The sequence below is a fragment of the Rhodococcus sp. C3V genome (assembly GCF_029269915.1).
In the GTDB taxonomy this organism is placed as follows: Bacteria; Actinomycetota; Actinomycetes; order Mycobacteriales; family Mycobacteriaceae; genus Rhodococcus_F; species Rhodococcus_F qingshengii.
This window is the reverse complement of record NZ_JARJBE010000007.1, coordinates 229321-286058: the sequence shown is the minus strand read 5'-3', so window position 1 is coordinate 286058 and position 56738 is coordinate 229321. Positions and strand designations below refer to the sequence as shown.

Annotated in this window: 59 protein-coding genes, 3 tRNA genes and 2 pseudogenes (2 of these 64 only partly in view); 48 read left to right on the top strand and 16 right to left on the bottom strand. The window is 61.9% G+C overall.

From position 1 onward, the window contains the following. Positions 1–453, top strand: the final stretch of a protein-coding gene (locus P3G66_RS19945) for a cysteine desulfurase-like protein (protein ID WP_007731767.1). 750 nt of this gene lie to the left of the window's left edge; 453 of the gene's 1203 nt are visible here — the last part of the coding sequence; its start codon lies beyond the left edge, outside the window; the stop codon is at positions 451–453. A gap of 15 nt (positions 454–468) precedes the next feature. Here P3G66_RS19945 and P3G66_RS19940 read toward each other — a convergent pair whose 3' ends face one another. After that, positions 469–1458: an NAD(P)H-quinone oxidoreductase gene (locus tag P3G66_RS19940; protein WP_276117022.1), complete on the bottom strand. Its 990-nt coding sequence runs from the start codon at positions 1456–1458 to the stop codon at positions 469–471. Between P3G66_RS19940 and P3G66_RS19935 the strand changes: the two genes are divergently transcribed. From P3G66_RS19935 to P3G66_RS19925, 3 genes are all read left to right on the top strand, one after another. Then, entirely contained in the window at positions 1457–2695 is a 1239-nt protein-coding gene (locus tag P3G66_RS19935) for a lactate 2-monooxygenase (protein WP_044480920.1), read from the top strand. The two genes, P3G66_RS19940 and P3G66_RS19935, sit on opposite strands and share 2 nt — an antisense overlap. A gap of 128 nt (positions 2696–2823) precedes the next feature. Further along, entirely contained in the window at positions 2824–3249 is a 426-nt protein-coding gene (locus P3G66_RS19930; RefSeq protein ID WP_020968140.1) for a MarR family transcriptional regulator, read from the top strand. A gap of 50 nt (positions 3250–3299) precedes the next feature. Further along, a tRNA-Ser gene (locus P3G66_RS19925) sits at positions 3300–3389 on the top strand. 54 nt (positions 3390–3443) lie between these two features. Here P3G66_RS19925 and P3G66_RS19920 read toward each other — a convergent pair. Beyond that, positions 3444–3593, bottom strand: a pseudogene (locus P3G66_RS19920) (site-specific integrase); the annotation flags it as partial. Between P3G66_RS19920 and P3G66_RS19915 the strand changes: the two are divergent. Beyond that, complete coding sequence (locus P3G66_RS19915) at positions 3586–3969, top strand: phage major capsid protein (protein ID WP_052027918.1); 384 nt, start codon at positions 3586–3588, stop codon at positions 3967–3969. The pseudogene P3G66_RS19920 and the gene P3G66_RS19915 overlap by 8 nt on opposite strands. Before the next feature lie 763 nt (positions 3970–4732). Next, complete coding sequence (locus tag P3G66_RS19910; RefSeq protein ID WP_007731752.1) at positions 4733–5173, top strand: hypothetical protein; 441 nt, start codon at positions 4733–4735, stop codon at positions 5171–5173. A 231-nt stretch (positions 5174–5404) separates the two neighbouring features. Here the strand turns inward: P3G66_RS19910 and P3G66_RS19905 are convergent, their stop codons facing one another. Together P3G66_RS19905 and P3G66_RS19900 are read right to left on the bottom strand one after the other, a co-directional pair. Next, positions 5405–5818, bottom strand: coding sequence for a hypothetical protein (locus tag P3G66_RS19905; protein ID WP_007731749.1), 414 nt, complete (start codon positions 5816–5818; stop codon positions 5405–5407). A gap of 321 nt (positions 5819–6139) precedes the next feature. Further along, positions 6140–6634 (bottom strand): YfbM family protein, encoded by a 495-nt coding sequence (locus P3G66_RS19900; RefSeq protein WP_058038035.1) that lies wholly within the window; start codon positions 6632–6634, stop codon positions 6140–6142. Between the two features lie 251 nt (positions 6635–6885). Between P3G66_RS19900 and P3G66_RS19895 the strand changes: the two genes are divergently transcribed. The 25 genes and pseudogenes from P3G66_RS19895 (at position 6886) to P3G66_RS19775 (ending at position 30356) form a co-directional block, all read left to right on the top strand. Next, positions 6886–7737, top strand: coding sequence for a glycoside hydrolase family 43 protein (locus P3G66_RS19895; RefSeq protein WP_223257880.1), 852 nt, complete (start codon positions 6886–6888; stop codon positions 7735–7737). A gap of 586 nt (positions 7738–8323) precedes the next feature. After that, positions 8324–9007 carry an MspA family porin gene (locus P3G66_RS19890; RefSeq protein WP_007731745.1) on the top strand — a complete coding sequence of 228 codons (684 nt, stop codon included), beginning with the start codon at positions 8324–8326 and terminating at the stop codon, positions 9005–9007. Positions 9008–9097: 90 nt separating this feature from the next. Beyond that, positions 9098–9490, top strand: a complete 393-nt coding sequence (locus P3G66_RS19885) for a hypothetical protein (RefSeq protein ID WP_007731744.1) — start codon at positions 9098–9100, stop codon at positions 9488–9490. 62 nt (positions 9491–9552) lie between these two features. Beyond that, positions 9553–9891: a hypothetical protein gene (locus P3G66_RS19880; protein WP_276117021.1), complete on the top strand. Its 339-nt coding sequence runs from the start codon at positions 9553–9555 to the stop codon at positions 9889–9891. After that, a complete protein-coding gene (locus P3G66_RS19875; protein ID WP_197491335.1) occupies positions 9888–11939 on the top strand; it encodes a hypothetical protein in 2052 nt (683 codons plus the stop codon). Before P3G66_RS19880 ends, P3G66_RS19875 begins: the two co-directional genes overlap by 4 nt. 1022 nt (positions 11940–12961) lie before the next feature. After that, the gene (locus tag P3G66_RS19870) at positions 12962–13639 is read left to right on the top strand and encodes an SMI1/KNR4 family protein (RefSeq protein WP_007731739.1); all 678 of its coding nucleotides are present in this window, start codon (positions 12962–12964) and stop codon (positions 13637–13639) included. A 137-nt stretch (positions 13640–13776) separates the two neighbouring features. Then, positions 13777–14025, top strand: a complete 249-nt coding sequence (locus P3G66_RS19865) for a hypothetical protein (protein ID WP_007731737.1) — start codon at positions 13777–13779, stop codon at positions 14023–14025. After that, positions 13970–14209 (top strand): annotated as a pseudogene (locus P3G66_RS19860) (hypothetical protein); the annotation flags it as partial. The gene P3G66_RS19865 and the pseudogene P3G66_RS19860, both read left to right, overlap by 56 nt. A gap of 47 nt (positions 14210–14256) precedes the next feature. Next, positions 14257–15054, top strand: a complete 798-nt coding sequence (locus P3G66_RS19855; protein WP_230359415.1) for a hypothetical protein — start codon at positions 14257–14259, stop codon at positions 15052–15054. Positions 15055–15192: 138 nt separating this feature from the next. Further along, entirely contained in the window at positions 15193–15966 is a 774-nt protein-coding gene (locus tag P3G66_RS19850; protein ID WP_223304698.1) for a hypothetical protein, read from the top strand. A gap of 533 nt (positions 15967–16499) precedes the next feature. Beyond that, positions 16500–17195, top strand: coding sequence for an Imm52 family immunity protein (locus P3G66_RS19845; RefSeq protein ID WP_325066535.1), 696 nt, complete (start codon positions 16500–16502; stop codon positions 17193–17195). Between the two features lie 87 nt (positions 17196–17282). After that, positions 17283–17978 (top strand): Imm52 family immunity protein, encoded by a 696-nt coding sequence (locus P3G66_RS19840; protein WP_230793306.1) that lies wholly within the window; start codon positions 17283–17285, stop codon positions 17976–17978. A gap of 92 nt (positions 17979–18070) precedes the next feature. Then, complete coding sequence (locus tag P3G66_RS19835) at positions 18071–19126, top strand: squalene cyclase (RefSeq protein ID WP_238592514.1); 1056 nt, start codon at positions 18071–18073, stop codon at positions 19124–19126. A gap of 516 nt (positions 19127–19642) precedes the next feature. After that, positions 19643–21322 (top strand): ammonium transporter, encoded by a 1680-nt coding sequence (locus P3G66_RS19830; RefSeq protein WP_228117877.1) that lies wholly within the window; start codon positions 19643–19645, stop codon positions 21320–21322. A 51-nt stretch (positions 21323–21373) separates the two neighbouring features. Further along, positions 21374–21676: an urease subunit gamma gene (locus P3G66_RS19825; RefSeq protein ID WP_007731718.1), complete on the top strand. Its 303-nt coding sequence runs from the start codon at positions 21374–21376 to the stop codon at positions 21674–21676. A gap of 29 nt (positions 21677–21705) precedes the next feature. Continuing rightward, positions 21706–22143: an urease subunit beta gene (locus P3G66_RS19820; RefSeq protein ID WP_003943812.1), complete on the top strand. Its 438-nt coding sequence runs from the start codon at positions 21706–21708 to the stop codon at positions 22141–22143. Positions 22144–22178: 35 nt separating this feature from the next. After that, entirely contained in the window at positions 22179–23897 is a 1719-nt protein-coding gene (locus P3G66_RS19815) for an urease subunit alpha (RefSeq protein ID WP_003943847.1), read from the top strand. Between the two features lie 9 nt (positions 23898–23906). Further along, positions 23907–24608: an urease accessory protein UreE gene (gene ureE, locus P3G66_RS19810; RefSeq protein ID WP_276117020.1), complete on the top strand. Its 702-nt coding sequence runs from the start codon at positions 23907–23909 to the stop codon at positions 24606–24608. Beyond that, complete coding sequence (locus P3G66_RS19805; protein ID WP_047271507.1) at positions 24592–25305, top strand: urease accessory protein UreF; 714 nt, start codon at positions 24592–24594, stop codon at positions 25303–25305. The genes ureE and P3G66_RS19805 overlap by 17 nt, the downstream gene beginning before the upstream one ends. A 10-nt stretch (positions 25306–25315) precedes the next feature. Continuing rightward, the gene (gene ureG / locus P3G66_RS19800; protein WP_007731713.1) at positions 25316–25957 is read left to right on the top strand and encodes an urease accessory protein UreG; all 642 of its coding nucleotides are present in this window, start codon (positions 25316–25318) and stop codon (positions 25955–25957) included. Continuing rightward, positions 25954–26901 (top strand): urease accessory protein UreD, encoded by a 948-nt coding sequence (locus tag P3G66_RS19795; protein WP_276117019.1) that lies wholly within the window; start codon positions 25954–25956, stop codon positions 26899–26901. The genes ureG and P3G66_RS19795 overlap by 4 nt, the downstream gene beginning before the upstream one ends. Positions 26902–26935: 34 nt before the next feature. Continuing rightward, the gene (yut, locus tag P3G66_RS19790) at positions 26936–27979 is read left to right on the top strand and encodes an urea transporter (RefSeq protein ID WP_030535783.1); all 1044 of its coding nucleotides are present in this window, start codon (positions 26936–26938) and stop codon (positions 27977–27979) included. Between the two features lie 104 nt (positions 27980–28083). Continuing rightward, on the top strand, positions 28084–28605 hold the full coding sequence (locus P3G66_RS19785; RefSeq protein WP_030535782.1) for a gluconokinase: 522 nt from the start codon (positions 28084–28086) through the stop codon (positions 28603–28605). After that, positions 28602–29384, top strand: a complete 783-nt coding sequence (locus P3G66_RS19780; protein WP_007731708.1) for an SDR family oxidoreductase — start codon at positions 28602–28604, stop codon at positions 29382–29384. Before P3G66_RS19785 ends, P3G66_RS19780 begins: the two co-directional genes overlap by 4 nt. Before the next feature lie 45 nt (positions 29385–29429). Continuing rightward, positions 29430–30356 carry a D-isomer specific 2-hydroxyacid dehydrogenase family protein gene (locus P3G66_RS19775; RefSeq protein WP_125050198.1) on the top strand — a complete coding sequence of 309 codons (927 nt, stop codon included), beginning with the start codon at positions 29430–29432 and terminating at the stop codon, positions 30354–30356. Here the strand turns inward: P3G66_RS19775 and nac are convergent. Beyond that, entirely contained in the window at positions 30350–31273 is a 924-nt protein-coding gene (nac, locus tag P3G66_RS19770) for a nitrogen assimilation transcriptional regulator NAC (RefSeq protein ID WP_030535780.1), read from the bottom strand. The genes P3G66_RS19775 and nac overlap by 7 nt on opposite strands. 191 nt (positions 31274–31464) lie before the next feature. On the opposite strand from nac, the gene P3G66_RS19765 reads away from it, so the two are divergent. The 6 genes from P3G66_RS19765 to P3G66_RS19740 all read left to right on the top strand — a co-directional run bounded on the left by P3G66_RS19765 (position 31465) and on the right by P3G66_RS19740 (position 37275). Continuing rightward, entirely contained in the window at positions 31465–32268 is an 804-nt protein-coding gene (locus tag P3G66_RS19765) for a 5-oxoprolinase subunit PxpA (protein ID WP_007731705.1), read from the top strand. After that, the gene (locus tag P3G66_RS19760) at positions 32265–32972 is read left to right on the top strand and encodes a carboxyltransferase domain-containing protein (RefSeq protein ID WP_172403470.1); all 708 of its coding nucleotides are present in this window, start codon (positions 32265–32267) and stop codon (positions 32970–32972) included. Before P3G66_RS19765 ends, P3G66_RS19760 begins: the two co-directional genes overlap by 4 nt. Next, positions 32965–34038 (top strand): allophanate hydrolase, encoded by a 1074-nt coding sequence (locus tag P3G66_RS19755; protein ID WP_276117018.1) that lies wholly within the window; start codon positions 32965–32967, stop codon positions 34036–34038. The genes P3G66_RS19760 and P3G66_RS19755 overlap by 8 nt, the downstream gene beginning before the upstream one ends. After that, positions 34035–35369, top strand: coding sequence for an MFS transporter (locus P3G66_RS19750; protein WP_047271513.1), 1335 nt, complete (start codon positions 34035–34037; stop codon positions 35367–35369). The genes P3G66_RS19755 and P3G66_RS19750 overlap by 4 nt, the downstream gene beginning before the upstream one ends. 95 nt (positions 35370–35464) lie before the next feature. After that, on the top strand, positions 35465–36220 hold the full coding sequence (locus P3G66_RS19745; RefSeq protein WP_007731698.1) for an SDR family oxidoreductase: 756 nt from the start codon (positions 35465–35467) through the stop codon (positions 36218–36220). Between the two features lie 11 nt (positions 36221–36231). Then, on the top strand, positions 36232–37275 hold the full coding sequence (locus P3G66_RS19740; RefSeq protein ID WP_276117017.1) for an L-idonate 5-dehydrogenase: 1044 nt from the start codon (positions 36232–36234) through the stop codon (positions 37273–37275). Positions 37276–37334: 59 nt separating this feature from the next. Here P3G66_RS19740 and P3G66_RS19735 read toward each other — a convergent pair whose 3' ends face one another. The 4 genes from P3G66_RS19735 to P3G66_RS19720 form a co-directional block, all read right to left on the bottom strand. Then, entirely contained in the window at positions 37335–38003 is a 669-nt protein-coding gene (locus tag P3G66_RS19735; protein WP_007731695.1) for a 4-carboxy-4-hydroxy-2-oxoadipate aldolase/oxaloacetate decarboxylase, read from the bottom strand. Positions 38004–38028: 25 nt separating this feature from the next. Then, on the bottom strand, positions 38029–39237 hold the full coding sequence (locus tag P3G66_RS19730; RefSeq protein ID WP_007731694.1) for an aspartate transaminase: 1209 nt from the start codon (positions 39235–39237) through the stop codon (positions 38029–38031). Between the two features lie 160 nt (positions 39238–39397). Continuing rightward, positions 39398–39802 (bottom strand): DUF4259 domain-containing protein, encoded by a 405-nt coding sequence (locus P3G66_RS19725; RefSeq protein ID WP_042447698.1) that lies wholly within the window; start codon positions 39800–39802, stop codon positions 39398–39400. Between the two features lie 25 nt (positions 39803–39827). Next, positions 39828–40448, bottom strand: coding sequence for a LysE family translocator (locus P3G66_RS19720; RefSeq protein WP_007731691.1), 621 nt, complete (start codon positions 40446–40448; stop codon positions 39828–39830). A 426-nt stretch (positions 40449–40874) separates the two neighbouring features. Here P3G66_RS19720 and P3G66_RS19715 point away from each other — a divergent pair, with 426 nt between their 5' ends. Then, positions 40875–41858 carry an alpha/beta hydrolase family protein gene (locus tag P3G66_RS19715; protein WP_276117034.1) on the top strand — a complete coding sequence of 328 codons (984 nt, stop codon included), beginning with the start codon at positions 40875–40877 and terminating at the stop codon, positions 41856–41858. 8 nt (positions 41859–41866) lie between these two features. On the opposite strand, the gene P3G66_RS19710 is transcribed toward P3G66_RS19715, so the two are convergent. From P3G66_RS19710 to hisC, 3 genes are all read right to left on the bottom strand, one after another. Next, positions 41867–42736 (bottom strand): MYG1 family protein, encoded by an 870-nt coding sequence (locus P3G66_RS19710; protein ID WP_047271521.1) that lies wholly within the window; start codon positions 42734–42736, stop codon positions 41867–41869. A 37-nt stretch (positions 42737–42773) separates the two neighbouring features. Next, positions 42774–44468 carry a 5'-nucleotidase C-terminal domain-containing protein gene (locus P3G66_RS19705; RefSeq protein WP_204855065.1) on the bottom strand — a complete coding sequence of 565 codons (1695 nt, stop codon included), beginning with the start codon at positions 44466–44468 and terminating at the stop codon, positions 42774–42776. Between the two features lie 100 nt (positions 44469–44568). Then, positions 44569–45645, bottom strand: a complete 1077-nt coding sequence (gene hisC / locus P3G66_RS19700) for a histidinol-phosphate transaminase (RefSeq protein ID WP_007731684.1) — start codon at positions 45643–45645, stop codon at positions 44569–44571. 61 nt (positions 45646–45706) lie between these two features. On the opposite strand from hisC, the gene P3G66_RS19695 reads away from it, so the two are divergent. From P3G66_RS19695 to P3G66_RS19655, 9 genes are all read left to right on the top strand, one after another. Next, positions 45707–46426: a dienelactone hydrolase family protein gene (locus P3G66_RS19695; protein ID WP_003943860.1), complete on the top strand. Its 720-nt coding sequence runs from the start codon at positions 45707–45709 to the stop codon at positions 46424–46426. 96 nt (positions 46427–46522) lie between these two features. After that, a tRNA-Ser gene (locus tag P3G66_RS19690) sits at positions 46523–46614 on the top strand. An 82-nt stretch (positions 46615–46696) separates the two neighbouring features. Continuing rightward, positions 46697–46769, top strand: a tRNA-Arg gene (locus P3G66_RS19685). A 46-nt stretch (positions 46770–46815) separates the two neighbouring features. Next, positions 46816–47733, top strand: a complete 918-nt coding sequence (locus P3G66_RS19680) for an AraC family transcriptional regulator (RefSeq protein WP_204855064.1) — start codon at positions 46816–46818, stop codon at positions 47731–47733. A gap of 156 nt (positions 47734–47889) precedes the next feature. Continuing rightward, entirely contained in the window at positions 47890–48924 is a 1035-nt protein-coding gene (locus P3G66_RS19675) for an iron-siderophore ABC transporter substrate-binding protein (protein WP_030535759.1), read from the top strand. Then, the gene (locus P3G66_RS19670; protein WP_003943862.1) at positions 48921–49964 is read left to right on the top strand and encodes an iron ABC transporter permease; all 1044 of its coding nucleotides are present in this window, start codon (positions 48921–48923) and stop codon (positions 49962–49964) included. The genes P3G66_RS19675 and P3G66_RS19670 overlap by 4 nt, the downstream gene beginning before the upstream one ends. Continuing rightward, positions 49961–51013 carry an iron chelate uptake ABC transporter family permease subunit gene (locus P3G66_RS19665; RefSeq protein ID WP_073512859.1) on the top strand — a complete coding sequence of 351 codons (1053 nt, stop codon included), beginning with the start codon at positions 49961–49963 and terminating at the stop codon, positions 51011–51013. Before P3G66_RS19670 ends, P3G66_RS19665 begins: the two co-directional genes overlap by 4 nt. Beyond that, the gene (locus tag P3G66_RS19660) at positions 51010–51825 is read left to right on the top strand and encodes an ABC transporter ATP-binding protein (protein ID WP_276117016.1); all 816 of its coding nucleotides are present in this window, start codon (positions 51010–51012) and stop codon (positions 51823–51825) included. The genes P3G66_RS19665 and P3G66_RS19660 overlap by 4 nt, the downstream gene beginning before the upstream one ends. After that, positions 51822–52451, top strand: a complete 630-nt coding sequence (locus P3G66_RS19655) for a pyridoxamine 5'-phosphate oxidase family protein (RefSeq protein ID WP_058227063.1) — start codon at positions 51822–51824, stop codon at positions 52449–52451. The genes P3G66_RS19660 and P3G66_RS19655 overlap by 4 nt, the downstream gene beginning before the upstream one ends. 86 nt (positions 52452–52537) lie before the next feature. Here the strand turns inward: P3G66_RS19655 and P3G66_RS19650 are convergent, their stop codons facing one another. After that, positions 52538–53092 carry a DUF4352 domain-containing protein gene (locus P3G66_RS19650; protein WP_051720817.1) on the bottom strand — a complete coding sequence of 185 codons (555 nt, stop codon included), beginning with the start codon at positions 53090–53092 and terminating at the stop codon, positions 52538–52540. A 357-nt stretch (positions 53093–53449) separates the two neighbouring features. Here P3G66_RS19650 and P3G66_RS19645 point away from each other — a divergent pair, with 357 nt between their 5' ends. Continuing rightward, the gene (locus P3G66_RS19645; RefSeq protein ID WP_058227064.1) at positions 53450–54628 is read left to right on the top strand and encodes a cation:proton antiporter; all 1179 of its coding nucleotides are present in this window, start codon (positions 53450–53452) and stop codon (positions 54626–54628) included. 1 nt (position 54629) lies between these two features. Here the strand turns inward: P3G66_RS19645 and P3G66_RS19640 are convergent, their stop codons facing one another. The 3 genes from P3G66_RS19640 to P3G66_RS19630 all read right to left on the bottom strand — a co-directional run. Further along, the gene (locus tag P3G66_RS19640; protein WP_116057429.1) at positions 54630–55868 is read right to left on the bottom strand and encodes a prolyl oligopeptidase family serine peptidase; all 1239 of its coding nucleotides are present in this window, start codon (positions 55866–55868) and stop codon (positions 54630–54632) included. A gap of 79 nt (positions 55869–55947) precedes the next feature. After that, positions 55948–56637, bottom strand: coding sequence for a DUF998 domain-containing protein (locus P3G66_RS19635; RefSeq protein ID WP_116057428.1), 690 nt, complete (start codon positions 56635–56637; stop codon positions 55948–55950). Between the two features lie 10 nt (positions 56638–56647). Beyond that, positions 56648–56738, bottom strand: partial view of a very short patch repair endonuclease gene (locus P3G66_RS19630; RefSeq protein ID WP_030535751.1) — the end only. 314 nt of this gene lie beyond the right edge of the window; the window shows 91 of its 405 coding nt (coding positions 315–405); the start codon falls outside the window, past its right edge; it ends in the stop codon at positions 56648–56650.

Here is a 56738-nt window from a genome sequence, read left to right as displayed (position 1 = left end):
GCCGAGCGACTCGAGGTGGGCGGTCATCAGTTCGCGCTGCTGTCCGGTCTCACGTCGTCGATCGATTTCCTGGCCGGGTTGGACGAATCGGCAACGGGAACCAGGCGTGAGCGCCTCGAAACCTCGATCAGCTCGCTACAGGACTATCAGGACGGTCTGTTCGATCACCTCATGCGTTCTCTCGCAGCCCTGCCCAACGTGATGGTGATCGGCGGCGCACCCACGCGGGTGCCGACGCTCAGCTTCACGCTCGAGGGCATGGCGGCAGACAAGGTCGCCGCGCACCTGGCCGACAAGCGCATCGCAACGGTCAGCGGTACGCATGGTGGTTCCAGGCTGCTCGACGCCCTCGGTGTCAACGACGAAGGCGGCGCGGTCACCGTCGGCCTTGCGCCGTACACGACGCGGTACGAGATCAATCAGCTGGTCGCCGAACTCGGCGCCCTGGGCTGATCGACCCCGCTCGGCTCACTTCACCGTGAGGATGACCTTGCCTACGGTTTCCGGCGAATCCAGCAATTGATGGGCTAATGGTGCCTCGGTGATCGGAAGTTCGGTCGACACGATCGGTTGAACCGACCCGTCTGCGATCAGCGGCCACAGCTTCGCGCGGACGTCGGCGACGATGTCCGCTTTACCGCCGAGGCCGGTGAGCGGACGCCCGCGCAGGCCCGTCGACGTGATGTTTCCGCGCTTGCCCATCAGCTTGGCGATGTCGACCTCGCCCTTGCGGCCACCCTGCATTCCGATGATCACGACGTGGCCGTCCATGGCGAGTGCGTCGACGTTGCGTCCGAGATACGACGCTCCCATGTTGTCCAGAACCACGTCGGCGCCGTGGTTGTCGGTGGCTTCGGCGAGTGATGCTACGAAGTCGCTGTCGCGGTAGTTGATCAAAATGTCCGCGCCCAATTCGCGGCAGCGGTTCAATTTTTCCTCCGAACCCGCGGTAACTGCGACGCGGGCGCCGAGGGCTTTGCCGACCTGGATGGCGTGGGTGCCGATTCCGCCGCCACCACCATGGACGAGGAGGACCTGTCCGCGTCGTAGGCCGCCCCGCATCACGACGTTGGACCACACCGTGCACGCAACTTCCGGCAGTGACGCTGCGACTCGGAGATCGACGCCCGCGGGAACGGGGAGAAGTTGTGTTGCCGGGACCGCGACCTTCTCGGCGTAACCGCCGCCGGCCAGCAGTGCGCAGACTTCGTCGCCGACGGACCAACCGGTGACGTCTTCGCCGAGTTCGACGATCACGCCCGAGCATTCGAGGCCGAGGATGTCACTCGCGCCGGGCGGCGGCGGGTAGAAGCCTTGGCGTTGGAGCAGGTCGGCGCGGTTGACCGCCGTCGCGGCGACCTCGACGAGTACGTGCCCGCGAGGCAGTTCGGGATCGGGTTGCTGCGCCCATTTCATGACCTCGGGACCGCCGGGCTGATCGATCGTTATGGCGTACATGGATACGACGCTAGCGAATCTCCCCGCTGACGGGTGTTTTGCCGCTACCGTCGCGGACGTGACTTACTTCGGGAACATGCAGAACGAGATCTATCTGACGGGACTGAGCGGCGCGAAGCCGGCTTTGCCGATGACTGCGGCAGGCTTGGAAGATGCCGCGCGCGAGCAACTCTCACCAGAGGCTTTCGGGTACATCGCCGGTAGCGCGTCGACCGAACGAACCGCGGTGTCGAATCTGCGGGCGTTCGACAAGCATGCGATCGTGCCGCGGATGTTGCGGGGGACTGCGGCGCCCGACGCGCGTGATCTGAGCGTCGAGGTGTTGGGGACGCGGTTGGCTGCACCGATCCTGACGGCTCCGGTGGGCGTGCTCGGCTTGGTCCACGACGACGCCGAGGTTGCGGTCGGTTCGGTCACTGCCGAGTTGGGGATCGGATCGATTCTCTCGACGGCGGCGTCATCGACCATCGAAGACGTAGCGGCGGCCTCGGGCGAGAACTGGTGGTACCAGCTGTACTGGCCGGCCGACGACGAGCTTGCCGAGTCGTTTGTCCGTCGGGCGGAGACGGCGGGCGCGAAGGCTATCGTCCTGACTGCCGACACTCCCGGTATGGGTTGGCGTCCAAGGGATCTCGAACTCGGTCACCTTCCGTTCCTGCAGGCGAAGGGTATTGCCAACTACCTGTCGGATCCGGTGTTCCGCGCCAAATTGGCGACGCCGCCCGAGGAGAGCGCAGAAGCCCTGCAGATCGCGGTTCTGACGTGGGTGTCGTTGTTCGGTAACCACGCGGTGCGGATCGCGGATATCGCGAAACTTCGCCAGTGGACGACACTTCCGATCGCGGTGAAGGGAATTGTCCACCCCGACGACGCACGTGAGGCCGTCGCGGCCGGCGCCAACGGCATCGTCGTGAGCAACCATGGTGGGCGTCAGGTCGACGGGTCGATTTCGGCACTCGATGCTCTCGGTCCCGTCGCTGATGCGGTGGGGCATGAGGTGGACATCCTGATGGACTCCGGAATTCGTTGTGGCGCAGACGTAATCAAGGCTCTGGCCTTGGGTGCCGATGCAGTGCTGTACGGGCGGCCGTGGGTGTACGGGTTGGGATTGGCCGGAGCGGACGGAGTGCGTCATGCATTGCGCAGTCTCCTGGCCGACCTGGATCTCACGATGGGACTGGCGGGGCTGGCATCTGTCGCCGAAATCGACCGTTCGATCCTGATGTCCAATTCGTGACTTTAGGGTGAGTCTTACTGTGACGGGCGGACACAGGTCTAAACTTGGAACCTGTGACAGCTGAAGCGACAACCGAGGAGACATCGCAGGCGGCGCACGGTGAGACACCGTGGCTGACGCCGTGCGAGATGCGTGCATGGCGCGGCTACATGGACGGTAATCAGCGCCTCATGGAGGTTCTCAACCGCGAACTGCAGGATTCACACGACCTGTCGTTGGCCGATTACCGCATTTTGGTCATGCTCTCGGAGTCAGCTGACGGGTCGTTGCGGATGAGTGACCTGGCAGACGGCGTGCTGTCTTCGCGCAGCCGCCTGACGCACCAGATCAGGCGGATGGAATCTCAGGGCATCGTCGTGCGCGACACTTGCGTCGAAGATGGTCGCGGCGTGCTCGCGCGGATCACGGAAGAGGGTAGGCGTCGCCTCGCCGAGGCAGCGCCTACTCACGTGGCCGGCGTGCGGAACAATCTGGTCGATCTGCTGACTCCTCAGGAACTGGACGTGCTGGCAGACGTCTTCGAGAAGGTCGACAAAGCCATCGGCGAGCGCTGACGTCGGAGCCGTTTTCGCGGTCCGTGGGAACACCCGATAGGATCGCCCACGGAAGCGTGGCAGAGCGGCCGAATGCACTCGCCTTGAAAGCGAGCGTGGCGTTAAACCCACCGGGGGTTCAAATCCCTCCGCTTCCGCCAAAGTCCCTCACTTGTTCATGCAGGTGAGGGACTTTTTTCGATCAAAGTCAGCCACTAGTTCGCATTCTTTGAGCACGTTTTGAGCACACCCGTCTCTGAACGTGCCTGATTCAGTGAGATTCCAATGGCGTCGAGATCGTCGTCGAAGAGGTCCGCGTAGGTGTCGAGGGTCATCGCGGCCGACGCGTGTCCGAGCATGCGCTGTCGCAAGGCCGTGACCGCAGTCGAGAGCATCGGCCACACCGCTGGCACGTTCGTTCTCAGCCCTGCCGATTGGGAGAAGCTCGAGCTTGCCCGCACCGACTCAGCCGGCAGTCTCGAACTCGGTGGTCCGGTTGATCGTGCCAAGCGCACCCTCTGGGGCGTGAACATTGCGATCTGCACGGCACTGCCGGCCAAGACTGCAGTGCTGCTCGACCCGACCGCACTCGCCGTCGACACTGACGCGAACGTGGAACTCAAGTGGGACAGCTCGGGCGACAACTTCGAGAAGAACTTGATGCGTGCCCGCGTCGAGTCTCGCTACCACCTGGCGGTGTATCAGCCGCTCGGCGTCGTGAAGATCGCCACCGCAGCCTGACTCAGGCCGCACAACGGAAGCACCCCGCCTCAGAAACGAGTCGGGGTGCTTCACTACTACCGAGGTAGTTAATTGATTCGCGTTGGGACATGAGCCTTGATCCGCCGACCGGTTCGCGTCCAAGGATGGGGATGCCCATCGGTGAGCTCGTGGAACAGCGCAATGGGCACGTCAGCGTACGAGTAGCGGCGATTCTGACGGAATTCGACAACCAGAGTGCTCGTTGCCGGATCGTAGCCAGCGGCTCGGACATTGGTGGATTGTGGGATCGGGATGAGATTCACTAACAGCCCCTAGAAACGGTTGAGACAGCGGACGCGGATCGGTCCGTGCAAACTGAACGGTCACCTTGTTCGGAAGGTTCCCAAGCCAAGGGGCGTTGGCATCGCTGGGGCCTGGCCGTACGGACCACTTCCGAGCCGAGACTGCGAAATCCCTGGGCGTTGACGCCTCCCAGCGTCGTGTGCAACGCGTGCGCGAGCCCGCTCAGCGCGTAGGAGGGAGAGAACCAGTAACCGGTCATCGGAAAGGGCGTCCGTCGACGTGGACACCCTCGCAGACCTGACCGTGTTTGAAACACGGTCAGGTCGCGGATGGGGTATGTCTGGCATGCCTCATCGCCAGGTCTGCCCTCATCAGTAGTGAGTGCGGCAAAACAGACCCAGTCGAACCTGGGCCTCACGCCGCAGTGGATGTCGATAGCGAACAGTAATCTCTGTCAGGTGGAGCTCGTCAGCTCCACGCTGAGACGAGAGGCTCGCCGATGACCGAAAATTGCTGGCTCAAAACTCTGGATGGCACCGTAGTTCGGCCGTCACTGGCCGTCAGGTTCGACGTCCAGCCGGATTTCTACGATTTGGGACGCCGTGGCAGCCTCATCGTTCTACGAGTCCACGTCAATGGCCCTCGAAGCAGGGACAATGCAGCAACGACCGAAGCCCTCCATCTCTTGGAGCTGCCCAGTGAATTCGCCGGCGGACCGGGCTTCACCGAATTTGACGCGGAGGCAGACGCGCGCAACGCTGCGAAAATCGCACAACTCACAGCTCTCATCGAACCTCTGACCAATGCAATCGCCACCAACGCTGGGAACCGCGGTCTCACCACTATCGGTGTGAGCCTCGACGGAGGAGTCGAAATCCGCCGGCGCAATGAATGGACGGGCGCCGAGGTCGTCAAAGAAGCTGAGGTGAACAACGCCTGATTGGCGATCAGATCCCAAGACCCTGATGTCGGCTGTGCCGACATCAGCTAAAAGGGTGTCGGTAGTACTGACACCCATTGAGTCTTCGCCGATCGGCGAAGACTCCCACCAACGCTTCCCGGCGCCGGGAAACGTTGCGGGATCTCACAAAGGGTGTGCGTTCACCGCACGCCCTTCTTCGCAGTGGCGCGAAAAGGGTACTCACTCAGCGCGTACCCTTGACCGTTTCACCTACGTCACTGAGAAGAGACTCGCAGCCAGACCGAGAATGATGCCGAGCACGAGGCCCAGTAGCCCCGCTCGCTCAAGCCATTTGTTTGGCTCCTTCATCGCTTCTCTGTGTCCGATTACTTGCTCGAGCGCCAGGCGGACGTTTCGTACTCGCATATCCGTTTCGACCGAGGGGCGGATCATCGCCGCGAAACTTTCATCACCGCCTGCGTATTCGACAGAAAGCGGGCCTGAATCCTCGTCGATCTCATTCCAGACCTTCCAAATCACCTGAAGATTGCCCTGCAACAACTGGTCGTTACGCCGCGCACGCAGGAACTCGCGCACCACGATCACGATGCCGAAGAGTTGGAACACGCCCGCCAGTGAGTACAGCAGGTAGATCCCAGCAGACGAGTTCAGAAAATCGATCATGAGGGCACACGTTAGCCCGAAGGGATGTCTCGGGTGTCGTCACGTTCTACGTCGGATCCCACATCGAACGGTGAGGAAGGAACGAGCCGTAGTCGAGCGTTCCCTGAGCACAAATGAGCACACCTACTACAAAATGGGGGTGATTCGGCGTGACCGCACCTGACCCATTACCGCAGGTAGGGCAAAAATCGATCCCCGGCCTGCGGACGCGCAAGAGTTCAAATCCCTCCGCTTCCGTCAAAAGCAAAGGCTCTGACCTAGGACTTCTCCAGGTCAGACCCTTTACCGGTTTCGGAAGTCACACTGCTTGGGTGGTGGGCGTCAGAACCGCACCGTGAACACCACGTGGTGATTCTCTCGGGCCGCGCGCTGGAAAAAGTCCGCCACTTCCTGAAGCCAGCCCCAGGCGTACCGGCGCTCGTCGGGACCGTACTCCGGGTTGCGGTCGTCGAGAGGCATCGCGTCGTAGCGCGCGCCGAACTCGGATTCGGTGATTTCCGCCAGGTACGAGGAGACTTCGGCGACCCGATCGGGTGCCAGGTAGGTGACGAGTTGGTCGTCGGTGTCGGCGTTGAGGTCTTCGTCCCCCAAGATCACGCCGTAGGCCGGCCAGTTCTCGGGCACGCGCTCGTACCCCGTGCTGGAGAGGGCGCACAGGATCGGATCCCACGCCTTGTCCGTGTCGCACGAGAATTCGGATCGGCCCGTCTCCTCGATGTCCTCGACCACAGCGCCGAGTTTGTCGTCGTCGCCGCGCGCGTCCAGAAGTTCCGCTGCCACGCTGTCTGACAGCGCGAAATGCACCCCAAGTTCCATGGCGTGATGCTAACGGCCGACCTTGCCGCCGTCCCGCCGTCACTACAAGACGAATCGACTTAGGTAACGATCCTGCTCTGCCTCCGACCGAAGTTACCCATGGAGGGCCTGCTGTCATACATACTTCATCGGTGATTCCGACAAAACGGACCGGCCTTTCTGTTGTATCGCTGGTGATCCTCGTCGTCGCGGGGTTGCTGGTCGCAGCCCCTGCCAGCAGCGCCGCGCCGCCGCCTGACTGGAAATACACGATGGTGGCGTTCAGCAATGCCAGCGACCGCGACATGGATGTCTACGAGTCGGCTGACGGCACCGGCTTTCAGCTCGTCCAGCAGTCGGCGTACAGGCCGCCGTCTGGGCTCGTGCGTGATCCGAGCATCTTCCGGAACACGGACGGGTTGTACTACCTCACCTACACGACGGGTGGTGGGGCGAACATCGGGTTCGCACGCAGCAGCGACCGCATCAACTGGACGCCGCTGGGGAACTATCCGGTTCCGTTTTGCTGCGCCTTGATGCCTGGTACGGGAGATGGCACCGGTTCTGCGAGCCCCCCTGGCTTCTCGGGTTCGGCCGGTTTCAGCGACGGACCGTCGCTGTCACCATTCGTCACCAAGGCCTGGGCGCCTGAATGGTTTGTGGACGGCGATCGCGTCAACGTCATCCTGTCGATGTCGACCGGTGGAGGATTTGTGCCGTATCTGATGACGGCGTTGGAACCGTCGCTCCGGTTGTGGAGCCCGCCTGTTCCGCTCGCCGGGATCGGTGCGGACCACATCGACACCACCGTGGTCAAAGTCGGATCGACCTATCATGCGTTCACCAAGAACGAGACGAAGAAGGTCGTCGAGCATGCGGTCGCTCCTTCGGTGACGGGACCTTATTCGTTTGTCCCGCCCGGAAATTGGGGTTCGCTTGTCGAAGGTCCGGCCGTGGTTCAGTTGCCGAGCGGCGACTGGCGGATCTATCTCGACGCCTATACCGAAGGAAAGTATCTCTACTCCGACAGCACGGACGGGCTGAACACCTGGTCTCCGGTGCAAGAGGTTCCTGGGGTGTCCGGGACTGCACGGCATCTCGGCATCATGAGAGAACCGGCATAACTTTCGACCCCGAGTTGGTAAGGCTCTGATCAAGGACTCCGGTCTTGGTCAGAGCCTTTTCTCGTACTTGCGTACTACTTGTGTGCGTCGCCTGCGCGAATCAGTGATTGACAAGCTAACGATGCGATGCCGGTGGGTCCGACGAGTTCGCGCCGACCACGAAGTGAGTATCTCCGCGTGAGCTGTGCAGAGTTGCGCTCCCAGGCCCCGCTCGGCCTTGATTTGCGATCGATTGCCAAGTAATGCCTGTTAGTTACATATTCAAGTACGCGCACTGGCTGATGCCCGCACTTTCTGCCTTCAGCTGCTCTGAGGCCCGCGAAATGCGGGTTGAATTCGATTTGCCGCACTGTTCCTGAGGGATCTTCTCGTCCGTAAACGGTGACCTTGCTCATAGCGGGACCTAGGTCCTTTTTGCTGCTGATAAGCCTGTCGATATATACCTGTTACCGAAAGTTCACCCTAAATCCAAGATGGCGGAATCGGCGCGCTGGCGGGCAAACAGGACGATTGGTACCGTCCGGTAACTAATTCAGTTAGTTGTCGGCTACCGCTCTGGTTGCTGTGTCACGTGGAGGAGCAGTTCATGTCGATCGAATCGCAAAACGGCATATCCCATCGTCGATCGAGGGCCGCAGTGGGGCTCGCGGCGTGTGCGGTTGCCACACTGTCGTCTGGGGTGGTCTTCGCAGGGAGCGCATCGGCAACGCCGACGGCGTTGGCGGACAAATTCGCGAGCACGGTCACCGATGACGGCTGGACGTTGGATCTTGCCGCCACCAAACTGTCGGCGAATCCGGTGCCGAATTTGGCGACGACGGCGTTCACTCGTGAGGGGTTCGTGTCGGCGAAGGTGACCGGCACGATCGGTGGTCAGGGCGATTCGGCAGTGAAGACCGGTTATGTCGAGCAGGGATTGCAGATCGGCTGCCAGATCGATGTCTCCTCCGGACTTGGCTTGGGGCTTGGCTTTTCGCTCGGCCCGTCTGTCGGTGTGAGTATTTCGGGTGTCCCGTCGGCGAACGTGGGTGTGAATGCGTCGGTGAATCCGAGTATTCAGTCGACGATTGCGCCGGGCACGATCACGACGATTCCGTTGGGGAAGAAGGATCTCGAGTCGTCGAAGGCGTCGATCACGGCAGAGAACGTGCACGTGAAGGTTGATGCGTGCATGGGGCCGGTGACGATCCGCTCGTACGCACAACTCTCGGTGTCGACGGCGACGTCCGACAACACATTGTTCGTGTACTCCGATCCCACCTGGCTCTAACCCACGCAGCCGTCGTCAGCGCTGCTGGCGACTATTCCCGATCCGTCCCGTCCAGGGGTGGTTACTCATCACGCCCACAAAGGAGAAATCATGAAGATTCGTACCTTGGCCACTGCCGGAACTCTCACCGCAGGTATCGCCCTGTTCGGTGTTCTCGGCGCCGGCATGGCATCTGCTGCAACTCCGATCGTGCAACCGGAACATGGCCGGATCGGACTTTCGCTTTCGAACGCCGAAACGGCGGCGCTGGCGGCGAGCCCGATTCCTGATGCGATTGCGAACATCGTTCCAGGTTCGCTGAGGGGGGTCTGGTTGGCGCCTGGTTCCGCGATAACTGTTACCGATGGCAAGGTCGACGCCCTCGAAGGAACTGTGCTCGGTGAAGCAGCCGCGCGTGGTGGGCATGCCAATGTCTTTGTCTCCGACCCGAATCACCCCGCCAGTGAGGGGCACATAGTGCTGACGGAGCAGTACTGGAACTGATACCAGGCCGAACGTCGGCGACCCGTTGTCCCCGCTCTCCCTTCCTGTTTGGAGTTCCAGCCATGACCGTCAACAACGCCGAACGTCGCAGTGTCCAAACGGAACCCGCTGCCCTCGTCAGCAAAGGCGTTGCAGACGTTGATGACTGGGATCCGGACAGTGAACTCAGTCCACTCTCCAAGGCTGTGATCGCTACGGCAGTTGGACTGGGGTTGCTGATCGCGGCATTCGCGGTGATCGGGAAGCTCGCCGGCTGGGCGAACGACTACGGGACGATCCTGGTTTACCTGGCGTTCTTCTTGTGGATGTCGATCTCCGGACGGTTGTTCTGTTGGGGCGCAGACAAACTCATCGCGCTACTCCGAACGAAGAAGAGTGACAATCGTGGTGCGCACCGGTGAAGTCCGGTAGACGACTTCGCCGGACTCTCGCGGGAGTGCTTGCCGCTGGGGCGCTGTTGACCGGAGCGGCCGGAGCGATCGGTGCGGGAATTGCACTCTCCGCCGCTCCGGCGAACGCGACGCCGGAAGAAGACTGCGCGGCGGTGCGGGCACGTGATCATCAGATCTACCTGAATCTCATTGCGTCGCTGCCACCTGGTGCACCCATCCCGCCAGAGATCATCAACCCGTGCCTGAGTGCGCCGTCCACGACGGCGACAGTTGCGCCGACGACCACGGTCGGGCTCCCCGGTGCGCAGGCTCCAGGCGGTGGCCCGAATGTCGGCGCGAATGCTCCGACGAACTTTCCCACCTACAACGGCACCCCCATCGTCCCTGTGCCGACGATCGAGGTTCCGCCCATTACTTCCGAGTCCCCGGCCTCGGAAACTGGTGTCGGTGCATTCCCCAATGCATCGGCATCAGCGGTTCCCTCACCCACACCCACGCCGGGTGAGGGAACCACCACCGATCGTGGTCCCGGACCGATCCCCGCGGATTCGGATTCGAATATCGCACCGGCCCAAACGGTTCCGGACCCGGCAGCAGATGTTTCCACCGCCGGGGAGGACTCGGGCCGTGACCGGTATCTCGAACTGGTCCTCGTCGGGGCCGCGGCGTTCACCGCTGCGGGTATGAGAGTGAGGGGGCGGCCGGGACCGTTCAGTGCGCGTGTGAGCGCGCGTCCGTGGGAGTCGGTTCTCTCCCAGGTAGTCGGTACGGTCGCGAAACCGTTCATGCCGTATTTCGTCGGCGGTCAGGACGTCGTGGTCATCCCCGACCCAGGTGGCGGACAACGCACCATCTTCCTCATTCACGACGAAACCTCCTCGCATGAAGCTGAAATGGTGGTCGACCTACCACCCGGCGGACACATGAGCATCAACGACGACGGGTCCGTCGGTGTCTACGACGCGAACGGAGACTTGCAGGGCACCGTTGCCGCTGCGTGGGCGTACGACGTCAACGGCGATCCGGTTCCCACCTACTACGAGATCCGTGACGGCAAGCTCTACCAAGTCGTTATCCCGACCCCGGGCGTCATCTACCCGGTCACTGCTGACGGCCCCTACGGCGGCAGCGACCCGGTCACCGGACGAGACGTCACCGCTACACCCCTTCAAGGCGGCGGTGAGGTCGTCAACCAGTCCGGCGGACCGGTCATGGTCAACGTCCCGACAGACTCCCCCTACAACGACGTCGGCGGGATCGACCCACTGGGCAATCTCGACATGGATCCGCCGACGCAGCCGGCACCGACAACGCCTCTGCCGTTCGATATCGGATCGCCGACCGACTCGGGCACCGATACACCCGGGGGTACAGCGAGCGAGCCTCCGTGGAACCCACTCGACAACCTCGACATGGAAACGCAGACGCAGCCAGATCCTCCAATGGAATTACCATTCGGGATCTTTGACTCTGATCCCAACAACGGTTTGATCGGCCCCGCGCAGAGGGCCGCGAACCAACGGGCGCTCGCCCATGGCGACGTACCTGCTGACTTCACTGGCAACGTCCCTCTGACCGCACAGCAACAACTTGACGACCTGCAATGGCAGGTGGATCAGATGCGAGACCGCGGCTATACAGATTCCGAGATCGCAACTGTCTTGAGTAAAGGCAGCACCGCGCTCGGTGGCCCCGCCTCGGGCTTGCAATCTGCGGGCGCCCTTGCGAACACCGGTGTGCATCATGCTGGTTCGCTCCCGAGCGCTGCGCAGGCCGCTCGGTCGGCGGCAGTGGGTACTGTTTTAAGCAGATTATCGGTGGCAGTTGAGGTTGCCTCGGGTGTCATCAAGTGGCGCGAAGGCGCGCCACGTGGCGAAACTGTGGGAAATTCCGGTGGCGCAATCGCATTGGGATGGGCAGGCGGCAAAGGTGGCGCCGCACTCGGCGGGTTTCTCGGCGGCCCGATAGGTGCCGCAGTCGGGGGCGGAATCGGTGCAATCGGAGGATCGCTACTCGGGGCATACTTGGGTACCCGGGCAGGCCGATCATTTGATTGAAGCCTTAGACAATGATCGATCGCTCCAAGAGAAGGGACTGAGACCGTGCATTACCTGCTGATCGCTGCCATTGCATTCTGCCTAGCCTCGGGGGTGCTGTCGGCGCTTGATGCCGCAGCAGGCAATCCGATGCGGGGCGCGATAACCTTGGCCGTTTCGTTGACGGCTGCGAGTGGGATGGTGTTCCTCGTGACTGACAATTCGACCACCCGGATCGGCGCTGTCGCGGGCACTGCGGCGGTCCTCGTTTTGCGTTTTCTCCCGAAGAGTTCCATATACCGACGACACACCGTTCCTCAAGCGGAACCGGCACCATGACCACCTTTTATGCGATTTGTGCGATTGCTGCAGGGGCTGTGGCGTTGATCGTATCTACGCCCTACGTGATGTACCGCAGTCATGCGAGAACGATTTACTGGAGTTCGTCGATCCTTACCATCGTTTTCGCTTGGCTCACCGCTCCACAGCGGTCGATTCTCGGACCTGTCCTCTTGTGCGGTTTCGCTGCTGTGTTCGTGGCGTGGTGGTGGACCCCCTTCCTCACGCGAAGGCATCCCACCGGATTCAACGATGTTTTCGGTGCTTGGCTGACACGGGCGCTCTACCGCGAGCAGAAGGATGCACCTCCGGTAAACAGGTACGACAAATTGCACTACAAAGACACTGACCGCCAAGCACGAGATACCGATTCTGACGGAAATCAGGTCAACACCTGAGCCGGCGCGTAGAGCGCTTTGTCCTTGATACCACCCTCGCGCGTACCCGAACAGCTTGTAGTGAGATGCCGTGGGAAACAGTACTTTCCACATGGCGGCGTACACCTGCCCGGTTTGCGCAAGCTGTACAGTAACCAGGATGATCGATGGCTCGAAGCTGCTCTTCGCGCAGCCCAATTCAGTAGCTGTCAGCGCCATCGCGAGCGGTAGTCCTCTTCCCCTAGTCCCTGCAACTCATCCCATTTTTCGAGCATCCGCCTCGTCTGGATAGTTAATGATATCTAATATATTGAATGGAGTTCAGTAGTGGATCTGGTCAAGATTTCGCGGTGTGTCGACTCGCCCGTGCTTGCGGAGATTGACGACTTGACACCACTTGAACGTATGGCGCTTCCGAATTATTGGTTGGATGCACTAAATGGTGACGTTGCAGCTCGAATTTCTGGGATATTGGACCAATGGGACGTATTTGGGCGACCGATATTGGGCGACACTTACAGAAACATTAAAGATAATCTATCTGATGTGCGGTTGCTCAGGTCTGAAAATAGGTTCTTTCTTCTATATAAAATTAAAATGGCAGACGGGACCGATCTCTACTATTTGGGTACGCCACCGGTAGTGGATGGTGATGAACTTTCAGGGTATTGGAGTAAATTCCCCTCCAGTCTAAAGAATTTCTATTCAAATTTGCACAACGGTTGGTACTATATTGCCGGTAAGACTGTCGGGCCACTGCCTCTTGAAGATATGTTTCGAATTGACAGCTTTGAATGGTCTATTCTGGACGGGCTGTCCCCTGAAGAGTACCCAGATCCGGCTCGTTGCATCGCGACATTCAGATCGGGCGGCGGCGGTTATCTTTGCTTGTACTTTGGTGAGGAATCGACAAGGGGTGTTGTGTGGTCATTGACGGAACCCCCTGAACTGGTCGATTACTCCACTTACCTTGATATCTGGACCAACGTCGGACTCGGTGCCTAGAGCCTGCGCCTTGGATAGCCAGACTGGAGACAGTCTAAGCAATTTGTGTGCGGTCTTGCCCCACGTGGCACGTGCCTCGGATCCAGTCTCCAAAGAGCAGATGATCAATTTGTCTGACCAAAAGGGATCTCGAGGTCATGATCGGTTTCGGGGGTACCTCACGCATCGACTCGTTTTCCTGCACCATTGCCGACGAATCGCTGATTGCGCTGGCGTTAAGGGTCGTACGGGGGCAGGCCGATATCTGGGCCTCTCGTGTCACCGTGCTCTACCACCGGACCGAATCATCGCCTCAGCGCAACGTACCCGGCGACGCGATCGTGGGCAGTTCGGGCTCGGTGGAGCATCGGCGACTACCGGCACCTTCAGAATCGGTCGAAAGGTGAGGTGGAGGTGGGATGGGAAACATACTTCCATTCAGGAGTTACGTTCGATCGCAGCAAACTCCCCCAATCTGCGGTGGTGGAGGAACTGCCCATTGGCACGTTGGTTCGGTTGGGGGACAAGCCAATGGAGGTCGCTGCCGCCGACATCGTGGCGGTGCGGGCGGCGTTGGGTTACCCGGTGTAGCGCCAGAGCCTGTCCAATTGGTCGATCGTCTTCGAGCAGGAGTGACGTTGTCTGCTTCATCTTTACGTCGCGATCCGGCGTCCGGATTGACCTTGAAAGTCATGGCGCGAAAGGGGCCGCCGGAAGCCGAATCGGTCACCGCAGTGCTGGCAGCGCGGTCGCAGCAGTTCCTTCGAGAGCTTGACCCAGTCTTTGACGTCGACATGTATCGCTCCGTGAGGAATGGCCTTCCCGACGGCGTTACGGTCGAGCAGGCGCTTGCATCGAATGGTGGACGGATCCTCACGCTTCAGGCAGAGAACTCCCTCGAGGCCGCAATGATCGAGAGCAGAAAGTCTCCTGATGCCGCAGGCGGGATTTACCCACTCTCCTTCGGGCATCAACTCAGGTTGTTCATCGACAACGGAAACATCGAAATTCTCATCGGATTCGGGGGTACGGCGGGAGCAGGTTCCTTACTTTGCACGTTCATCTGGCCGTACCCAGGGGGCTTCGCCGATGAATCTCTGATCTCACTGTCATTGAAACTCGTCCAGGGCATGGCCGATATCTGGGACGCTCACACAGCCGTGCTCTACCGGGATGCGGAACTCACACCTCAGTACAACGTGCCCGGCGACGCAACGGTGGGCAGTTGCACCTACTTCGGCCCTGAGATGCCGATCAACGAAACGCAGATCCCACCCACTGTCGAAGCTTTTCCGTACAAGAAAGGAACGATCGTCATCCAGCGTGATCCACGCGCCCCGTTGGTTGCCGACGATATCCGAAGCATCCGCGCAGCAGTCGGCCTGCCGGCCGAACGACCGGAGGTTCGCCTACCGAAAGGCTCGCGTCGGCTGTGACACCAGAAGTTACGGCCAAGCTCACGTCCGCAGGTGATGGTGTTCTTAAGAACAAGCTGCTCAGATAATGGAGGATGCGTTCGACGAGGTCATCGGGATGGAGAACATCAACATCATCGTATTTGGAGGGGAGTGAAAGTGCCTACGTCATCACTGCGCCGCAATCCTACGGCGGGCTTGACAGTGAAGGTCATTCCACGAAAGGGTTCGCCTGAAAGCGAGGCCGTCACGGCCGCGCTCGTTGCACGTTCGCTACGATTGCTTCGCGACATCGATCCTGTCTTCGACGTCGACTTGTACCAAACAGTAGGCGATGCACTCCCCGACGGCGCCGGAGTCGAGCAGGCCTTGGCGTCGAATCTCCGTCAGATCCTTGTACCTCCGACGGAAAAATCGATCGAAGCCGCATTGATCGAGCGCAGACGATCCCCCGATGCCACCGGCGGTATGTATCCCCTCTCATTGGGACGACATATGACCCTGTATTCACCCGCTGGAGACGTCAAAGTCGTTGTCAGTTTCGGGGGCACCTCAGGGTCCGGCGCATTCGCATGTGCCTTTGCCGACGAATCACTGATTTCGCTGGCATTGAAGCTCGTACAGGGACTAGCCGACATCTGGGACTCGCGTGTCACCGTGCTCTACCGCCGAACCGAATCATCGCCTCAGTTCAACGTACCGGGTGACGCGATCGTGGGCAGTTGCACCTACTTCGGTCCTGAGTTGCCGATCAAGGAAACGCAGCTCCCGCCCAGCGTGGAGGCGTTTCCCTACCAGGACGGCACAATCGTCATCCAGAAGAATCTGTCCACGCCGTTAACCGTCGAGGACATCCGAAGCATCCGCGCAGCAGCAGGACTGCCGACCGAACGACCGGAGATTCCTCTACCCAAAGGTTTCAGACGGCTGTGAGCCCTACGTTGGGCGCACTCGGGGCTGCCTGCAGGTAGGGATGGCGCGGACCGACCAGCCTGCCCGCAATTACCGCGCCGCGATCCCGATCCGGCTACGCACCAGCTGATCGACGCTCCGGGTGGAGTGCCACCGCGCGGCATACCCGCCATCGACGGCACAGTTCAACATGCCGAGCATGATCAACCCTCTGTTCCGTCCGTGAATGAAACCTGCACGCCCGGATCCCGCGATTCCGGAACCCTCGCAACCCACTTTCCCGGCGTTCCCGATCGTGGCGAGTGGGAATCATTCTCGCCCGGTGAGATTGGCGATCCGGGGTCGAACCCGAGACCCGAGAACTCCACCCCGGAGGCTCCCTCGCCAGGTCGTGCCGAGGAACCGAGTGTGCCGACTCTGCCTGATGTCGGTCAGGTGCCGGTGAATCCGGATGCTCCCGGCGCTCCGCAGCAACCCGGACCACAACTGTTCAATGACAATGATTTGCCGAGAACGACTATGACGATCGCAGAGTGGCTGGAAAGGAAAGGTCGATGAATTCGGATCGTGGCGCGACAGTGATCGGGTATTGGGGCCCTCGGACGCAACCGGTAGAAGACATTGCAGCGGAGGTGTTCTCGTTTCTTCATAGTCTGAGGAACATTGATCCAGCACTTGGACAAGCTTGGGTGTTTTCGCCCGAGACTGCCTCCGAGTCGACCGATCTAAGCGTGGAAGGCCTAGCGAAAATCTTCCGGGCAGCGAAGGATGTCGAAGGGCAATCCGTTGCGGCCTTCGACCTCGGCTACATCGTGAGTTTGTTGCACCCGGACAGATATCAGTTCTTGAGAATCCAATTCTCTCTCGGCCGGAATGTTCCGAGGGTTCCGAATCTCGTCAACGTCACCCTCCCTCCGGAGAAACAAGCAATCGGGGAGGCGTCGCGGTTGCTAACCGCAGGCGTCGGGGACGCGATCATGAAAGCGATCATCGAGCATTGGTCGCCGGAGTCTGCGCGGTGGGGGACGCGGGAGTACCGCAATGCGCAGGGAAATGAGGTCAGCGAAATCGAAGTCGGGTGGGAGACATACATCCAGTCCGGGATCGATCTCGATCACAGCAAACTGCCCGTCGTCGCCGTACTGGAGGAACTCCCCAACGGAACGCTGATTCGGTTGGGCGAGAAACCGTTAGACGTCAACTTCGACGACATCCTGGCCGTGCGGGAAGCACTGGGTTACCCGGTCTAAGATGCCGCGTGACCGCCGAGCGCTGCTCACGTCGCGACACGTAGTTGAATTGGAGACGATTGCGCATTGGTCGGAAAGGACGGGGCGATGAGCATGTTCGGGCGGCGGCCGACGGTAGCCGGATATTGGGGCACGCGGGTGCAGTCGAGTCAGGAGGTGGCGCAGACGATGCGGGCTTTCCTCGATGATCTGGAAGCGGTCGACCCGGGGTTGGCGTTGCCGTGGGTCTCGACTGCCGAGTTCGACAAGGTGCCAGCAGATCTCAGTGTGGACGGGTTGGTGCGAATCTTCGAGTATTCCCGCTCGAAGGAGATGGGGTATTCGGACACCCCGGGACCGGGTTACGACATCGACTTGTCGCCCGAGGACGGGACCGCGCGCCGGGTCGGTGCCTGGGTCGGCGGGCTGGAAACCAGTGCTCCCAACAGTGTCCGGGTGTCGTTGCCGACGGAGAAGCAGCTCACCGACAGTACCCGGCGGTTGCTCGACCCGGATATCGGAGACGCGATCGTGAGAGTGATCGTCAAGCATTGGGATCCGGATCGGGCTCGGTGGAGCATCGGCGACTACCGGCACCTTCAGAATCGGTCGAAAGGTGAGGTGGAGGTGGGATGGGAAACATACTTCCATTCAGGAGTTACGTTCGATCGCAGCAAACTCCCCCAATCTGCGGTGGTGGAGGAACTGCCCATTGGCACGTTGGTTCGGTTGGGGGACAAGCCAATGGAGGTCGCTGCCGCCGACATCGTGGCGGTGCGGGCGGCGTTGGGTTATCCGGTGTAGGCCACGCAACGGGTCCGGAGTTCACCATTGCATCAGACGTCGAGAAATGTGTTAACCGGATGGCCTGCTTCGCCTTTCGATAGTATTGCCAGATGGCACCCCGAGCCGACTTGCTCGCGTGGCTCCTCGATTCGGATCCGGCGATTCGGTGGCAGGTGGAGCGCGACCTGCTGAACGAAGCGCCCACTGTGTGGGCGGCGACGCGCGCGTCGATCGCTACCAAAGGATTTGGTGCACGCCTGCTTTCATTGCAGGATCGAGACGGCCAATGGGCGGGTGGGGCGTTCTTCCCGGCAGAATTCGACTTCGTGGGACCCGAAGCAGCAGAAGAAGGTTCGCAACCCTGGACGGCAACTACTTGGACGCTCAACTCCTTGCGTGAGTGGGGCCTCGACGCCAGTGTTCTGCGGGAGCGTCGTACTGCAGAACTGCTCGCGGAGAACTGTCGCTGGGAGTACGAGGGCCGGCCGTACTGGGACGGTGAGGTCGATTGCTGCATCAACGCCTGGACGGTGGCAAACGGTGTTTGGCTCGGCATGCCCGTTGATGAACTGGCTGATTGGTTTGTGCGGCATCAACTTCCGGATGGTGGGTGGAACTGTGAGTGGATCGAAGGTTCGACCCGATCGTCGTTCCATTCGACGCTCAATTCACTCAAAGGGCTTCTCGCGTACGAGATCGCGACCGGGGGAACAGATGAGACGCGCGCGGCTCGACGATCCGGTGAGGAATTCTTGCTGCAGCGCGGTCTGTTCCGGAGACTCTCGACCGGGGAACCGGTGGGGGACTGGATCGGCCGGTTCGCGTACCCGTTCCGGTGGCGTTACAACGTGCTCAACGCAGCCGACTACTTCCGCGAAGCGTCGTTGTCGGATGGAAATGAGCCTGATCCGCGAATGGCGGACGCGATCGAGATGATCCGGGCCGCTCGAGCCTCGGATGGGACGTGGCTCCAGGCCGGTCGCCAACCGGGGCGGGTGTGGTTCGAGGTCGACACAAAGGCGGGGGAGCCGTCGAAGTGGCTGACTTTGTCCGGCATCCGAGTGCTCGCCTGGTGGGATCAATCCTCCCCTCTAGGGTTCTGCATAACAAAAGAGTTACAGCGAAAGTCATTTCACCTTCAAAGGTTATCGAAAGGTGATCTTTGATCTTCCAGTCGAAATATCCAGTACGGATTAAGAACATATTAACGACAGGATTGCCCTCAGTGCGGTGAAGGTTAATCATCTGAACAGGTGAGAAGATGTTCGGTGAAATTACCTACCCGATTGGATAGGCGGGTCACCGACGTTGGTAATCGCATAAGGTGCTCGCGATTGTCTTGGTTAGGGAGCTAAGTCCCGAGCTGGAAACGGCATTTCTGCTCCGAAAGTGGCGCTCACCTGCGGCTACGTTCCCCATTTTGCAGGACTTAAACCACTTTCGGCGAGATTTAGTCTCGCAATTGCAGGTTGTGGAGCGTCCGCAATGTTTAGGCAAAGTCCCATCTTTTCCCAGAACAATGCTCTACTAAACGTGAAAACCGGATGTTCCCCCGATTTTGCTGAGAAGGTGCAACTATGGGGCGTAGCGTAACTGTCGCAGCGAACCGGAACATCGCGAATTGCTGCTCTAACCAATGACTTTGTTCAGGTCCGAATAATGCTCGGAGGTCGTCGATGTCGATGGAAATGGTGTTAGCCGAAGCAGTGATAGACAGTGGGGACACGGCGTGGGTGCTGATCTCCGCGGGTCTGGTTCTCTTCATGGTTCCCGGACTCGCCTTCTTCTACGCCGGTCTGGTGCGTGGTAGCAGTGCGCTCGTCATGTTGCAGCAGAACCTCGTCCCACTCGGACTCGTCTCGATTACCTGGGTCGTGTTCGGATACAGCTTCGCGTTCAGTGGAGACTGGGGTTCCGGCTTCCTCGGTGACCTCAAATTGTTCGGCTTGCAGGACATACACACAGCCGCCGCCCCGGGCTTCCACCTGATCGAAGGTGCAGTCGCGGTACCGACTCTGGCGTTCGTGGTCTATCAGATGATGTTCGCGATCATCACGCCCGCGCTGATCACCGGTGCGACCGCAAACCGGCTCAAGCCCTTGGGCTGGGCCGTTCTGCTCGTGCTGTGGTCGATCATCGTCTACCCCCCGATTGCGCACTGGCTCTTCAATCCCGAAGGCTGGTTGGCGCTCCGCGGAGCTCAGGACTGGGCCGGCGGAATTGTCGTCCACGCATCCGCCGGCGCCGCCGCCCTGGCAATCTTGCTGGTGGTAGGTAAACGTCCGGGATGGCCCAACGCCGAGGCAGTCCCGCACTCGGTGCCTCTGGCGTTGATCGGCGCAGGCATCCTGTGGTTCGGCTGGTTCGGATTCAACGCGGGCGACGGATTGGCTGCCGATGGTGTTGCGGCACAGGCCTTGATGAACACTCACATCGCCGCAGCGGGCGGTATGGTCGTCTGGCTCGTCATCGAAAGGTACACCGAGGGCAAGGCCACGGCGATCGGCGGAATCACCGGCGCGGTAGCCGGTCTCGCGACCGTCACCCCTTGCGCCGGCTTCGTCAGCACCTTCTCCGCGTTGGCGATCGGCGCGCTTGCCGGACTGGTCTGCCACTTCGCGCTCGCGCTCAAGTCGATCTTCAAGTTCGACGACGCGCTCGACGTCATCGCGGTCCACTTCATCGGCGGCATCCTCGGTTCACTCCTTCTCGGTTTGTTCGGCGAAAAAGCCATCAATTCGATCGGCCGCGACGGACTCTTCTTCGGCGGCGGGGCAGGACTACTCGGCGAGCAGGCGCTGGCGTTGATCGTCGTCATCGCTTTCTCGTTCGTGGTGACCTGGCTGATCGCCACGGGCATCGAGAAGACCATCGGTCTCAAGCTGGCCCCAAAAGACCAGGTGGACATCGACCGTCGTCAGCAAGGCATGGACGCATACCGCTACAACGCCGCATTCGTCGACGCAGGTGGTGCGCCGCAGACCAGCGGGTTCGACTCGGGGGTCCTGGTCGAGGGGGCAAAACTTGTTCCGAACCTCGGCGCCCCGAAGCACGAACTCATCACCGCGGTATTGCAGACCATCGAGTCTGAGAAGCTACGGGAGGCGCTGCTGGCCGCCGGAGCGGAGTCGATAGTCGTATCGGAAGCGCATGTCTCCGCGAGTGACTCGGCCTCGCTCAAGTTCCGCGGACAACGCAACGACGTCGTGTTCACCGAGCGGTTGCGTGTCGAGGTGCTGGTCGCCTCGGAACATGCACAGGCGGTTCTGGACGCGATCAACGAGTACTCGGGCGGCAGGAGGAGCGGTTTCGTCCAGCAAGCGGCCGAACCTCTCACCGAAGCGACGGAACAGGGGAGCTGACATGTATTCGACGACAGGGAGTTACCGCATGATCGACAAGGAGCGTTCAGAATGCATCTGACACCGCGAGAACTCGACAAGCTGACAATCCTCATGTTGGCGGATGTCGCACTGAGGCGAAAGGCAAAGGGGCTCAAACTCAATCACCCGGAGTCCGTCGCAGTTATCACTGCAGCCGCCCTGGAGGGAGCTCGGGAGGGCAAGACTCTCGAGGAGGTCATGGCCGACGCATCGCACGCCTTGACGGTCGACGACGTGATGGACGGTGTCGCGGAGATGATTCCACGTGTGCAGGTCGAGGCGGTGTTCCTCGACGGTAGCCGGCTCGTCACCGTGCACTCTCCGATCCAGTAGCCCGACCGAGATGTCAGGAGCACTCCAAGATGGCAAGCAAATCGACGAAGAAGGATTCCGGCGGCGAGAAGAAAGTGCCGGTCGGCGGATACGTGTTGCGGGACGAGCCGATCGAACTCAACGAGGGCCGTCCACGTTTGAAGTTGCGAGTCCGAAACACCGGTGACCGTCCCATCCAGGTGGGTTCGCACTACCACTTCATGGAAGTCAATCGCGCGTTGTCCTTCGATCGTGAACAGTCCTTCGGCTGGCGCCTCGACATTCCCGCGGGCACGGCGGTCAGGTTCGAGCCGGGCGACGAGAAGGAAGTGACGTTGGTGCCGTTCGGCGGCAAGCAACGAGTGCAAGGCTTCAACGGACTTGTCGACGGTTGGGCGCCGACCCACGCCGCCTACCGGCCTCGGCTTCCCGGAGCCGTCCAGCGTGCCGAAGAACTCGGCTTTCTGTCCGAACCTCAAACCGACTGATTCTCGTTCACGGCGGACGAAGGAGAGCAACACCCATGACAAGCATTTCGAGACAAGAGTATTCGGGTCTGTTCGGGGTCACCACGGGTGACCAGATCAGGCTGGGTAATACCGACCTGTACATCGAGGTCGAGGAAGATCTTCGAACGATCGGCGACGAGTCGATCTACGGCGGCGGCAAGACGCTGCGCGACGGCATGGGCCAGGATCCGGAGTCGTGCAGCATCGACGGTGCCCTCGACCTCGTGATCACCAACGTGGTCATCGTCGATGCAACCATCGGCGTCGTCAAGGCAGACGTGGGAATCAAAGACGGCAAGATCGTCGGCTGGGGCAAGGCGGGAAACTCCAGCACGATGGAAGGCGTCACCCCGGGGCTGACCACCGGTCCGGCGACCGACGCGATTTCCGGTGAGCAGATGATCCTCACTGCCGCCGGCATCGATCCGCACGTGCACCTCGTGTCACCACAGCAGGCGTACCACGCGCTCAGTGGGGGAGTGACGACGCTGATCGGTGGCGGCATCGGCCCGACCGACGGAACCAACGGCACCACCATCACTTCCGGTATCTGGAACATGGAGATGATGCTCAAGGCCAACGAGGGTTTGCCGGTCAACGTCTGCATGTTGGGCAAGGGGAACTCGTCCGGGCATCAGTCGCTGGTCGAACAGATCAAGGCCGGTGCGGCCGGTCTGAAGGTCCACGAGGACTGGGGCGCGACACCGGCCACAATTCGTGAGTCTCTTCGGGTGGCAGACGAAATGGACGTTCAGGTCGCCATTCACACGGATACCCTCAATGAGGCCGGATACGTCGAGGACACCATCGCGGCCTTCGAAGGCCGTACCATTCACACCTATCACAGCGAGGGTGCGGGTGGTGGTCACGCACCCGACATTCTGCGGGTGACGGGCGAGGACAACGTACTTCCGGCGTCGACCAATCCGACGTTGCCGTACGGCATCAACACTCAGGCCGAGCTCTTCGACATGATCATGGTCTGTCACAACCTCAATCCCAAAGTGCCCTCGGATGTTTCGTTTGCCGAGTCTCGCGTTCGCGCGGAGACGATCGGTGCCGAGAACGTACTGCAGGACATGGGCGTCATCTCGATGTTCTCGAGTGACTCGCAGGCGATGGGCCGCGTCGGAGAAAACTGGCTTCGCGCGATCCAAACAGCGGACTGCATGAAGCGGTCCCGCGGAAAGCTGCCCGAGGATTCACCGACACACGACAACTTCCGCGTGTTGCGCTACGTCGCGAAGGTCACGATCAATCCCGCGTTGACGTTTGGTCTTTCGCATGTGGTCGGGTCGATCGGTGTCGGGAAGATGGCGGATCTTGTTCTCTGGGAGCCCGCATTTTTCGGTGCGAAGCCGAAGACGATCATCAAGAACGGTCTGATCAGTTGGCATGCCATGGGAGATCCGAATGCTTCACTCCCGACACCACAACCGGTGATCTACCGGCCGATGTTCGGTGGATTCGGCAAGGCGTTGCCGCAGAGTTCGGTCTCGTTCGTCTCGCGAGCGGCACTCGACGACGGCATCAAGGACCGGCTCGGTCTCGAACGTCAGGTTGTTGCTGTCGAGGGGACCAGAACAGTCACCAAGCGTGATCTGGTTCGCAACTCGGCCACTCCGGAAATCAAGGTGGACCCGGAGACCTTCGCGGTGACTGCGGACGGCGTCCACGCATACGTCGAACCTGCCGAATCCATTCGCTTGAACCAACTTTACTTCTTCAGTTAGGGGTCTCCAGTGTCGGGAACAATCACACACACGCACGGCGCCGATGCGACGCCACACACGCACGGCGCCGATGCGACGCCACACACGCACGGCGCCGATGCGACGCCACACACGCACGGCGAGATGACCGCGCCGAGCGGAAAGCCGACGCGAGTCGACGCGCTGCTCGGGAAGGAGACCGACGAGGAGTGGGCCGGTCGACTCGACAATGCGGTAGTCGACGTCTTGTCGCTCGATCAGTGGGAAGCGCAGAAGAGTCGGTTACGACGCACCACGATCGGTGGCCGTGAATTGGCCGTCTCGCTCGATCGGGGTATTCAGTTGCAGGACGGCGACATTCTGCTGTGGGACGAGCAGGCGAACACCGTCGTCGTGGCGAGGATCAACCTCAAGGACGTGTTGGAGATCGACCTGAGCGCACTGGTCGAGGTGACGCCCGAGAAGATGATTCAGACGTGCTTGGAGTTGGGACATGCCGTGGGTAACCAGCACTGGCCTGCGGTGGTGAAGGGAATGAAGGTCTACGTTCCGTTGACGGTCGACAAGGCGGTCATGGGCTCGGTGATGCGGACACATGCTTTCGAGGGCATCGAGTACACCTTCATCCCGGGCGCCGAGGTAATTCCCTACATCGCTCCACACGAGGCACGCCGTTTGTTCGGTGCGGCCGCGCGTGAGGGCGAGGGGCATACCCATGACCCTCTCGTCTGAGGGATCCGGGCTCAGCATCAACCGCGCGATGCGGATGATGCAGTTTTCCGATTCCATGTTCCCGGTCGGTTCCTTCTCGTTCTCCAACGGTTTGGAATCGGCCGTGGCGCAGGGAATTGTCACGGGTGGTCCGTCGCTGCGGGAGTTTGTGCTCTCGGCCGCCCATCAGGGCGCGACGTGCGACGGTATCGCCGTACTCGCGGCGCACCGGGGTGCGGCAGCCGGTGATTTCTCGGCGATCCTCGCCGCTGATCATGCAGTGATCGAACGCAAACTCAACGAAGAAGCACGCACGATGAGTACCCGCATGGGTAAGAAGTTGGCCGAACTCGGCGGGCGCTTGGCCGGTGAGACCCTGTTCAACAAGTGGTTGGCCGCGATCGCATCGGGAGAGACGCCGGGTACCTACCCCGTCGGCCTCGGAATTGCTTTCGCGGAGATGGGTTCTCCGGAAGAGGACGCTTTCACGGTCAATCAGTACGGTGTCGCGATGACGTTGCTCGGCGCTGCCCTTCGTATCGTCCGAGTCGATCACCTCACGACGCAAGAGATTCTGTTCGAGGTCAATCAGAGCGCCGGCCGTGAGTACGCCGCAGTGCGTGACTACGGACTCGACGACATGTCCAATTTCGCCCCGATGATCGACATTCTGGCTGCGGTTCACGTCAAGGCGCACGTCCGAATGTTCATGAACTAGAAGGAGAACGATGAAGAAGACAACGCGCATCGGAATCGGCGGACCCGTGGGTTCGGGTAAGACCGCACTCATCGAGGCGATCACGCCGGAGTTCATCAAGCGGGGCACCAGCGTTCTGATCATCACCAATGACGTGGTCACTACCGAAGATGCCAAGCATGTGCGCAAGGCTCTCAAAGGTGTTCTCGTGGAGGAACGTATCGTCGGCGTGGAGACGGGAGCCTGCCCACACACCGCCGTCCGCGAAGACCCGAGTATGAATCTCGCGGCGGTCGAGGACATGGAGAAAACGTTCCCGGACACCGACGTGGTGTTCATCGAAAGTGGTGGCGACAACCTCACACTGACGTTCAGTCCAGCTCTGGTCGACTTCTTCATCTACGTCATCGACGTAGCCGCAGGCGACAAGATTCCGCGCAAGAACGGTCCGGGAATCTCGCAGTCCGACATCCTGGTCATCAACAAGACCGATCTCGCACCGTACGTCAACGCCGATCTCGGAGTCATGGATCGCGACTCCAAGGGGATGCGCGGCGACAAGCCGTTCGTCTTCACCAATTGCATGACCGGGGAAGGCATCAAGGAAGTGGTGGACCTCATCGTGCACGGAGTCCTCTTCGACGAAGAGGAAGTGGGAGCGAGCGCACCGTGAGCGCAACGTCCGTCCCGGGAGCATCGCGGTCGCTCCCGGGGCCGATCCCGACCATCCCGGAACTCGACCAGTACCAGGACCAGCCGAAGCAGGCCCCGGCCGGCAAGGTCGGGAAGACCGGCGTTCTCGAGATGCGATTTGTCGACCGTGGCGACAAGACGATTCTGCGGGACATGTACCGCAAGACACCGCTGCTCGTTCAGCAGGCGCTGTACTGGGACGAAGCGTTGCCGACCATGCCGTGCGTCTACATGATCTCGACGTCCGGCAGTGTGTTGCAAGGCGATCGACTGTTCCTGACCATCGAGATGGAACCGGGTTCCCTCGCGCACGTGACCACTCAGTCGGCCACCAAGGTTCACCGGATGGATGCCAATCACGCGTCGCAACTCCAGAAAGTGGTGCTCGCGGAGAATTCGTATCTCGAACTGATGCCCGGGGTGACGATCCCACACCGCAACGCGAGGTACTACGCGCGCACCGACATCACGGTGGATCCGACTGCAACGCTGTTGTCCTCGGAGATCGTGATGTCGGGTCGCAAGTACCACGACGGCGGAGAGATGTTCGTCTACGACCTGTACTCCACAATGATCAAGGCGGAGCGTCCGGACGGGAAGAACCTCTTCACCGAGAAATTGGTGATCGAACCGGCACGCTTCCCCGTGCGATACGGCGGAATCATGGGCGACCACGACGTGTTCGGCAATGTCATCCTGCTGACACCGAAGGAGCACGCCGACGCGATTCTCGAAGAGGTAGTTCCGGGCCGTGACGGCAAGGTCGTTTCCGGAGCGAGTCGGCTACCGAACGACGCCGGTCTCATCTTCAAAGTCCTCGGTCCGGAGAGCGAACCCGTCAAGGCGAAGGTTCGTGATTTCTGGGCTCTGGTGCGAAAGGCAGTTCTGGACACCACCATTCCGCCCGTCCCGCTGTGGGGATGACGCGGATCGTCGGAGAAGGATCGAGGGACGTGCGATGACCACCATCACCAAACCCTGGGACGACGTCGCGGACAAGAACGTCGTGCTCAGATTCATCGACACCAATCTCAAAGGCTCCGGGCAGGTGATGTTCCAGGGCAATGCGCTGACGGGCCTGCTGTTTCTGGTCGGTATCTTCTGGGGAGCGATAGCCGCGGACACGATCACCGTCGCAATTGGTGCCGTGGTGGGTCTGGTGGTATCCACCGTCACCGGCATGATGCTGCACTCCGACGACGATTCGATGCGTATCGGCCTGTACGGATACAACGGAGTTCTTGTGGGAGCTGCCTTTCCGACGTTCCTTGCCGGCGGTGTGATGCTGTGGATCTACCTCGTGGTGGGAGCTGCCGCGTCGACGATCGCGTTCCTGGCCGTTGCCAATGTCTTCAAGACGTGGGGCGTACCGGCGCTGACCTTTCCGTTCAACCTCGTCAACTGGTTCTTCCTCCTCGCGGCGTTCCAGTTCCTGCGGATCGAAACGTCAGACCTCAGCGCGGGCCAGTTTCCCCAGCACATCGGGGACGCGTCAGTTCATGCCGAAATTACTTTCAGCTTCCTGTGGGACACGCTGTTCCGCAACGTCTCCCAGATCTTTCTGATCAACAACACCGTCACCGGCATTATCTTCGTGATCGCGCTGCTGGTCGCGTCGCGTTGGGCGGCGTTGTTCGCGCTCATCGGTTCCGCGATAGCGATGGGTTCGGTACTGGCGCTGGGCGCAAACACCGTCGACATCGGCAATGGTCTCTACGGGCTCAGTTCGGTGCTGACGGCAATTGCTCTCGGATCGGTGTTCTACAACCCGTCGTGGCGTGTGTTCGTCTACACCGTCTTCGGAGTACTGGTGACTGTTGTCATCCACGGCACGCTGGTGTCTGCCTTTGCTCCGATCAGCCTGCCGGCCGGAACGGGCCCGTTCGTCTTCGCGACGTGGCTGTTCCTGCTGCCGAAGAAGAAGTTCGTTCCCATCCAGCACGACACCATCGAGGGTGGAGCGGCCGAGGGCAAGGATTCGATCGCGAAGGCGAACGGATAGGGCTCGAACGGGCAGAAGTTCCTAGATCGTTCCGCTATGGCACCCTCGCGAACCGGTATCACTCGAGTATTGTCTGGCCTTCGGTAGTCGGGCATGGTCGAAGCATGACCGTGCAGGTAGTTGTGATGGGTGTGGCCGGTGCTGGAAAAAGCACCGTGGCAGTGGGTCTCGCCACGTCTCTCGGGGCAGACTTCGTCGACGGTGACGATCTGCACCCCGAGTCCAATGTCGCCAAAATGCGTTCGGGGACACCGTTGACCGACGAAGACCGTGTGCCGTGGCTCGACGCGATCGCGGCCTGGCTTTCCGAGCGTGCCGATGCGGGACGAACAGGCGTCGTTGCCTGTTCGGCTCTGCGAAAGGACTATCGGGGCCGGTTGCGCCCGGACGGTCTCGACGTGCAGTTCGTCCACCTGGCCGGTGATTTCGAGACTATCTCCGCACGTATGCGTTTCCGCGCCGGGCACTTCATGCCGGAGAGTCTGCTCATCTCCCAGTTCGAGGCTCTCGAACCGCTTACAGACGACGAGCGCGGCATCACGCTGAATGTCGTCTCCGAACCGAGCACACTGGTGGGCGAGGCAGTCGACTACATCCATACATCTCAGAGGAGCGTCACAGCGTGAGTAGCACCGCAAGCCCCGGCCCGTTCGACATTTCCGGGAAGGTCGCGCTGGTGACGGGTTCGAGCCGAGGCATCGGCTCGGCCCTCGCGACTGGTCTCGCCGAGGCGGGTGCGGTGGTGGTGCTCAACAGCCGAAATTCCGACGTGCTCGAAGCCGAGCGTCGACGCATCGCCGACGCGACCGGCGCAACGGTGCACGCATACGCGTTCGACGTCACCGATTCGGCCGCCGTCCGGGATGCGGCGACACGCATCGAGGCGGAGGTCGGCCCGGTCGAGATCGTTGTCAACAACACCGGCGTGCAGCACCGCGCCCCGCTTCTCGAGTTCGGCGACGACGACTTCCGGCGTGTCATGGACACCAACCTGACCAGTGCGTTCTACGTCGGACGTGAATTCGCCCGCGGCATGGTCGAGCGCGGACACGGGAAGATCGTCAACATCTGCTCGGTGCAGAGCGAACTCGGCCGAGCGGGAATCGCACCGTACGCAGCCAGCAAGGGCGGGCTCAAGATGCTCACCCGCGGGATGTGCGCCGACTGGGCACCCTTCGGTTTGCAGATCAACGCGATCGCACCGGGATACTTCGACACCGAACTGACCTCTGCGCTGGTCAACGATCCGGAGTTCACCGCGTGGCTCGCCAAGCGGACACCCGCCGGACGTTGGGGCCGTACGGAGGAGCTGATCGGGTCGCTACTGTTCTTGGCCTCCCCGGCTTCGGATTTCGTCAACGGTCAGATCCTCTACGTCGACGGCGGAATGACGGCCGTCGTCTGATTGTCCGCTGTTAGATCGTCCGCTACTCGAACAGAAAGCACCCACATGACAGACGCCAGCGCCCCTCGCATCCACCTCGGTCCCGTCGAGGATCCTCACGTCGCCGACGGAATACGCCGAGCCGGTGGAGTTCTCGTTCCACTGGCAGACGCCGAGGGCGTCGTGTGGGTACACGGGCCGGAGACGTTCCCGTCGTCGCTACCCGATTCTGTTCGCTGGGTGCAGTTGCCGTTCGCCGGCATCGAGCCCTGGTTCGACGCCAAGGTGATCGACGACAAGCGGGTCTGGACGTCTGCTGCCGGAGCGTACGCGGGCAATGTTGCCGAACATGCGATGATGCTTCTCCTCGCCGGAGTTCGTTCTCTCCCCGAACAATTGGCGGCGCAGTCGTGGCGCAAGGAAGAGTTCGACCCGCGGGTGGGCACTTTGCAGGGCTCGACAGTGGCGATCATCGGTTGCGGCGGAATCGGCCGTGCGTTGATCCCGTACCTCGCCGCGTCCAAAGTCAAGGTCATCGCGATCACCCGCTCCGGGACCCCTGTCGAGGGTGCTTCCGAAACGCTCTCGGCCGACCGCACCGGCGAAATCTGGTCCAAGGCAGATCACTTCGTGATCGCAGCACCGTCGACATCCGCGACGCGGCATCTGGTCGGCAAGGCCGAACTGGACCAGATGTCGGAGTCGAGCTGGATCGTGAACATCGCGCGTGGCACCCTCGTCGACACGGACGCATTGGTCGACGCACTGGAAGCCGGTTCGATCGGCGGGGCGGCACTGGACGTCACCGATCCCGAGCCGTTGCCGGACGGGCATCGGTTGTGGAAGCTGCCCAACGCGATCATCACTCCACACGTCGCCAACCCGGCTACGACGCTCACCCGCGTCCTGGCAGATCACGTTGCAGCCAACGTCGCCCGATTCGCCGCAGGTGAGGACCTCGCCGCCGTGATCGATCCGTCGGCGGGCTACTGACCGCTCGCGTTGGTTCCCTTCACGTAATCGGCAACGACGGTGCGCAGAACATCGCGCACCGCCTCGGCCGGTTTGGAGAGGGGCTGATTGGCCGGGGTGCCAAGGGAGACATGCACTTCGATGCCCGGCTCGATGCGTCGTAGCTCGAGCGCTTCGACGTCCATGACCCTGCGGGCCACCGACCACGGCAGAACCGTCGCGCCCAATCCGGTGCGTACGGCCTCGGACAGCGTCATCACCGATTCCACTTCGGCCACGACGTTCGGTTGCTGCTCTGCACGGTCGAAAGCCTGCTCCACCACCTTGCGGATGGTGTGCATCCGACCCGGAAGCAATAGTGGCAGTTCGGCGATCTCGGGCAGGGAGATGTCGGATCCCGATTCGCCTGCCAGTCCGGTACCGAACGGGGCAACCACCACCAGCTCCTCGGTGAGCAAGCGTTCGAACGTCACACCCTTGATCGGGCCGGCGTCGTACAACAACGCCAGATCCATGCGACCGGTCATCATCGCTTCGCTGAGCACGCCACCGAAGTTCTCGTTGATGTGCAACAAGATATTCGGGTGCTGCTCGCGCACACGGGCCAAGAGCGGCAAGGCGATTGCCGTCGCGGTGCTGTACGGGGCGAGGCCGACCGAGACGCCACCCGCCAGCGCCCGTCCGACCACGGACACCTCGGCCTGGGCACTCTCCACCTGACGCAGAATCACCTGAGCATGCCGATAGAGTGCGTGCCCCGCATCGGTCGGCTCGACACCCTGTTTGCTGCGGATCAGAAGTTGCTGACCGAACTGCGTTTCCAGCGACGTCATCTGTTGGCTCAGGGCGGGTTGTGCGATGTGCAGGATGTCGGCGGCTCGGGTGATGCTGCCGGCATCGACAATTCGTACGAACGAGTAGAGCCTTCTCGTGTCCATGCTGTGCAAACTACCAGCTCAACGGACATATCGAATTCCGATCACCCCAACGCGAAACGGTATTAACAACCCTTTGGCGTTCCTGAGTAGCGTCCCAGAAACACCGAAGTCGACACACAGAACTTCGACAGTCGGACCAACCACGGGCAACGGCGCCCGTACGAACAAGTAAACGAACCGGAAGGACCGAAATGGCAACCAGCATCGATCTTGTCGCCGATCTCGGCGAAGGTTTCGGCACGTGGACCATGGGCGCCGACGATGCTCTGCTCGACACGCTGACTTCGGCCAACATCGCTTGCGGATTCCATGCAGGCGATCCACGAACCATGGATGCGACCGTGCGGGGGTGCGTATCGCGCGGTATCGGCATCGGCGCGCATCCGAGTTTTCCGGACCTCGCCGGATTCGGACGTCGCGCGATGGATCTCAGTGAGAACGAGGTCCGAACCGACGTGCTGTTCCAACTCGGCGCCCTTCACGCCTTTGCGGTCGCGAGCGGAACGTCGTTGTCGCACATCGCTCCCCACGGCAAGCTCGGGAATCTTGTTGCCGTACGCCAGGATTACGCGCGCGCCGTCGTCGATGCGGTCGCGGCCTTCGATCCGTCGTTGATCGTGCTCGCCCAGGACGGGGCGTTGGCCGACGAGGCGACTGCCCGCGGATTGAGCGTCGGCATCGTCGGAATCGCGGATCGCGCATACAACTCCGACGGAACTCTCGTGCCCCGCAGCGAGCCGGGAGCGGTGATTCACGACGTCGACGTTCTGGTCGAGCGGACCGTTCGGATGGTGGTCGAGGAAGTCGTCGAAGCTGTGGACGGCACGTTGATCCCGGTTGTCGCCGATACGGTCCTCGTGCACGGTGACAACCCCGGTGCCGTCGCGAACGCGAAGGCGATTCGCGCCGCGCTCGAGGCCGCCGGTGTCACCATTGCGCCGCTGACCCGGGTCGTGGCGTCACGGCGGGCCCGTGATGTCGGGTGTTCCGCGTGAAGACCTACGTCGCCGACTGCGGTGACGCCGCCGTTCGCGTCAGTGTCAGCGGCGGGACCGCCGAGCAGAACTGGAACACCGTTCGATCGATCGCTGCACGTTTCGATCTCGGTGCCGACGGCATCGTCAGCGTCATCCCGACATACGACGCCCTGCTGGTCGAGTTCGACAACCTCCTCACCGACCACGACGCCGTCCGCGGCCTGGTTCGCGAAGCAACGACTATCCCCCGACCGCTGGAAGGTGAACCTAGGACGTTCGAGATCCCCGTCGTCTACGGGGGCGAACACGGCCCGGACCTGGGTGATACAGCGCGGTTTCTCGGCGTCACCGAAGCCGAAGTGGTGCGCCTTCACTCCGCAGCCCCGTTGGTCATGCGTTGCTACGGCTCACCCGGCGGCGCCCCGATGCTCGACGGCCCGGCGTTCGGCCTTCCCATCCCGCGCCGATCGAGCCCGCGACCGCACGTCGCGGCCGGTTCCGTTGCGGTGGCCGGACGTCAGGCAGTCGTTTCGGCCAGGCCTGCGCCCGGCGGTTGGGCAGTGATCGGCCGGACCCCGCTCATCTTGGTCGATCCGGCGTCGGAGCAGATTTCTGCCTACCGCCCGGGCGATCTGTTCGTCTTCCGTGCGATCGACGCCGATCGCTGGGACGACTTCGACGGACGCTCGCTCCTGCCCGTAGGGGGTGATCCCCATGGCTGAGACCGTCACCGTCCTGACTCCCGGAATCAGCTCCGTCCAGGATTTGGGGCGTGGATCGGCGTCGCAGTTCGGTCAGGCGACGGGCGGCGCAGCCGACCAGATCAGCGCGGAGATCGCCAACGCGTTGGTGGGTAGTAGGCGCGAGGCCCCGCTACTGGAGTTGACGGCCCTCGACTTTTCAGCGTCGGCGTCCACGGATCTGCTGATCGCCGTCACGGGTGCACCCGCAACGGTGACCGTGGACGGACATCGGCAACCGCAGTGGGAACCGATCGTCTGGCGAGCCGGTCAGCGGCTTGCCGTCACCGGAATCCACGACGGATTGCGCGTCTACGTCGCCGTCCACGGAGAGCTGACGGCCGACTACCTCCTGGGCAGCTGCGCTCCCGACCAGGTCCTCGGATTCGGCCGTCACTTGACCGCGGAGGAGACGCTGGTCGTCGACACCGACTGCCCGCCGATCGACCACCCGGTCTTCCGGCTACCGCTGTTCCGGTTGTTGCCCGACCGACCGTCCTTCGGCAACGTGTGGACGCTCGACGTGACCGACGGCCCCGACATCGACGACTTCGGGGAGAGTGCAGCCGCGCTGTTCGGCACCGAATTCGTGGTGGGCGATCAGAGCAATCACATCGGGCTTCGGCTGGCATCTACCGATGAGCAGCCGCTCCCACAGCGCACCGGCACCGGCGAGGTCCTCTCGCGCGGCGTCCCCATCGGTGCCGTCGAAGTACCCGCTGGCAACGAACTTCTGGTCCTGCATCGAGGTAGAGGCGTCACCGCCGGTTATCCGGTGCTGGCAGTCGTCACCACCGTTTCACTCTCACAGCTGGGACAGGCCCGACCCGGGCACCGCGTCCGATTCCGGAACTGCAGCGTCGCAACGGCGGTTGCAGAGCACCGCGAACAGCAGCACCGCATCGCCTTGCTGAGGCGGCGTGTGGAGAACGTATTCACCACCCTCCGGATACCTCTTCACACCTCGGAAGCCCGAGTACCGAGCCACGTCGGCACCACACGCCCCGCGAGCGCTCCGCGCCGCGCGTCTATTTTGGAGACAGCATGACCAACACCATCGAAGCGGTAGACGGCCAGGTAGCCGACCCGCGCAAGGTCCGGAAAGTCGTCGCAGCGGGCTGCGTCGGCATCTTCGTCGAGCTCTACGACAACGGTGTCTTCGCGTTCATGGCGACGGCACTGGCCATCGTGTTCTTCGACGTATCGAAGTCGAGCGACGCGCTGATGCTGGTGTTCGCCGGCTACGCGGTCTCGTTCTTCGTTCGGCCCCTCGGCGCGGTGGTCTGCGGCATCCTCGGCGACCGGATCGGTCGACAGAAGATGTTGGTGTTCGTCATCATGCTGATCAGCGTGGCGACCGCCGGTATCGGCTTGCTGCCCACCTACGCGGCCATCGGTATCGCGGCACCGGCACTGCTGATCTTTCTGCGGATCGTGCAGGGATTCTCCGTCGGTGGTGAAGCTGCCGGCGCCATGACGTTCCTCGCCGAACACGCCCCGGAAGGCAAGCGCGGCTTGATCACGAGCTACGCGCAGATCGCGTCGTTCCTCGCACTGCTGACCGGAACGATGATCGCGTTTGCCATGTCGCCGTGGCTCAACGCCGACGCGATCAACGGCGGCGGACTCGCATCGTGGGCGTGGCGCATCCCGTTCCTCATGGCCATTCCGATGGGAATCATCGGCTGGTACATCCGCCGCGCGATCTCCGATACCCCGAACTTCGAGCGGCTCAAGGAATCCGGCGGTTTGTCGCGCAATCCGCTCAAGGAAGCATTCTCCACTCCCGAACACCGTCGCGCCATGATCCTCGCCCTGTTCATCCCCTTGATGAATGGTTCCGGCTACTACGTTCTGTTCTCGTACATGCCCACGTTCCTCAAAGGCGATCAGATCGGATTCTCGACCGGGACAGCGCTTCTCGTCACCGCATCCAGCCTGGTCGCGATCTGCTTCGCGATTCCGTTCATGGGTGCTCTCTCCGACCGGATCGGTCGCAAGAAGGTCATCGCCGGTGCAGCTGCGGCAATGGCGATCGGAGCGATCCCCTGCTATGCCATGATCGTGACCGGCAACGTCGGCCTCGCCGTTCTCGGTGCCTGCCTCATGGCAGTGATCTTCGCCGGGCACACAGCCGTCATCCACATCCTGATCGTCGAACTGTTCCCCACGCGGGTTCGCTACTCCGCCTACGGTTTGGGTTACAACATCTCGTCCGCACTCTTCGGTGGTACCGCACCGTTGTTGATGACCTGGTTGATCCCCGAATTCGGTATCTACGTTCCCGCCTTCTACGCGGTCATCACTGCAATCGGCACGCTGATCGCGGTCAGCACCATCACCGATCGCGCCCACGTTCCGCTACGCGACACTCTGTGACTTCTCGCGTGAGTCACTCCTGATCCGGCCCGGTGGCCGCCTGCAGTCCGCGGCGGCCGCCGGGTCATACCAATTTCTTCCTGTAGGAGCACACAATGCCTTTCTCCGATTACCGCACAGCTCTCGTCACCGGCGCCAACACCGGAATGGGTGCCGCCGTCACCGAGATGTTCACCAAGCGCGGACTGACGGTCTACGGCGTCGCCCGCAATGCCGACAAGCTCGGTGAGGTTGCCGATCGCACCGGAATGATCCCTCTGCCCGTGGACATCACCGACACCGCCGCGCTCGCCGAAGCTGTCGGCGGACTGGAGATCGACATCCTCGTCAACAACGCGGGGGTGTCCGCAACCGGAAACATTCTCGACGCCGAAGAAGCATCGGTCGACGCGATGGTGGACGTGAATCTTCGTGCAGTGCTGCACCTGTGCCGCATTCTGCTGCCGGGAATGGTGGAGCGCGATCTAGGTCATGTCGTCAACATCAGCTCCATCGCCGGCCTGTACAACTTCTACGGCCACACTGCCTACCACGCGACCAAGGCTGCGGTGCACCAGATTTCGCGCCAGCTGCGAAACGACTGCATCGGCAAGCGGATTCGAGTGACCGAGATCTGCCCTGGCCGGGTCGAGACCGAGATCTTCGGTCGCAACCTCGGCGGCACGCCCGAAGCCATGAAGGAAGCGTGGGAGACCTTCTACGAAGGCTACGAATCCATCACTACCAAGGACATCGCGGATACCATCGAGTTCGCGATCGACGCCCCTGGCCACGTCAATCTTGGTCTCATCGAGGTGCTCCCCACCTTCCAGGTGCCCGGTGGCCTCGACTTCATCCGTCGCAACGACTGAGAGAGCGCATCATGAGTTTTGTACTACCGGAAACGACGCTCGGAGTGGTGGCCCATGCGGCAGGTGACCTGCGGGTCGAGCATGTTGCGTTGACTGCGCCGACCGCCGAGCAGGCAGTGATCGAGATCGCTTACGGCGGTGTGTGTGGATCAGATCTGCACTACTGGACGCACGGCGCGGCGGGGGAGTCGATTCTGAAGGCACCGATGCTGCTCGGTCACGAGGTGGTCGGCACGGTCGTGACGGCCGCGGCGGACGGAACGGGGCCGGCAGTTGGAACTTCCGTGGCCGTACACCCCGCAACGCCCGGTGGGACCGCGCCTCGGTTCCCGAGCGATCGGCCCAACCTCTCGCCCTGCTGCACATACCTGGGAAGTGCAGCGCAGTACCCACACACCGAGGGCGCCTTCGTGAAATACGCAGTGCTCCCGACGCGCATGCTCCGGGAACTGCCCGAGGGGTTGGACCTGCGGACTGCGTCGGTAGCCGAACCGGCAAGCGTTGCCTGGCACGCTGTTTCGCGAGCGGGAGACGTACGCGGGAAGAAGGCGCTGGTCGTCGGCTGCGGACCCATCGGCGCACTGGTCGTGGCTGTGCTCAAACGAGCAGGCGCGCAGTCGATCACCGCGGTCGACGTGCACGACGTTCCGCTGCAGATCGCGTCGACGCTCGGTGCGGATCGGGTTCTCGAGGCCACCGACGCCGAGGCAGTCGCCGCATCCGATGCCGACGTGGTCGTCGAGTGCACCGGCAATCATCGCGGGCTCGAATCCGCTATTCGCGGGGCGACGAGCGGTGGACGGGTGGTCATGCTCGGGCTTCTTCCGTCCGGACCTCAACCGGTACACATTTCGCTGGCGATCACGCGAGAGTTGGAGTTGGTGGGCTCATTCCGCTTCAACGACGAAATCGACGAGGTGCTGCTCGCCCTCGCCGACGGTTCGCTTGCTGTCGATGCTGTTCTCACACACGAATATCCGGTCGAGGAAGCTCTGGAAGCCTTCGCAGTCGCCAAGGATGCTTCGGTGTCGGGGAAGGTGCTGTTGCGGTTCTGAGTCCTTCGACCCTGTGCGCCTTTATTAACCGCGGGTGGTTAATAAAGGCGCACAGCAGGTTATTCGACCACCAGGCCCTTGGCTTCCAGCAGGGCAGTCAGATTGCTCACCTCGAGTGGGGTCTCGCCCCGCTTGTAACGCTCGATGTACCCGGCTTCGGCTTCGTCACGGGCACGCGAGAGTTCGATTGCCTCGGCAACCTCCTCGCGGCGGACCACGACAACGCCGTCGCAGTCGCCCTTGACGACGTCACCGGGATAAATGACCTGTTCTCCGAAGACCAGGGGATGGTTGATCGGGCCGAGAGATTCCTTGACGGTTCCCTCGATGTACACGTGCTTGGAGAAGACGGGGAATCCGAGTTCGCGGATCTCCCGGGTATCGCGCACTCCGCCGTCGGTGACCAGTGCGGTAATGCCGCGCGCAACACAGGCATTGGCGAGGACATCGCCGAACTGGCCGGCGGCTTGATCACCTGAAGAGACGATCAGGACGTCACCCGGCTGTGCGTAGCTGATCGCAACCTGCAGCATGAGGTTGTCACGGGGATGGCACTTGACTGTGAAGGCGGAGCCGCAGAACTTCATGTCGCGGTCGATCGGTTTGATCGCCGGATGCAGCGACCCCTTACGTCCCTGTGCCTCGTGAATCGTGGCCGCGGAGAACGTCCCCAGTTCGGCAATCAGGTCCTTGTCCGCGCGATCAATTTTCGTCTTGACGTGAATCATCTTGTACTCCAGAAAGTATGAAAGATCAGGAAAGGCGTTCGACTGCCGCGGCGATCTGTGCCGCGGCCTTTTCGAGGACGGCCTCGGAGGTGGCGAAGGAGATGCGGAAGTACGGCGATGCGCCGTAAGCCGAACCCTGAATGGTGGCAACCGACGCCTCGTCGAGGAGATAGAGGACGAGATCCTGGTCGGACTCGATCACGGTGCCATCCGGGGTCTGCTTGCCGATCAAGCCGGCACAGTTGACGAACAGGTAGAACGCACCCTGCGGCACGACGGGCTCGAGCCCGGGGACAACACTGAGGAGGTGAGCCGAGAGGTCGCGTCGTCGTCGGTAACTTCGTACGGATTCGGTGAGGAAACTCTGGTCGCCGGTAAGGGCTTCCACGGCTGCGGCCTGGCTGATCGAGGACGGGCAGGAAGAACTCTGACCCTGCAGTTTGTTGACGGCGCCGATCAATCCGGAATTTCCGAGTCCGTATCCGAGTCGCCACCCGGTCATGGCATGAGACTTGGAGACTCCGTTGGTGACCAGTACCTGATCACGGAGGTGCGGAGCGACCTGCAGCAGACTCGGGATCGGAGCGTCGCCGAAGTTGATCTCGTCGTAGATCTCGTCGACCAACACACTGACATGGGGATTGGCCTCGATCACTTCGGCGAGTGCCTGCAGCTGCTCGCGGGTGTACACAGATCCGGTGGGGTTGCCCGGGGCATTGAGGATGACCCATTTGGTGTTCGAAGTGATTGCAGCGGATAGTGCTTCGGCTGTGAGAAGAAAGTTGTCGGACTCCTCGCACTGAACGATCACCGGAGTTCCGTCGTGAGCGAGGACCATATCCGGGTACGAAACCCAGTAAGGGGCGGGAACGATAACCTCGACGCCGGCTTCGACCGTCGCCATGAGAGCGAGGAAGATGACCTGTTTCGCGCCGCCGCCGACGGTGATCTGGTTGTCCGCGTACTGGATTCCGGTTCGCGAAGCCGCGCGTGCTGCGATTGCCTCGCGTAGAGCCGGGATGCCGTTGACTGCGGTGTACTTGGTCTGACCCGTGTTGATCGCAGTGATCGCCGCAGACTTGATGTTGTCGGGTGTGTCGAAATCGGGCTCCCCGACGGTCAGGTCGAGTATTTCACGGCCCTGGGCCTTCAGCTCGCGCACTCGTTGTGCGGCAGCCACACTCGGCGACTCCCTGATTCTGTCGACGCGCGCAGCCGGAACGAAAGTCGCCATGATGGTCTGCTCCTGGGTCCGGGGTGAGCGTGGATTCCCGTCGTCGACGAGCCACAGTTCTCACTCGGTGATCCGTTCGACCATAGGGTCCTACCAGGGCATCTGACCAAGACCGAACCGTTGTGGCCCGATAAGCAAACGTGATGGAGCGGCGACGGAATCAGACCGACAGAACGCGCAGATCCTCGAGACCGTCCACGACGGGAACGCGCCACGACGCAAGCTCTTCCGGTCCCTGCTCGTCCCACAGCTCGAACAGTTCCGAATCGGTCGATGCGATGGTGCGCTCCACCATTTCGATCAGCCAGGTGAGCCGTTCACTGGTCAGAGCCGAGGTGAAGGAGTCGAGATCGAGGTCTTGGGTGGCAGGGTCACGCTTGCGGTCGGCACGCACGATCAGTACCAATTCGAGCAAGGCGACGGCGATTTGACCGCCGTCGACCTCGAGGTAGTCGTCTTCGAATGCCCACTTCACCGATTCGAAGGTGAAATCACCGTGCCCGATGGACGCGATCAAATCCCCTGCACCGTCGTTCTCGAACGGTCCCGATCCCCACGCGCCCACTGTCTACTCTTTTCCGATTGCCGTGTCAGCGCGCTTCGAGCGCGATCTTCGCTCCGAATCCTAGAAGAACTGTTCCGGTTATGCGCTCGAGTGCCTGTCGCACTCGGGGCTTCTCGAAGGTGCTACGCGCTCGCGAGAGAAGGACCACGTAGCCACTGAGCCACACGATGGTGATGGCTGCGTGGATGAGCACCAGCAATGCAAGCGACGGTCCCGTCGGCCACCCGGCCGGAACCAACTGCGGCAACAGTCCGGTGTAGAAGACGGCGATCTTGGGGTTGAGCAGGTTGGTGGTGAAGCCCGTCTTCCATGTCCCGGCCTTCTGCGATCGTGGAGCGTCGGCATTGTGTTGCATCCGCGACGTCCGGCTCTCCCACAGTGCTCGCACACCGAGATAGATCAGGTAAGCCGCGCCGGCGAGCTTGACGACGGTGTACGCCTCCGCCGACGCGGCCAGGATCGCCGACAGCCCGAGGACGGTCAACAGACCCCACACCAGAAGGCCCGAGACGATGCCGGCCGCTACCCGGAAACCGGCAGATCTGCCCGCGCCGAGAGCAGCCTGCGTCACGACGGCCATGTCGGGCCCGGGGACCAGAGTCAGTAGGGCGAGCACAGCTGTGGCGGCGAGCAGAGCGGTCAGCATGCAACAAGTATGAAGTCGGGGTGGGGAGCATTGTCGGCCGGTGGTGTCGGGCCTGTGAACAAAGAGTGGCGCGGCGGTGTGAACTGCATGGACACGCCCGGAAACCGGCGTCTCGCGAGCCCTGTTCGACAAAGTTATGCACACTGTGGGGAAACGAATCGTTGCAGGTAGGAGGAATAACTCTGTTGTAATTCATCCTTTTGTCCACAGGTTATGCACAACTGGGAAGTGGATGTGAATGAAGTTATCCACACCTGTGTGTGCATCGGTGGAGAACTGTCCAACTCCATTGGATACCCGCGAGTAATAAATCCCAACCAGTGGGTTGACCCCGGGACGTTCGTCCTGTCCAATCGAGGGTCAGCGGTAGTCGTGCGATGCTCAGGGGGCGCTTGACGGATGCGGAGATTTGGGTTTGTCGGGATTGTGTTGGTCGTGCTCGCGCTTGTCGTGGGCGGAGTGGCGTATGCCGAACCGGCACCTGAAAACCCACCAGGAGATTCGGCCGGTCAGGCCGGGGCTCACATCAATCGCATAGAGCAGTTGTCGCCCACACGCAGTGCCGTGTTCGTCGAGTCGCCGGCCATGCGACGCGAGGTACAAGTGCAGGTTCTGCATCCAGCGTCGAGCGCCGGTTCACGTCCGTCCTTCTACCTACTCGACGGAGTCAGTGCCGGTTCGGAATCCGGATACTCCGAGAGCACCTGGACCCAGAAGACCGACATCGAAACGTTTTTCGCTGACAAGAACGTCAACGTCGTTCTCCCCGTGGGCGGCACCGGCAGTTTCTACACCAACTGGAAGAACGACGATCCGAACCTCGGTGTGAACAAGTGGGAATCGTTTCTCGCAGAAGAACTTCCGACGTTGATCGATTCTGCGTTTTCCGGAAATAGGACGAACGTGGTCGGCGGGGTGTCCATGGGTGCGCTCGGCGCGGCCAACCTCATCACACATCACCCGAAGCTCTACACCGGATTGGCCTCGTACAGTGGCTGTCTCGACAACTCCGAATCGTCCTCGCAGGACTCCGTACGGCTCACCGTGGCCAGCAAGGCGGGCGACGCCACCAACATGTGGGGCCCGGCGTCGGACCCCGACTGGCAAAAGCACGACCCGTCCACCAACGCGGAAACGCTGCGTGGGAAGACGATCTACGTGTCCTCCGGTACAGGTGCGCCCGGAGAATACGACAACGTCTTCACCCCGAGTGGACTGCAGACTGCCATCGAAGGCGGACCGCTCGAGGCGCTCGCTAATACGTGCACACAACTGTTCGAAGCGAGGTTGGGGGAGTTGTCGATTCCCGCAGTGTTCGCGTATCGGAGCGACGGCACCCATTCGTGGCCGTACTGGCAAGACGCGCTTCACGATTCCTGGCCGACGGTGAAGACGGCGCTGGGAATGTGAGCTGAGAACTACTCGGCCAGTGCCAGTTCGAGCAATTGGAGGGCGCCGTCACGGGTCTGCGCAGCCGCGATGAACCCGGCCTTGTGGCAGAAGACCGAACTGTCGACGCCCGTCTGGGCGGCAAGATCCGAGCCGTTCAGGCCGCGCCACGGCTCCGGCAACAGCTTTCGTGAACCGAACTTGGAGTCAGCAGGCTTGACCGTCTGAATCGACCAGCCGCCGTTGGTGTTCGGGAAGATGGTGAACAGCAGCTCTGGCTGGGCCGACGCGGCGCGGCCGTGGGGAACGAAGCGTTCCAGCACGACGAAGCGCGGATCCGTTGCTTTTTCGTAGGTCTCGGTGAACTCGCGCTCGGCCGCCGCGTCGCCGGCATACTTGGCGCGCAGGCGAATCAAGACCTGGGTTGCGAGAACGACGGCCAGCTCGAACTGGGTGTCGAACTCCTCGTCGGTGGACGAGATCGGATTGAAAAGGTCCAGCACGGACGACAGATCAAAAGGCTTGGTGCCGTAGTCGTTGAGGGTGTAGATCTCTTGGCCGTTGTCGACGGCGTCGATGCCCTCGACCAGTCGGCTGTCGATACGGCGGAACACGGAGGCGTCGCCTTCACAGAACTGCAGGCCGTATTCCTGCCAGAGCAGACCGAAGGCGGAGTACAGGATGCCGTTGCTGCGCTCGCCGGCATCACGCTGGTGATGGTCGAAGCGCCCCTCGGCCGGGTTGTAGCGACCGCCGACGTCGAGCACGATGTCCGCGCTGCCCAGGACGGACTCGTCACGGCTGCGAACGACGGTGGCGTCGGGGTACAGCTGCTTGAGCAGCGATACGCCGAAGACGTCGTCTGCATGGAACTTGCCGTTATGGGTCGCGATGATCACCCGTCGAGACTAGGCAATCGAGCGGGGGGATGCCTATTCAGCCGACGGTGCGGATGCGATCGGTGGCAGGCGGCGAGACCGGGGACCCGGCTGCGAACAGGGCAGTCAAGGCGTCGAGGTCGTTGCCCGCGCCGGTCATCTGGGTGGAGTTCTTCAGTGCGGTGAAACCGTCCCCGCCCTCGGCGAGGAACTTGTTCACCACGACGCTGTAGACGCCGTCGGGGGCGATGTCCTGCCCGTTCAAGCGCATTTCCGAGATTCGCGAGCCCGGCGCTGCTCGCCGGTCCATGGCGTAGGTGAAGCCCGCGGACGGGGAGAGGATGCGCTCGGTAGCGGTGCCGTCGAGGTCGATCTGGAATTGCTGTTCGAGAGCGTCCTTCAACACCGCTCCTGTGACGGAGAGCACCTCGAGGCTGTTACCGAAGGGTTGAACACCGTAGGCCTGGCGGTAGGTGACCTGGCCGGAAGTGCCGAAGTCCAAGTCCTCGCGCATGCCGCCGGGGTTCGTCAACGCTAGTTGGGCGCCTCGTGTCGATCCGGCGGCGAGTTGAGCGTCGGCGACCAGGTTGCCGAGTGTCGATTCGCCGCTGGGGACGCGGTCGCGTGTCAGATCGGCGGTAATGGTCCCCACCGGCCGCTGAGCGCTGTCCGACGCCTCCGACCAGGCCCGGTCGGCGAGAGCCTGAATATCGGGATCCGGCGAAATATCGTGTGTCACTATCTGATTGAACGCGGACGTCTGATCGCGAACGACCTCGCGGGTGTTGCGATCGATGGTGACGTCTGCGACGGACACGATCCGGCCGTGCGAAGCGCCCTGCATCACGACTCTGGGATTGCCTGCGGGATCAGGGAATTCGCAGTTGTACTGCTGGTGGCTGTCGGCGGTGAAGATGACGTCCACCTTCGGTGACGCACGAAGGGCGATGTCGCGGGCCGGCCCGGACTCGACGTTGCAGTCGTTGGGCCCACCTTCGACGGCCGGTTCGTCCCCACGGTGCAGGAGGACGGTGATGGCTTTGACGCCGAAGAAGTCGAGGACGTCGGCGGTGCGGTTGATCGCTTCGACTTCGTCGCCGAACTGCAGATCGGCGATCCCACCCGGTGTCACGATCTGCGACGTGTTGGCGGGGGAAATCGCGATGACTCCGAGCGGAATGCCGTCGACCATGTTCACGGTGAAGGGCAGCGTGGCCGGGGTGCCGTTGGTGTACGTCATGTTCGCGGCCATCAGTGGGAAGTTGGCGCCGTCGAAGGACGGACTGAACGTGCACGCATCGACGGCGGAGCAACCGCCGGACTGCATGCGTCGGAACTCGGCGAGTCCCTTGTCCAGTTCGTGGTTGCCGATCGCGGAGGCGTCGATCTTCATCCGGTTCAGGAGTTCGACCGTCGGTTCGTCGTTGAACATCGCCGACTCGAGCGCCGACGATCCCCAGTTGTCACCGACCGAATACAGCAGCGAGTTGGTGGCTTGGCTGCGAAGTTGCGTCACGTAGGCCGCGAGATACGCCGCGCCACCTGCGGGAGTGAGCGAGCCGTCGGCCTGCCTGATCTCGCTGCGAACACCTTCCGGCGGGCGGAGACTGCCGTGCAGATCGTTGAACGCCAACAGACGTACCGACACCGTGTCCTGGGACTCTGCGTTGGCGACGCCACTCAGGGAGGTCGCGGTGGTGGCGAGAAGGGTCGTTGCGAGCACGGCACACGTTCGTGTCATGCGTCGCGTCATGCGTCGTGCTCCCTCGCTCGGACCGGCTTCGAACCTCCCTGAGTGTGCCCGTCTGCCGAAACGAATTCCAGTCCCCGGCGTAACAGTTATGTATCGAGTGTCACGCGGTGACGCCGATGCCCGCGGCCTGCTTCGCGACGTCGGTGTTCGCGAAAGCGAGGAATGCGTCGTTCTCGTGTGGATCGCCGATGGTCATCCGGACGCCCTCGACGCCGTACTGGCGGATCAGAATGCCCGCTTCGGTACTCGCCTCGGCAAAAGCGGGAGAGAGCTCTCCGAGGGGGAGATAGACGAAGTTCGCCGACGACTCGGGGACGGTGTACCCGGCTTCGATCAGAGCGGTTCGAACTCGCGTCCGCTCGGCGATGACACCTTCGGTGCGGGCAAGCAGTTCGTCTGCTGCAGCCAGGGAAGCGATTGCTGCGGCCTGCGCGACAGCGCTCACGGTGAACGGGGTGTGCACCTTGCCGAGGGCCACGATGATCTCCGGATCCGCGACCGCGTAACCCACGCGGATTCCCGCGAGGCCGTACGCCTTCGAGAAGGTGCGCAGAACAACCACGTTGGGGCGACTGCGGAACAGCTCGATGCCGTCGGCGTCCGAGCGTGAGTACTCGAAGTACGCCTCGTCGAGTGCGACGACGACGTGCGCCGGCACAGCGTCGAGGAAGCTCTCGAGCTCTGCCTTCGACAGTGCATTGCCGGTCGGGTTGTTGGGGTTGCACACGAAGATCAACCGCGTGCGGTCGGTGATCGCGGCCAGCATCGCATCGAGGTCGTGGCCGAAGTCCTCGGTGAGCGGAACCTTGACCGAGACGGCGTGGCCGACCTGAGTGACCACGGGGTAGGCCTCGAACGAACGCCACGCGTAGATGACCTCGTCACCCTGATCGCACGTGATCTGCACGAGTTCCTGGCACAGCGTCACGGAGCCGCAACCAGCGGCGACGTTGGCCGGCTCGACTTTCAAGAAGCTGGCCAGCGCCTCGATGAGTGCAACCGCGGCATTGTCCGGGTAGCGGTTGGCATTGGCGACCGCGTCGGCGACGGCGTCACGCACACCGGGCAACGGCCCTACTGTCGTTTCGTTGCTCGCCAGCTTGATCGCACCCGGAAAATTGCGTCCGGGAACGTAGGCGGGGATGGAGGCGAGGTCAGGGCGAATGTGTGCGGTCACGAGTCGATTATGCGCGCACTGATTTGGTGCGTAGCGGCCGTCTGCGTGTCAGAGTTAGAAGATGTCGGAAATCTTCCGAGCCACCGCGTATCTGCGCGGAGCCGAAGGGGAGGTCGCCACGGCTGTTCCGCTGACCGTGGTGGAGCCGGACGGCCCGACGCGGGGCGGGATCGTCGTCCTGCATGAAGCCCGGAAGTTCAGCCCGGCTCTGCTGAATCTGATGTGCGCGCTTGCCGGCGAAGGGTGGGTGAGCGTCGCACCTCACCTGTTTCACCGCGAACCCGAACACATGCAGGGTGAGGTGTTCGGTGACAACCTCTTCGCCGACTTCGACGCGACCCTCGATTGGCTCGTCGGACGCGAAGTTCTCGCAGACACCATCGGGGTGCTCGGATTCGACGACGCCGGTACCGCCGCGATGCTCGTGGCCACCAGCCGTCCGGTCGGCGCCGCGGTGAGCGTCGCCGCCCGGGGAATCGTCGAAGCCTTGTCGGTGGATGCTCAGGCGCTTGTCGACGCGGCCACTTCCCTGCAGGCGCCGTGGCTGGCGCTGTACGGCGAGGACGATCCCAGCACGCCTCGCGAACACGTGACTCTGCTCCGGGAAGCGACCGCGAAGGCCGACGTCGCGACACTGGTGGTCAGCTACGCCGGACTGGCTCACCGGGCGGACGAGCCGCCACAGCTGTCCGAGGACGCTGACCTCGACGACCCTGATTCGGCCTCGATCATCGAAGCTCAGACCCGGATCTTCGACTGGTTCGACAGCCACCTGCGGTAAGTCCACAAAACAGCCCGCTGACCACACGTTTTGCCTTTGGTGGCGAAGGGTGTGTAATCTTTCGATCCGGCGGTCCGAAAGGATCGGAACCCCCAGGGAGGCGTGCCAGAGCGGCCGAATGGGACTCACTGCTAATGAGTTGTCCCTTTTACGAGGGACCGGAGGTTCAAATCCTCTCGCCTCCGCCAAGCCGGTGATTTTGACCGGCGGGTTAGAAATGATAGAAATTACGACGGTAAGACACGCAAGACCAGCAAGACAACAGAACATGCGCCCGTAGCTCAACGGATAGAGCACTTGACTACGGATCAAGAGGTTAGGGGTTCGAATCCCTTCGGGCGCACAAGAAAGAAGGTCACAGACTTCAGGTCTGTGACCTTCTTTTTGTTGTGGTGCATACGCAATTCTTGAATGTGTGTGAGGTCACCTCGGCGATTTCGGGCGGTGATCCTCGCGATCGTGGGAACCGACAACCGATCCCCGCGACCTATGCTTTCTGCGGAGCAGCCACGCGAACCGAGGAGAACCCGTTGGAGACCGTCGACAGTCGGACGCTCCCGGTCTACTCGGCGGGGGCGGTCGAGGTGCCCTTTGTCATTGCGGGCATGGACGAACTTGTCTCCCGCGAGACCCGGTGGGATGCGCACTCGCACCCGACTCACGAATTGTTGTGGAACGAGCGGGGAGCGTCGAGCGCCACGGTGGGATCGCGCACGTGGACCATTACGCCGACCGTCGGTCTGTGGATGCCCGCCGGCGTCCTGCACTCGGCGATCGCGCCGGCTGGCACCTGGTATCGGGCCGCTCAGCTCGACATCGCGTCAGTTCCTTCTCTGTCCGACGTGCCGGTGGCGATCGAGGTCACTCCGCTGCTGCGGAACCTCCTCGAGCGACTGGCAGACGATTCACTCGGAGCTCCTTCGCGCTCGCTCACGGAGCAGATGGTGATCGACGTGCTGGCACCGTCGCCGAACGAGTTGCTGGTGCTGGTGCCGGACTCGCCACTTCTGCAACCCATCGTCGATGCGATCGGTGACGATCCGAGTGACATGCGAACGCTGTCCGACTGGGCAAGGCTCCTCGGTGTCAGCCCGCGAACCATCACCCGGGTATTTCGGTCGGAGACCGGGATGAGTTTCGGGCAGTGGGTCTCGGCTGTGCGCGCCCAACGAGCGGTGACCCTTCTTGCCCACGGCTTGGATCTACAAGAGGTTGCCGAGCGTGTGGGCTACCACTCGACCAGCGCATTCGGGGCGGCATTCCGACGCACTACAGGCGCTACGCCAGGGATGTTTCGGGCTAGCTAATCGGTCATCTCGCTCTGACTCGATCGCTACACGGGGTGTCCCAAACACGCGATTGCGCCACATTGCCCTCCCGTATACGGTTTAGGCAAACCTCACCTAAGTGCCTGATTGAGCCGGGTTGAGGGCCGTACCCCTTCTCGAGAGAGTTCTGTTTTCATGCGTTCAAAACGCTTCTTGGCGGTGGCCGCAGCAGCGGTCGCAGTCGCCCTCGGCATGACAGCTTGCAGTTCCGACTCCTCGGAGACCGCCGACGGCGGCAGCGCCGGAAGCGGATCCAGCTCCTTCCCTGTCACGATCGAGCACGCTTTCGGAACTACGACGATCGACGCCAAGCCGGAGCGAGTTGCCACTGTTGCCTGGGCCAATCACGAAGTGCCCCTTGCTCTCGGCGTGGTTCCCGTCGGAATGGCAGCGGCGACTTTCGGTGACGACAACGGCAACGGAATGCTGCCGTGGGTCGAGGAAAAGCTCGACGACCTCGGCGCGAAGCCGCCGGTGCTCTTCGACGAGACCGACGGCATCGACTTCGAAGCCGTCTCCGATACGAACCCTGACGTCATTCTTGCCGCATACTCCGGATTGACGCAGGAGGACTACGACACTCTCAGTGAGATCGCTCCGGTTGTGGCGTATCCCGAGGGGCCGTGGGCGACGTCGTGGCGTGACGTCATCAAGTTCAACAGCATGGGCCTCGGCATGGAATCCGAAGGGCAGGAACTGATCTCCACCATCGAGAAGGAGATCGCCGACGAGGTTGCCGCGCATCCGCAGCTTGCAGGCAAGGCAACCATGTTCCTGACGCACGTCGACACCGCTGATCTGAGCCAGGTCAGCTTCTACACGGCGAACGACACGCGCGCCGCGTTCTTCGAGGACCTCGGACTTTCGACGCCGAAGAGCGTTGCCGACGCCTCGACGGGTGGTGAGTTCTCGAAGAAGGTCAGTGCGGAGCGTGTGGACGTCTTCGACGACGTCGAACTGATCGTCACCTACGGTGACCAGGCACTTGTCGACGCACTCAAGGCTGACCCATTGCTCTCGCAGATGCCTGCCGTCGCCAATAACGCGATCGTGTTCCTCAATGGAACCGGGCCGATGGGAACGGCGGCCAACCCGACTCCACTCGCAATTTCGTGGGTACTCGGCGACTACGTCGATCTGCTCGCCGGGGCCGCTGGAAAGTCGGAGTGACTGTAACCTCGCAGGATTCGACGTCGGGCGCTCGCGATACGCGGCGCCCGACGTTCGGCAATTCGCTGTGGCTGATCGCCCTTCTCGTTGTCCTCGCGGTGCTCATGTGCGCCTCGATCGTCATCGGCTCTCGTGACGTCGACTGGTCCGATATCTTTGCCGCACTGAGTGGTTCAACGGACAACATCGGTCAGGGCGCGATTGCCAAGCGCATTCCGCGGACGGTGCTCGCGATAATCGTGGGAGCTGCGCTCGGTCTTGCCGGCGCAGTGATGCAGGGGATCACCCGAAACCCTTTGGCGGATCCCGGAATCCTGGGCGTCAACATGGGCGCTTCGCTCGCCGTGGTGATCGGAATGGCGTGGTTCGGACTGTGGACCCAGACCAGCATGATCTGGGTGGCCGTACTCGGTGCAGCCGGGGCGGCGTTGTTCGTCTACGTGGTCGGGTCACTCGGGCGAGGTGGAGCCACGCCACTCAAGTTGGCTCTTGCCGGGGCCGCAACATCGGCTGCGTTTGCTTCGTTCATCACTGCGATCATGCTGCCGCGAAACGATATTGCGGGCAACATTCGTTCGTGGCAGATCGGCGGCGTCGGTGGCGCGAGTTTCGAGGTGATCCGGCAGGGTCTGCCTTTCCTCATTGTCGGCTTCGTGATCTGTCTGCTGTCAGCGCGCAGTCTCAACTCTCTTGCGCTCGGTGACGAGGTTGCATCAGGTCTCGGCGAACGCGTCGCGGTGGTTCGTGCAGTGGCAGCGCTCGGTGCAGTGTTGCTCTGCGGTGCAGCCACTGCCATTGCCGGACCGATCGGCTTCGTCGGTTTGGTTGTCCCGCATCTGTGCCGGTTGCTGATCGGGATTGACAACCGTTGGCTACTACCGTTTTCTGCGCTGACAGGTGCCGGCCTTCTCGTCGCCGCCGACATTCTCGGACGAATTGTCGCCCGGCCGAGCGAAATCGACGTCGGCATCATCACCGCGCTCATCGGAGCGCCCTTCTTCATTTACATAGTCCGCCGTCAGAAAATACGTGAGCTGTGACCACTACATTCGTTACTCCCGAAGTCGAGGTCGACGCAGTCGGAGCAAGCCGTATCCGACGAGGTAGACGCCGCCGCATCGTGATTGCCGTGCTGACGGTCCTCGCCGTCGCATCCTTCGCGGTCACTCTGATGGTGGGAAAAACCTTCTACCCGCCGTCAGATGTGCTTCGGGTCGTGCTGGGGGAGAACGTGCCTGGTGCCTCGTTCACCGTCGGCCGCCTCCGGTTGCCTCGCGCTGTCCTCGCTGTGGTCGCCGGAATCTGTTTCGGCTTGGGCGGCATCACGTTCCAGACGATGCTGCGCAACCCGCTCGCGAGCCCCGACATCATCGGAATCAGCTCCGGCGCAAGCGCTGCAGCGGCTTTCGCGATCATCTCGCTTTCACTCGGCGGTTCACAGGTATCGGTTTTTGCTATCGCTGTCGGTCTGGGCGTCGCAATCTTGATCTACGTTCTGTCTTTCCGGGACGGTGTAGCGGGCACTCGGCTGATCCTGATCGGTATCGGCATCGCCGCGATGCTCGACAGCGTCACCGCCTACCTTCTCAGTACCGCCGCCGCGTGGGATCTGCAGGAGACGATGCGTTGGCTCGCCGGCAGTCTCAACGGTGCCAACTGGGGTTCGACGGTTCCCGTACTCCTGGCGCTGGTCGTGCTCGGGCCGGTGCTGCTGAGCCAATCGCGCAACCTTTCGACCATCCAGCTCGGTGACGACGCAGCACAAGCGCTCGGCGTCAGAGTGGAACGAACGCGCATTCTGACGATCATTGCGGCCGTCGGACTCATCGCCTTTGCCACTGCCGCTGCGGGGCCCATCGCCTTCGTCGCATTTCTGTCCGGCCCCATTGCCGCCCGCATCGTCGGTCCGGGAACATCACTTTTGATTCCGTCGGCGCTGGTCGGAGCGCTACTGGTGCTCGTTGCCGATTTCTGCGGACAGTACGCCTTCGGCACCCGTTACCCCGTTGGCGTGGTGACCGGCGCGCTGGGAGCGCCGTATCTCGTCTACCTCATCATTCGCTCCAACCGAACGGGAGGTTCGCTGTGACCGAATTCCATACTCTGACTGTCGAAAACCTCGAACTCGGTTACGGAGGACGGACCGTCGTCGAATCGCTCGACCTCGCGGTGCCGCCGGGAAAGATCACGACCATCGTGGGCGCCAACGCGTGCGGCAAATCGACACTGCTGCGGTCGATGTCGCGGCTACTCAGTCCCCGAAGCGGTCATGTTCTGTTGGACGGCAAGGATGTTCATCGCCTGCCTGCGAAGAAGCTCGCTCGCACGCTCGGTCTGCTGCCGCAGTCACCGATCGCACCGGAAGGGATAGTTGTCGCCGATCTCGTCGGCCTTGGTCGTCATCCACATCAGCGGGTGCTGTCGAGGTGGAGCCGCGAGGATGACGCAGCTGTCGCCGAGGCGCTTGCGGCCACGGACACAACCGAATTGGCCGAACGATCGGTGGACGAGCTTTCCGGTGGTCAGCGCCAACGTGTGTGGATTGCGATGGCGCTCGCCCAACAAACCGATCTGCTTCTACTCGACGAGCCGACCACCTTCTTGGACGTGAGCCACCAGGTTGAGGTCTTGGACCTGCTCACCGACCTGAACCGGACCCGGGGTACAACGATTGTCATGGTTCTGCACGATCTCAATCTCGCCGCCCGCTACGCCGACTACCTCGTCGCCATGGCCGATCGCCGGGTCTACGCGGCGGGTGATCCTGCCGAGGTGCTCACGAGCGACAACGTCCGCACCGTGTTCGGTCTCGAGAGCCGAATCATCCCGGACCCCATGTCGGGTAAGCCGTTGGTGTTGCCGCTCGGGCGCCACCACGTGCTCGACGACGTGTCGACGTGACGGCGTCGAACGCCCCGGGCGGGCGGATCGAATCCGTGGAACAACTCAATGCGATTCTCGGACAGCCCCATCCGACGATCATGGAGAAGCAGACCGCTCACACGACTCCGTTGATCCGTGAATTCATCGAGCAGGCACGGTTTTTTGTGCTCGCGACATCCGATGCGGCCGGAAATTGCGATTGCTCGCCGCGTGGAGACCTGGTCAGTCAGGTTCTGTTTCCCGACGAGAAGACGCTCGTGCTCCCGGATCGTCCGGGCAACCGGCGCGCTGACTCGTACCGGAACATGATCGAGAATCCTCACGTGGGGATCCTCTTTCTCGCGCCCGGGCACGACGAGATCGTGCGCGTCAACGGCACGGCGACTCTGTCCACCGATCCTGATCTGTTGGATTCGATGGCGATGAACGGCAAGCCTGCACAGCTTGCGGTGATCGTGCAGATCGACGAGGCGTATCTGCATTGCGCGAGAGCAATTCTGCGGGCGAAGCTGTGGGATCTGTCGACGTGGCCGGCATCCGATGACGTACCGAGTCTGCGCGACATGATGGCCGAGCAACACAGCCTGCGCGTCGAGGACCTCGAACCCGCCAGACAAGAGGCGTACCGCAAGTACCTGTACTGACCTCAGTCCGTTGGCCTTTCGCAGGAGAACGGTCTCCACCAGCTGATCGTCAACTGGTGGAGACCGTCGTTCTTACTGTTCCGGGTTTACTGAAGCGAAATTGTGGCGCCACCGGAGAACATCGAGTCGTGTACCTCGATCTCCTTGGGGGTGGCACTGGTCGGGATGTCGAAGACAATGGTGGTCTTCCGTGTGATGCCGGGGTTTATGTCGCCGCCGATCGCGGTTTCGGCGTCGATATTGATCGCTGCCATCGTGTTGTTGGTGAATTCGCGACCTTCGGTGTCGATCAAGGTCTGATTGGATCCGAAGTAAGCCTGGGGCTTGTCGGAAGTGTTCGTGATCTCGACGTGAACGAGTACGAACTGACCCTCAGCTTGCTCTTGCAAGTAGGGATTGTCGCCGATCGTCGTGAGGCCGGTCTCGATACCCGTCACGACGAAACCGAACTTTCCGTCTCGCACTTCCTCGCCGATTCCGGGATTCGAAGACTTCGTTTCCTTGGGAGCTTCGGCCGGGGCAACTGCGGCCACGGAGGCACCGTTGGCCGCGGCTTGCGTGGTTGTGGGGGCCGCGGCGGATTCTTCCTTGTCTTTGTCCCCGCCGCCAGTGGCGATCGCGACAATCACGAAGAACGCCACGATGCCTCCGATGACCCATGGCCACTTCTTCTTTTTCGCCGGTGAAGGCGGCGGTTGCTGAAATCCACCGGCCGGCTGAGCGTACTGGCCCGGGAACGGCGCGCCAGACTGATCTGGATAAGGCTGTCCATAAGGTTGCTGAGCCGGTGGTTGCTGTCCGTAGGGCTGCTGGGGTTGCTGCCCGTACGGCTGCTGAGGCGGCTGGCCATATGGCTGGTTAGGGTCCTGCGGGGGTTGTGTCATGGCCGTTCCTTCACGTGGGATTGCTCACGCATTACTAGGTGAGCATTCGATACTTCTACCAGACTGACCGGTCGCAATGTGTGCAGAGTGGTCGGTTTTGTCCGACAATGATCCGTGCCTTCAATTGCCTCCTCGCTGTTCTGGATTGCGCTGATCGCGGCCATTGCGCCGATAGTCGCGGGCCTGATCCCGCGTCGACTGGTTCCCGAAGTGGTGTTGCTACTGGTCGCGGGCGCAGTGGTCGGGCCGTTCGCCCTCAACATCGCAGCTGACAGCGAAGCGGTCGGCATCCTGCGCGAACTCGGCCTCGGCATGCTGTTCCTGCTCGCCGGCTACGAGATCGACCGACAGGAACTCAGTGGGCGCGGCGGACGTCGAGCGCTCTACACGTGGCTGTTCTGCCTCGCGCTGGCGTTCACGGTGGTCGCGCTGCTTGGCATGAGGAACGTGATCTCCGCCGAAGCCGCTGTTGCCATCGCGATGACGTCGACCGCTCTGGGCACGCTGCTGCCGATCCTCAAGGACAACAAACTCCTCGACACACGCTTGGGTAAGACCGTCCTCAACCACGGGGCCGTCGGCGAGCTCGGGCCGGTCGTCGCGATGGCGGTGCTGCTGAGTGCCCGTGGTGCCGTGCTGTCGCTGATCGTTCTTGCCGTCTTCGCCTTGATCGCTGTCATCGTTGCGGTGCTGCCCGGCAAGCTGATTCACGAAGGCTCGTGGACACATCGCCTGGTGCGGGCAGGGGCGGACACGACGGCGCAGACGACGGTCCGCCTCACCGTTCTGTTGTTGGTCAGCCTCGGAGTGCTGTCGGCTGTGTTCTCACTCGACGTCATTCTCGGTGCATTTGCCGCCGGCTTCATCCTGCGGCGATTGATGCCAGAGGGCGACGAGCGCCTCGAGATCAAGCTCGACGGGATCGCCTTCGGGTTCCTCATCCCGATTTTCTTCATCACTTCAGGCATGGCGATCGACGTCTCGGCGGTCGCCGCCAGTCCCGGCATACTGATTGCGTTTTTGATCCTGATCGTTGTAGTCCGCGGCGTGCCGGTGTTCTTCGTGACCAAGTTCGAGAAGGTCGAACCACCCTTCACCACGCGCGAAAGTGCGCAAGTCGCGTTGTACGGGGCTACCGGCCTGCCCATGATCGTGGCGGTCACGGGCGCGGCCGTCGACGCGCATCAGATGTCCTCGGACAACGCGTCGATTCTTGTCGCGGCCGGGGCGATCACGGTTCTGCTGTTGCCGATGATTGCCACTCTGTTGACGAAGAAAGAGAAAGTGTCCTGATTCAGAGATCCAACTGCTCGTCGAGCCAGTCGAACATCCGCTGATCAGTCAGACGCCTCGCCATGGGCTGGCAGTGGAAGTTCGCGCCCTCGGCAGCGGTGAAGGGAACCACCGTCGTCGGTCCGCCGGCGAGGGCGGCAAGGCGCTTGGATTGACCGGGCCAGAATTGCTCGTCTTCCGGATCGGTGATGAGCAGAGGAGTGGAGATCGAGCCGGCGACGTGTTCGAGGTGGTACTTCCGAACCTCGGCGAGAGTGTTGTAGTAGCCGTCGGCGAGATACGGACGCGCTCGGAAACGCCAGATTCGGGCGCTGTCCTTCGAGAATTTCATCCCCATCGCCATGTCGCGGTCGAAGGCCTCCGACTTCCCCTCGTCGAGTAGCTTCTGCATGTTCTTGGGGATGTGGGCGAGCCACGACGCGGCCACGTCCACGACCCCCGGATCGGCGATCGCTGCCGCGATCCGATGCTCGAACGCCAACGACTGCGGCACCCAGTACCCGCCCTGACTGATCCCGTACATCGCCAGCTTCGACGCATCGACGTCCGGCCGGTCCACGAGATAGTCGACGACGGGCGTGATGACGGCTTCCCAGTCGTGACGGAACGGGATGTTGCGCTCGAAGAGCATCGACTGCTGACCGGGACCGTCGAACATCAACACGTTGTAGCCCCGCTCGAGCGCCCCGGCACCGCCGCTGCCCCACAGCCCGCTGATCGGGCCGTCGCTACCGTTCACCATGATCAAAGTCGGCCGTCGCACGTCGCCGGGCGGCCGGAAGAAGTACCCGGGAAGGTAGGTGTCCTCGTAAGGGATCCGGACGCGTTCGACGGGCTGGGCGGTGGTGTCGACGAAGCGGTCCCACGCCTGTCGGTGACGTTTGAAAGTTGGGACCAGAACCGAATCGTCGCTGAGACCGTCGACTGCGTTGATCGCCACACCGAAGTACGACGCCGCCCGCAGGTACGCGTTGGACGCGCTTCGCGAATGCCCGGCCTCGGCTGCCTCATCGGCCTGCCCGAATACCCGTGTGCCGAGGTCGAACCAGGCCTCGTACCAGCCTTCGAGGTCCTTCTCGCCGACGTGAGCGATGGCCGAGAGCACTTCGCCGGTGTCTGCCGCGCCGAAGGTGGCTTGCCCGAGAACGACTCGTAGCTCGAAGTCGAAGGATTCGTTGCGATAGAAACCAGCAGTGAACGCCTGGTGCGGATGGGCGAAGAACGACGACGCGAGAGACATGGGCACACCTTCGCTAGTTCGGGGCAGCCATTTTCAGTTGTAGTTCCAGGATCGCCCGAATCGCTTGCCGGAAAACCTGTCAGCGCGGCGACGCCGGGAGCCCGGTGGATGGCGGCCTCGACATCGCAAATGCCAGGGTGCACAACCACAACGACATTCCCAGCACCTGCGCACGTTGAGCGATACCCAGTCCGAGATTACCGCCGCCGGAGACTTCGATGCTGTTGGTCGTCAACATCCACACCGTCGCAAGGGAAGTCAGGATCAGAATGGTCAGACCCGTCGTCCGCAAAGAATGGTGCTCGCGATACCTGAACGCTCCCACGGTGAATGCGATCATCGCGGTGAAGATCGCGAAGACCGCCACGCTGCTCGTCAACGCGTGAACATGGTGGAGCTGCGGAAGTAGACCGTCGGGTGCGCTCGACGGGCAACCCTCGCCCGAGCATTCGAGGGGGAACGACGCGTCGGCGATGGTCGCGATGCCGAACACCGCCAGCGCAATCCAGCCCGTGACGTAGAGCCTTCGCCGGGGCGTGATCAGCAGACCCAGCGCTCCGGAGATCAACATCAAGATTGCGGACAGGACATCGGCGTTACCGAAGACATCGCGGTATTTCTGGTTCTCGGCATCGAGTTCGCTGAGGAACGATGTCACCGGGTCGAGGCCGGTGTCCAGGAAGAATTCGAGAATCCACGACGAGTAGACGATTCCGCCCAGAGCCAGCGCAGCCACCAAACCCCACCGCGCAACGTTGCGTTCCTTCACGGAATCGAGCTTACGGACCGAGCAGGGCTTTCTGGACGCGTTCGGCCGCTACCAGCGGATCTTCGTGCTCCCAGATGCGGATGACGGTCCAACCCTGCTCT

What these genes read in the sequence shown, in the direction of transcription:
- P3G66_RS19935 (WP_044480920.1), top strand. Translation starts at nt 1,457, where the DNA reads ATGGATACGACGCTAGCGAATCTCCCCGCTGACGGGTGTTTTGCCGCT.
- P3G66_RS19940 (WP_276117022.1), bottom strand. Translation starts at nt 1,458, where the DNA reads ATGTACGCCATAACGATCGATCAGCCCGGCGGTCCCGAGGTCATGAAA.
- P3G66_RS19930 (WP_020968140.1), top strand. Translation starts at nt 2,824, where the DNA reads ATGCGTGCATGGCGCGGCTACATGGACGGTAATCAGCGCCTCATGGAG.
- P3G66_RS19915 (WP_052027918.1), top strand. Translation starts at nt 3,586, where the DNA reads ATGCGCTGTCGCAAGGCCGTGACCGCAGTCGAGAGCATCGGCCACACC.
- P3G66_RS19910 (WP_007731752.1), top strand. Translation starts at nt 4,733, where the DNA reads ATGACCGAAAATTGCTGGCTCAAAACTCTGGATGGCACCGTAGTTCGG.
- P3G66_RS19905 (WP_007731749.1), bottom strand. Translation starts at nt 5,818, where the DNA reads ATGATCGATTTTCTGAACTCGTCTGCTGGGATCTACCTGCTGTACTCA.
- P3G66_RS19900 (WP_058038035.1), bottom strand. Translation starts at nt 6,634, where the DNA reads ATGGAACTTGGGGTGCATTTCGCGCTGTCAGACAGCGTGGCAGCGGAA.
- P3G66_RS19895 (WP_223257880.1), top strand. Translation starts at nt 6,886, where the DNA reads ATGGTGGCGTTCAGCAATGCCAGCGACCGCGACATGGATGTCTACGAG.
- P3G66_RS19890 (WP_007731745.1), top strand. Translation starts at nt 8,324, where the DNA reads ATGTCGATCGAATCGCAAAACGGCATATCCCATCGTCGATCGAGGGCC.
- P3G66_RS19885 (WP_007731744.1), top strand. Translation starts at nt 9,098, where the DNA reads ATGAAGATTCGTACCTTGGCCACTGCCGGAACTCTCACCGCAGGTATC.
- P3G66_RS19880 (WP_276117021.1), top strand. Translation starts at nt 9,553, where the DNA reads ATGACCGTCAACAACGCCGAACGTCGCAGTGTCCAAACGGAACCCGCT.
- P3G66_RS19865 (WP_007731737.1), top strand. Translation starts at nt 13,777, where the DNA reads ATGATCGGTTTCGGGGGTACCTCACGCATCGACTCGTTTTCCTGCACC.
- P3G66_RS19845 (WP_325066535.1), top strand. Translation starts at nt 16,500, where the DNA reads ATGAATTCGGATCGTGGCGCGACAGTGATCGGGTATTGGGGCCCTCGG.
- P3G66_RS19840 (WP_230793306.1), top strand. Translation starts at nt 17,283, where the DNA reads ATGAGCATGTTCGGGCGGCGGCCGACGGTAGCCGGATATTGGGGCACG.
- P3G66_RS19835 (WP_238592514.1), top strand. Translation starts at nt 18,071, where the DNA reads ATGGCACCCCGAGCCGACTTGCTCGCGTGGCTCCTCGATTCGGATCCG.
- P3G66_RS19830 (WP_228117877.1), top strand. Translation starts at nt 19,643, where the DNA reads ATGGAAATGGTGTTAGCCGAAGCAGTGATAGACAGTGGGGACACGGCG.
- P3G66_RS19825 (WP_007731718.1), top strand. Translation starts at nt 21,374, where the DNA reads ATGCATCTGACACCGCGAGAACTCGACAAGCTGACAATCCTCATGTTG.
- P3G66_RS19820 (WP_003943812.1), top strand. Translation starts at nt 21,706, where the DNA reads ATGGCAAGCAAATCGACGAAGAAGGATTCCGGCGGCGAGAAGAAAGTG.
- P3G66_RS19815 (WP_003943847.1), top strand. Translation starts at nt 22,179, where the DNA reads ATGACAAGCATTTCGAGACAAGAGTATTCGGGTCTGTTCGGGGTCACC.
- P3G66_RS19805 (WP_047271507.1), top strand. Translation starts at nt 24,592, where the DNA reads ATGACCCTCTCGTCTGAGGGATCCGGGCTCAGCATCAACCGCGCGATG.
- ureG (WP_007731713.1), top strand. Translation starts at nt 25,316, where the DNA reads ATGAAGAAGACAACGCGCATCGGAATCGGCGGACCCGTGGGTTCGGGT.
- yut (WP_030535783.1), top strand. Translation starts at nt 26,936, where the DNA reads ATGACCACCATCACCAAACCCTGGGACGACGTCGCGGACAAGAACGTC.
- P3G66_RS19785 (WP_030535782.1), top strand. Translation starts at nt 28,084, where the DNA reads ATGACCGTGCAGGTAGTTGTGATGGGTGTGGCCGGTGCTGGAAAAAGC.
- P3G66_RS19775 (WP_125050198.1), top strand. Translation starts at nt 29,430, where the DNA reads ATGACAGACGCCAGCGCCCCTCGCATCCACCTCGGTCCCGTCGAGGAT.
- nac (WP_030535780.1), bottom strand. Translation starts at nt 31,273, where the DNA reads ATGGACACGAGAAGGCTCTACTCGTTCGTACGAATTGTCGATGCCGGC.
- P3G66_RS19765 (WP_007731705.1), top strand. Translation starts at nt 31,465, where the DNA reads ATGGCAACCAGCATCGATCTTGTCGCCGATCTCGGCGAAGGTTTCGGC.
- P3G66_RS19755 (WP_276117018.1), top strand. Translation starts at nt 32,965, where the DNA reads ATGGCTGAGACCGTCACCGTCCTGACTCCCGGAATCAGCTCCGTCCAG.
- P3G66_RS19750 (WP_047271513.1), top strand. Translation starts at nt 34,035, where the DNA reads ATGACCAACACCATCGAAGCGGTAGACGGCCAGGTAGCCGACCCGCGC.
- P3G66_RS19745 (WP_007731698.1), top strand. Translation starts at nt 35,465, where the DNA reads ATGCCTTTCTCCGATTACCGCACAGCTCTCGTCACCGGCGCCAACACC.
- P3G66_RS19740 (WP_276117017.1), top strand. Translation starts at nt 36,232, where the DNA reads ATGAGTTTTGTACTACCGGAAACGACGCTCGGAGTGGTGGCCCATGCG.
- P3G66_RS19735 (WP_007731695.1), bottom strand. Translation starts at nt 38,003, where the DNA reads ATGATTCACGTCAAGACGAAAATTGATCGCGCGGACAAGGACCTGATT.
- P3G66_RS19730 (WP_007731694.1), bottom strand. Translation starts at nt 39,237, where the DNA reads ATGGCGACTTTCGTTCCGGCTGCGCGCGTCGACAGAATCAGGGAGTCG.
- P3G66_RS19720 (WP_007731691.1), bottom strand. Translation starts at nt 40,448, where the DNA reads ATGCTGACCGCTCTGCTCGCCGCCACAGCTGTGCTCGCCCTACTGACT.
- P3G66_RS19705 (WP_204855065.1), bottom strand. Translation starts at nt 44,468, where the DNA reads ATGACGCGACGCATGACACGAACGTGTGCCGTGCTCGCAACGACCCTT.
- P3G66_RS19695 (WP_003943860.1), top strand. Translation starts at nt 45,707, where the DNA reads ATGTCGGAAATCTTCCGAGCCACCGCGTATCTGCGCGGAGCCGAAGGG.
- P3G66_RS19675 (WP_030535759.1), top strand. Translation starts at nt 47,890, where the DNA reads ATGCGTTCAAAACGCTTCTTGGCGGTGGCCGCAGCAGCGGTCGCAGTC.
- P3G66_RS19640 (WP_116057429.1), bottom strand. Translation starts at nt 55,868, where the DNA reads ATGTCTCTCGCGTCGTCGTTCTTCGCCCATCCGCACCAGGCGTTCACT.